The organism is Exiguobacterium sp. s157 (assembly GCF_018618205.1).
GTDB classification, from domain to species: Bacteria; Bacillota; Bacilli; order Exiguobacteriales; family Exiguobacteriaceae; genus Exiguobacterium; species Exiguobacterium chiriqhucha.
Genome location: NZ_JACSLQ010000004.1, coordinates 1 through 54,537 on the forward strand (window position 1 = coordinate 1; position 54,537 = coordinate 54,537).

A 54,537-nucleotide genomic window follows, 5' to 3' on the forward strand; every position below is an offset into this window, starting at 1 on the left:
ATGGTCGAAAGATAGGCCCGCTTACCGTTCCCGTAAAATATGTAGGTGATATCGGTGAGAAGCACCTTATAGGGCGTGCCCTGTTTGAATTCGCGTTTGAGGTGATTCGGCACCACCCGGTGCTCGGCCGTCGCCTTAATGAGCCGTTTGTATGGTTTCGCCTTGCGGATTGGACACACGATGTTGTATTTCCGCATGATACGTCGGATGCACTTCAGGTTCATCGTCACACCGAAATGGCCAGATAGCACCATCTTGATCTGCCTAGCACCCTTCTTGCGCTTCTTGAAGTGGAACGCCTTCAGAACAAGGTCACGAAGAGCCATGTCTCTCGATTCGTGCTCCTGTCTGATCTGTCTCCTCCGTTCCGAGAAATAGGCGTGGTATCCCTGACGTGACACCCCGGCCACCTGACAGAGATGGCTGACCATCCCCTTCATTTTATGCTTGATGATGACACCTTGAATCAGCTCATACTTTTGCGATGCGCTTAGTCCAGCTTTCCTCTCCCTTCCGCCAGGCGGATCTCCTTTAATAGTTCGACCTCTGCTTTCAACAGCTTGTTTTCGGCCTCGAGCTTCGCGTACCTTTCTTCTGTCGACAGCTCTCTATCTCTCCAACGTCCTGAATTACTTGATCGTGTATCGCGCAGCCCCATTACACCATCTTTTCGGTAAGCCCTTGTCCAGCGGTTTTTACAAGAATTCATACGCCGTTCACCGAGAACCTCCACATCGAACCCACATCCCCGGAAGATTTCCACAGGGAACTTTCCTTCCAACGTCTGTGCTATAAAGAGTTCCTTGAACTCATCGGTATACGTGATCCCTTTCGGGCTCACAGATTTAACGTAAGGATTTGCGGCTAGCGCATCTATTTCTTTTGACGTAAATATCTTCTTCGACACTCGAATTCACTCCCAATATGATTTAGTCCAGTGTACACAAAAAACCTGAGCAATAGACTTTTTTAAGTGTCTACTACTCAGGGTACAGTTTACCGGGGGACTTCCTCCTGCTTTATGTGATTTGATTATGACCGCGCCAACTGAATCATGCGCCGGATGAGTGTTATGCCTGGAATACACACCATCAGTGTCGTCGCCACGACGACCGACCAAGCCAAGGTGCTTTCGAGGGTGAGCGCCCGTTCCGTCAGCCCGCCGAGGACGCTTCCACCTTGGACGGTCAAGACGATCATGAGTGCCGGCCAAACGCTGGCCCCGAGGATACTGAGCATCCCGTAGCGCGTCCGTAGCAGCCGACGTGACATCAAAAACAGATTGAGCCCCATAAACAACAGTCCGATGAAAAGAAACCAACCGATTTCAACCAGATTGACGTATCCGCTCATGCACGTGTCACCTCACTCGTGTGATACCTACTTGTTACCCGTCTTCCCGCACAAATATGCGAACGAACAAGTCATGCAACAAGACGAGGAAGACGGCGTTCCCGATGCCGTGGGCCACATCGAACGGTAGACTGAGCACGAGCAGTTTGACGAAGTCGGCCCCGATGACCTCCGCGAACGAAAGATTGGCCGTCCAGCCGAAGAGAAAACCGGCCCCCAGACCTACGAAAGCTAGGAGCCACCGCGAGTGACGAAGCAGTGGTTTAAGTAAAATGACGACGAGTACGACGAGAAGCCATCCTAAAAATTGAAACAAGACGAACGGACCGAGTCCGAGCAACAGTCCCGATAAAATCGGGACGAACAACGCCAGCATCGCGGCGCTCGTGAACCCGAAATACAAGGCCGTCAACATGAGCAACGCCGTCGACGGTTGCACGTTCGGGATGGCCACGAATAACCAGCGCCCGATGACGGCAAGCGCGAGAATCTGTGTCAGAACGGCAATCGGGATGTCCGTCCGCTCAAATCTTGACATGATCCCCGCCGCAATGATTAGGATGAGGACGTATGTGACCATAGCGCACTCCGTTTCCTATACTCGGCTAAATCGCCATCGAAAACAATCGTACCGTTCGACAGGCAAAGGATGCGGTCTGCCGCCTGAATCAGTTGCTCATCATGCGTCGCACACAAAACATGTGCTGTCATGGCTTTCTCGGTTAACGCTCGTTCAAACTGAGAGCGCTCTTGCTCGGTCAAGCCCACGCTTGGCTCATCCAACAAGAACAGCGAAGCTTCGGAATCGAAGACGGCCTGCAGTTGAGCGACGCGACGATTCGCCGCATGCGGGAACGGGCCGTACTCTTGCTCGGCCGGTAAATAAACCGGCCGCTCGGCCCATTTAACCTTCCCATACAAGGGACGCACGCTTTTGGCAATCAATTCGAGCAACGTCGATTTCCCGCTCCCGTTCGTTCCGATACAGATGGTCAGTCCTGCCTGCTTCGCCTCGTATGACACATGCTCGACCGCATAGGAAGCCTGCAACGGATGGCGATAGGACACGTCCGTCACGACAAGTTGGGGCTGATTCATGGTCGGATTGACGTGAAACGGGTCGGATGGGGTATGTTCGCGCGCCCTGTCCGTGTATGCAATCCGAACGCCGAGCCCGGTCAACCTGCTGAGCAACATCGTCAAATGCTCGACCCGAAACCGATCCAAATGTCGAAACGGCTCGATTAAGACGATCGCCTCGGATGAATCGGCCAGGGCGTGAGCGATTCGGACGAGTTGCCGTTCCCCACTTGAGCACTCGTCGAATCGCTTATGAAATAGATGATCGATTTGAAGAATGGCAACCAGTTCGGCTCCTCGCAGGGCGTCACTCCCAGAAATGAGTGTTGCGACTTTCCCAGCAAGCGGAGTGTCGAGGCGAACGACTCGCGCTTGTTCTTCCCTCACCCACTCCTCGAATTCATCATGTCCGTCTGCCAAGGATAACCAACGCATCGCGCACCCCTCCCTTCGTCAAATATGGATACAGAAGCCAAACAACCGGTGTGACCATAGCCGCAGTCGCCCCGAAACTAGCGAGGACGAGGCATTGGCCCCAGTCATGTCGTTCGAAGCGTCTCATCCGATTCGTCACATATACCGGCTCGAGGCGTTGGCTGTCGATACCGACGACGACGGCCTCTTGCCAGTCACGTCGCGGATGACTGGCCAACGATAAACGGACCGCCCGTTCCATCGTCGGGACGAGCGCCCAACCGCCGTATAGCAACCTTGTCGAACGGGGCCATTTGTTCAAGAACGGCAATAAGCGCTCGAGGCGCATGAATCGATTGACCCAAATCATACCGAACAAAAAAGTCGCGAGTGGAATCAATTGATTTGTGACACCACCGAGCGAAATCCGCCACCCGAGAACGAACGGGGCAAGTGAAATCAATAAGAACGCGAGGATAACACCGAGCATCGCCAGTGGAAACCGTCGTTCCATGAGTAACAAACCGAACAGACCGAGGAGGAGCCAAATCGAGTCATTCAAGTATGTCAACACGTACAAATGGACGAGTAAGAAGAAAAGGAGCGTGACCGGATGTCTGCGCTCCCAATCTGCCTCATTCGAAGAAAGAAATCGCATCTTCTTCGAACCGCCATTGAATGATGTCGGTCGATTCGACTTTTTTGGCTCCGGCGCCTTCATCGCCCGGGCTACCATTGAAGGCGTAAACCCAGCCTGAGGATTGTCCGGCCGACTTCTCTTCAATCCCGTCAACGGCCGTGACATAAGTCATGTCTCCGTCGCCGACCGATTCAATGTCAAGCTCGGTCGCTTCAAGGGCATCGAGTACCGTCGCCCCTTCTTCTAAGCAGACACTCTTCTCATTGAACAGCGTCTCTTCGGTCGCCGCATTGTAAACAGAAATCGTCGGCTCGACATCACAAGCCGCTTCCTCGGTCGATGTCGTATCTCCTCCGCATGCGGTCAAAAGCGGGACAAGTAAACTCATCAGAAGCAATTTTTTCATAAATCAGTCAAATCCTCTCGTTGATGGATAGAGTAGTTGTATAGAATCGTGTATTTCTCACCCGTCGTCCGCCCTTGCTGGCTCAATCCCGACAATTGAATGCTGTTGGCGAGCACCGGCTCGCGTTGCAACCAGAACTTGACGAGGCGATTATCCCGATTGATCATGAGCATCGACTCATTCTCGAACGTGTACATGTCGTACAGCCCATCGAATGAGAACTGGAGGAACGGGGCATCGACTTGTGTCGTGAATTCAGACCAGGCCGGTTTCCGGATCGCGTCGAGCATATGTTCAAAGTCGACGAGTTTCTCGAAGAACGCACTTCCCGAGTCCTTATTCAATTCATCGACTTGACGATACGTCAGCTCGCCCGATTCGTCGTAGTTGATTCGAATCTGTTGATACGAATTTGCGCGTTCGACCATGAGCAAATATTCGAGCGAACGGAGTTCACCGTCCTCGCTGAAAATCATTTTGCTTCGGTCGAGTTTGATGGACTCACTGTTGATTCGGCGCAGAATGTTGTCCGTCATCTCGTCAAACGTCTCGTCTTGAATCGACACCGTTCCAATCTGTTGTGACTCGGCCCGGAATTCGGATTGATCAAAGAGTGGGACGAACAAGAGGACGATGAAGAAAAAGAATCCGACGAGCGCCCCGTACCATTTATAGCGGCTATTGCGTTTCGGGAAGAATAAGAACGACATCAGGAATCCGATTGGAATATGAAAGCCACCAATCGGGAATGAAACGATCCCGAGCAATGAGAAAAATAAAAATTTGATAAGAAAGTTTGGTTCCGGTTCTTTCAGTTGATTTAAGCGTAAACCTAGCAACGTACTGATGACGAAAAAGCCTAGCCATACGTATAGTTGTACTGTCACGTTAATCCCCCACTGTAAACTCGAAGAAGTCAGTCGCTACATGGCTGTCTGGAAACACGGTGCGCACTTCATCCACAAACGCCTCGTCTCGACCTTGATAGCGGGCCGAGATATGCGTGACAATCAAACGGCCAACTTGCGCCGTTTTTGCGAGCGTTGCCGCCTCAACTGTCGTCGAGTGGCCGTATTGACGGGCGAGTTTCGCCTCTGCTTGCATGAACGTCGCTTCATGAACGAGCACGTCGACGCCAGTGGCGAGGATGGCTGCGTTCGGACAAGGGACCGTATCGCCTAGAATCGCCACGACCGGTCCGGGAACCGCGTCAGTGACGTATTCTTTAGAGGCGTACGTTTTCCCTTCAAACTCGAACGTGTCAGACTGCTTGATCGTCCGATAAATCGGTCCGCTCGGGATGCCGAGCGCCTTCACTTTTTCGACGAGCAATGCGCCCGGTCGTTCCGGCGCTTCGATGCGGAATCCATAAGACGGAAAGCGATGTTCAAGCCGTCTGACCGTGACGATGTGCCCGTCCTGTTCGAACGTATCGCCGTCCTCGTACTCGACAATCGTCAAATCATAGCCGAGATAAGAACCGGTTACTTTCATCGTCAACTCGAGCCATTTCTTGATGCCTTTCGGTCCATACAAGGTGAGGGGGCTCGATCCGTCGAGCGCCGAGCGCGTCGACAGAAACCCGGGCAGACCGAAGACGTGATCCCCGTGAAGGTGTGTCACCCAGACGGCTGAGACTTTGCGCGGCTTGACTTTCGTATGCAACATTTGGTGCTGGGTCGCCTCGCCACAATCGATAAGCCACGTCTGTTTCGCAAGCGTAAGTGCCAACCCCGAGACGTTCCGTTGTTTCGACGGCATACCGGAGCCAGTTCCTAAAAATTGTAACTTCATAAATAATATTGTCCTTTCTTGTCGTCCATTCCATGCTATACTGTAGGCAATCGTTGAAAAAGGATGTGATCCGTGATGAAGAAAGTTGAACATTCCGACTCGATCTATCAACAGATCCGGGAACGGGCGACTTCAATGAATCGCAAACACCAACAAGAATTAGGCACCTCAATCCTCATTCACGACATAGCGATGGAACTTCACTGTTCAGACGAACTCGTTTTAGAATCGTTGGAGTTCGCCGCATAATAGCTCGAACACATAGGAAGAGCCGACATCACGTCGGCTCTTTTTCATTTCGTTTTAGGTGTCGCGACGAGCTCGACAATTTGAACGACATATTCAACCAACTTGTACAGTTCGACGAGTGGCATACGCTCGTTCGTCGTATGAATTTCTTCATATCCGACAGCAAGGTTGACGGTCGGAATCCCACCGCCGGCAATCACGTTGGCGTCAGAACCGCCGCCCGAATGCAAGATTCGAATTGGACGGCCAATCGCTGTCGCGGCTGCTTTCGCCACTTCGACGACTTCGTCCCCTTCTTCGAACTTAAAGCCTGGGTACATGATGTCGATGTCGACTTCCGCACGTCCGCCATGTTCTTCAGCTGCGTCAAGATACGCTTGTTTCATCGCTTCGGCTTGTGCTTCCATCTTTTCATGAATCAATGAACGCGCCTCGGCGAGGACTTCGACGTAGTCGCAGACGATGTTCGTGGCACGGCCGCCTTCGAAGCGTCCGATGTTTGCCGTCGTCTCATCATCGATGCGACCTAACTTCATCTTCGCGATTGCTTTCGCCGCGATTTGAATCGCCGATACACCTTTTTCCGGGGCTACACCGGCATGAGCCGTCTTGCCATAGATTTTGGCGTTCACTTTCGCCTGAGTCGGTGCTGCGACGATAATGTCGCCGACCGGGCCATCCGAATCGAGCGCGAATCCAAACTTCGCATCAATTTTCGAAAGATCGAGCACTTTTGCCCCGACGAGCCCAGATTCTTCTCCGACTGTGATCACGAACTGGATTTGACCGTGTGGAATCGCTTGTTCCGTCAACACGCGAACGAGTTCGATCATCGCCGTCAATCCGGTTTTATCATCCGCCCCGAGGATGGTCGTCCCATCCGTCACGACGTAACCGTCTTGAATACTCGTCTTGATCCCTTTACCAGGTGTGACCGTATCCATATGCGCCGTGAAATAGATCGGGTCGACGCCTTGTTTCGTCGCCGGTAGCATAATAATCAAGTTGTTACCTGAATGAGCCGTTTTCGTCGACGCATCGTCTTCATAGACGTCGCATCCGAGCTCTGTGAAGACCGCCTTTAAATGCTCACAGATGACTGCTTCTTCTTTCGTCTCTGAGTCGATCCCGACCAGTTGTAAAAATGTGTCAAGCACTCGTTTCTCGTTTACCATGAAAACATCCCTCCATCCAAACATTTCTAGGTTATTATAACAAACTCGTGCCGTTTGCACGAACCTTTTCCATTCTGTACAATGAGGACAAACACATTTGGAGGAACGTCATGAGTAAGAAACAGAAAAAGCGTCAACGCATCATTCAAATCGGTGTCGTCGTCATCGTATCCATCTTTTTATTGAGCACGTTTTTGTCCGGGGTGGCCATGTTCCTGTAACAGCAGGATATACCGCTCTTTTAAAATCAAGTAGCTCTTCACGTCCGACAAAATATTTAATAACGATGAACGTACCTCAAATTCCTCACGCGACGTGGGGAGGGGTACGTTTTTTCGATAATGCTCAATCGTCTCTTCGAGCTCCCGTAGGAACGTCGAAGCGTCGGCCCGTTGGTTGACGTTGTCGCCGACGCGCCGAAGGAACGTCGCGACCGGTTTGGCCTCATTGACGACCATCGTGATCTCCCGTGAGTTCTCGGCGATGCGCTTCAAGATGTCATATTGCCGCTCCCGCATTCGGAAGTACAGGTAATCCATGTCCTCGTTCCGCTTCCCAATCGAGTTCCCCATGCGACGGAGCGCGAGGTCTTTCCCTTGTTTCAAATAATCCCGCGTCTTCAAGAGCATCATCGAATGGTCGTTATAGACGCCCGTCTCGACACAGGCGGCCACATCATAAAAGTGAACGGCGAGGGCCCGGTCGATATTGTCTTTGATGCGCTCGATCTCTTTATCAAGTGTCGGCATATACATGTTGACGACGAGTCCGACCCCGACGCCGATGGCGATCAATAACAGCTCGTTCACGAACAAATCGAGCGAGAACTGCCCTTCCGTATATAGATGGGTCAAGATGACGACACTCGTGATCATGCCGTCCTGCAGTTTGAGCTGTTGAACGAGCGGGATGAACATGACAAAATAAAGTGTGAGCGTCGCCGGTGAATAACCGAGCAAGGTGAACATCAATGCCCCCATGCCGATTGCAATCAGGCTGGCCATGACCCGCTCATAGGAAGCCCGAAACGACTTTTTCCGTGTCTCCTGAATACTGAGGATGGCGATGATGGCTGCGAAGACGTAGTAATCGAGATGAATCGTCTCGGAGATGAGCATGGCGATCCCGGCTGCCGCCGCAGTCTTGAGCGTGCGTGATCCGATTTTCATAAATATCTCCTCCTCTCTCACAAAATTGTTCACTAGTTTGTTCCGTTTGGCAATCCATATGTTTGGAAGTGATCGTATTGAAAAGAAAAAAACGTGGCGTGATTCCCACGCTGCTCACGCTCGCCCTCGCCGTTTTAGGTTTCCTTTGGCTCCAAGACCGTCCGAGCGGCTCGTATACCGTTCAGACCTATGACAGCGGGGACGTCTCGACCCGATCATTTGAGTCACTCGACGAGGCGCGGGACTATATGGAACGTGGGGGCAACCGGGCCCTGCTCGATGCGTCAGGCGACGTCATCGACTTCATAGGTACCGGTATCGCCGTCACCCCGACCGACCGAATCACGAACTTGTATCAAGACGCCGAGTTTAAGAAACGGCAGTCGTATGTCGCCGGCGGGACCCGCCTCCGTCTCGTGCAGACGGCCGACAAGCATTTGTTGGTGAACATTTCCGGCGCCGACGTCTACGTGAAGCCGGCCGACATGACGCTTTATCCGGACGCCGTCGTCGAGCGTCGCGGCTTCTATCAGATGCGGGACGGACAAGTGTTCCATACCGTCGAGGCGAACGGCAACTTGGCCGGGACGTTCCTCGTCGGACCGGCGCCGCAACAGTCGTCCGACCGCTATTATACGGAGGACGTGCGCGACGTGTTCGATTCGCCATACCAGTTCGCCTCGATCGCGTCGAAGGCACCGTATTCGGCTCGCGAGCTCGACGCCTTCCTCGGCTCACTCGACGACAGCCCGCTCGCTGGTAAAGGCGACGCCTTCAAAGATGCCGAGGCAGAGTTCGGCATCAACGCCTTGTTCCTCATGGCCGTCGCCGGACACGAGTCCGGATTCGGTACGTCAGCCATCGCCCGGGAAAAGAATAACTTGTTCGGCTTCCAGGCGACCGACAACGACCCGAGCGGAAATGCGGCCTCCTATCCGTCTGTCGAGGCGAGCATCGATGCGGCGGCTCGTTTATTCGCCGAAAAGTACGTGACGGGCGCCTATGACCGAGGACCGTTCCCTGGCAATAAACAAGAAGGCGTCAACGTCAATTACGCCTCGGACCCGTATTGGGGCGAGAAAGTCGCCGGGACGATGTATCGCATCGACCGTGAACTCGGATTGACCTATTTAGAGCAGTTGAAGTGATGGCCCAACGGCCGTCACTTTTTTTGCAGGAATCCCCCCTTCGCTGAGCGAATACATAAACTGAACGACCATTCATTCCAAAGGGGGATTTGTATGAAAACGATTTGGATCACAGGTGGCTCATCGGGGATGGGCAAGGCGATGGCGCTAAAATTCAAGACCGAGGGCTGGAACGTCGCCATCAGCGGCCGCAACGAGGAGCGGCTACAAGAAGCGATGGGCGAACTGGAGACCATCGGGGCCGGAGCGGCGATAGCCGTGCAACACGATGTGCGTGACTATGAGGGGTGTGCCGTTGCGCTCGATCAAATCATTGAACGGTTCGGTCCAGTGCACGCGCTCGTTAACAACGCGGCCGGTAATTTCGTCTGCCCGACGCTCGACTTGACGCCGAACGGATGGACGAGCGTCATCGACATCGTCTTGAACGGGACGTTCAACTGCACCCACGTGCTCGGCAAGCATTGGGAACGGGAGCAACTGCGTGACGGCTCCATCATCAACATGGTCGCGTCGTATGCCTGGCAAGCGGGCGCCGGTGTCGCACCGAGCGCGGCCGCCAAGGCCGGTGTGCTCAATTTGACGCGAACGCTCGCCGTCGAATGGGGATATCAGTTCGGGGCGCGTGTGAACGCGATTAGCCCGGGGCCAATCGAGCGGACAGGTGGAGCCGACAAACTAGCCGTCCACGTCAAAGAAGTCGAGCGCATCCGCCGCAATGTGCCGCTCGGACGGTTCGGGACACCGGAAGAGATTGCCGACCTCGCCTTTTGGATGGCGTCGGACGAGATGCGCTATTTGAACGGGGAATGCATTTCCCTCGACGGTGGCCATTGGCTAAATAAACATCCGTTCTAACCAAAAAACGGCCGAGGGATTCCTCGGCCGTTTCATATGTCTTGCCCTGTCCATTCCGCTTCGAACCGGTCCAAAAAAGTAACCATGAACGCGTGGCGGTCCCGGGCGATTCGTCTCGCCCGTTCCGTATGCATTTGATTCGCGAGCCGGAGCAACTTCTCCTCGAAATGAGCGATCGCGCTTTTCGAGTCACCCTCGCCGTGGAGGCTATTGCCACGTGCGCCGGCAAATTGGAACGTCCGGGCGATGCCGATTGCCCCAATCGCGTCGAGCCGGTCGGCGTCTTGCAGCATCGCGCTCTCACGTGACGACGGGGACCGTCCTTTTGAAAAGGACGACTCGTCAATCATCGTCAGGACGTGAGCCCGTTGTTCGGGGTCGATCGGTAACGTGTCAAGGTGACGTGCGACGAGACCTTTATCACGTCCAAGCTTCTCATCCTCGACATCATGCAAGAGCGCCGCGAGCGTCAAAGCGAGACCGTCGACCGCTTCGCCTTCCGCGAGATGCGTCGTCAAACGGCGCACGCGGTCGAGATGGGCCATATCATGGCCGGTATGGTCTCCGGCATGCAGCTTCGCCACGTACCGTTCGGTCTCGAGCACCGCTGGATGCATCATCAAATCTCAATCGTCGTGTTCGGCTCAATCAAGAGACCACGTTGGTGCAATTGATCGCAGAACGCCCGTGCGTCTTGTTTGATGGGCGGGAACGTATCAAAATGGATTGGGACGACTCGTTTCGCTTGGAGCCAGTGCGCCGCATCGAGTGCGTCGACCGGTCCCATCGTGAAGTTATCCCCGATCGGGATGAAGGCGACGTCAATCTCGAAGCGTTCGCCGTACAGTTTCATATCCGAAAATAGCGCCGTGTCCCCGGCGTGGTACACCGTGAGTGCGTTCGTCTCGATGATGAACCCGCCCGGCATTCCCATATAGACCGGGACGTCGCCCATGTCGAGACTCGAGCTATGGAACGCCTGCGTCATCGTGACGCGGCCGAACGCGAACGAATGGCCGCCCCCGATGTTCATGCCGTGGACCGAAAAACCCTTCTTCTCATAATATGTCGCCAGCTCGTGTGTCGCGACGATCGTTGCGCCCGTCTGTTTCGCAATCAATTCGACGTCTTCGATATGGTCAAAATGGGCGTGGGTGAGCAAGATATAGTCCGCTTTGACACTCGCCGGGTCGACGTCCGTATGCGGATTGCTCGTCAGGAACGGATCGATTAAGACGGATGTCCCGTCGATATCGAGTTGCACGGTCGCGTGGCCATAGTAGGTGATCTTCATAGAAATCCTCCCTTTCTGGTGTCAGATGGATCGTTTCAGTTATAAGACTTTTTCTAAGAAGCGTTTTGCGCGGTCGGTTTGCGGGTTGAGAAGCAAGTCGGCCGGTTTGCCTTCCTCCATCAAGATGCCTTCGTCGAGGAAGAGGACACGGTCCGCCACTTCACGGGCAAAGCCCATCTCGTGCGTGACGACGACCATCGTCATCCCAGACTCGGCGAGCCCTTTCATGACATCGAGCACTTCGTTGACCATCTCTGGGTCGAGCGCTGACGTCGGCTCATCGAACAACATGACGTTCGGCTCCATGGCGAGCGCCCGGGCGATCGCGACACGTTGTTTTTGTCCACCCGACAGTTGACTCGGATAGGCGTCGATTTTCTCGGACAATCCGACCCGTTCGAGGAGCTTTTTCGCCCGTTCAATCGCCTCGGCCTTGCTCACTTTCAAGACGTTGATCGGCGCGTATATCAAATTGTCGAGCACGCTCATATGCGGGAACAAGTTGAACTGTTGAAACACCATCCCGATATTTTGGCGTGCTTTCGAGACGTTCGCCCCTTTTTTCGTGAGCTCATAGCCGGCGACGCTGACCGTTCCAGACGTCGGCACCTCGAGCATGTTCAAGCAACGGAGGAACGTCGATTTCCCCGAACCGGACGGACCGATGACGGCGACGACCTCCCCTTTCTCAATCGATGTCGTAATGCCTTTGAGGACCTCGAGGTCACCAAATTGTTTGTATAAATCGTTTACTTGTATCATCTGCCATCACTCTTTCTAAGCCGTTTTTCTAGACGTTGACCAAGATACGTCAACACCATCACTATTGTAAAGTATATCACACCGGCAAACAGGAGCGGTTCAAAGTAGATCGCCTTTTGCCCACCGACGATTTGCGCCCGGCGCATGATGTCGAGCACACCGACCGTCGAGACGAGCGCCGATTCTTTCGTGAGCGTGATCATCTCGTTGACGAGGGCCGGCAAGATGTTTTTGAACGCCTGCGGCAAGATGATTGATCGCAGTTGTTTGACGTACGGGACGCCAAGGGCATCCGACGCTTCCCACTGGCCTTTATCGACCGCTTGAATCCCGGCCCGAATGATTTCCGAGATATACGCCGCCGAGTTCAGTGAGAAGGCGATGACGGCCGATTGGTATGGCGTCGTGATATATCCGGTCAACTGCGGCAATCCGAAGTGGATGATCGCGAGTTGCAAGATGAGCGGGGTTCCGCGGAACACGGCCGTATAGGCGTGCCCGATGAAGTTGACGAGACGGTTTGGGACGATTTTGAATGTGGCGACGACGACGCCAAGCGTAATCCCGAACAAGGCCGAGACGAGCACGACTTGGAACATGACGGGAATCCCTTCGAGAATATACGGGATAGAATCATAAATCCGACTAAAATCCATTGTGAGTTCCTCCTAAAAAAGGCTGACTGATGCTTTCAGTCAGCCTTCTACAATCTTTATTCAGCTGGTGCAGCTTCTTGTTCGAACCATTTTTGAGCCAACTTCTCGATTTCTCCTGAATCGATCATCTTGTTCAACTCTTCATTGAACTGATCACGGAGCTCGTCGTCCTTACGGAAGGCAGCGGCTGAACCGGCCTCTTCCTCGTCGACGATTTCAAACGTCGTGAGTTCGCTGTCTTGATCGAGATATTTCTTCGCGACCGTGTCCTCGATGACCATCGCATCGATGCGGCCGGTCTTGATTTCTTGAATAATCTCTGGAATCTTGTTCAAGGCGACGATTTCAGCACCCGGGATTTGCTCTTTGGCAATCCCTTCTTGAATCGATCCGAGTTGGACCCCGACTTGTTTCCCGTCCAAGTCCTCAAGCGACTGGATGGCATCCCCTTTTGACAAAATCAAGTTCTTCGCCGTGAAGTAGATGTCTGAGAAATCGGCGTTCTCTTTCCGTTCTTCTGTCGGTGTCATACCCGCCATGACGAAATCGACACGACCGGCGTTGAGCGCCCCGAGCAGGCTCCCGAAGTCCATGTCTTCAATTTTCAATTCGTAGCCCATGTTCTCGGCCACTTGCTTGGCGATATCGATATCGAATCCGACAATCTCATCCCCGTTCGCCGTATCGACGAATTCATATGGGAAGTAGTCCGCACTCGTCCCCATGACGATGACTTTGTCATCTTCAGCGGTCGATGTCGAACCTCCTTCGTTCACGTCTGCCCCACAGGCTACAGTAAAAGCGGCTAGGCTTGCGATACATAATGCTAGAAAACCTTTTTTCATGTTCATCGTCCCTTTCTTCAATAGGATGAAATTATCAGAACTTTAACAAAATTATGACATATATGTGAATGTTGCTCAACTGTTCTCTGACTCATCATATGTCCGACTTGTTCTTCAACCACTATATACACATAATTATTACTTGTAAAGTATATTCATGCATAAAATCTAAAAAAATACGGTCACATTCGCTCGTAAGCAAAATAAGTGACCGTACCATTGTCCCGAGAGCCGTAGGGCTGCACTCGTTTGACCGAAGCGATGGGAATGGCGCTATACACGTGGGGATAGCGTTCCCCGTCCTCGTCAAACTCATAGTGGAGCAGGCTGCCGAGACGTCCGACATGGAACGAGACGAGCACGACTCGCTCCCCATGATAATGTCGACGCACGAATTTCCCGATCTGTTGCGGGGTGCAACAACGAATGTACCCTTCCGTTTGGAGGGTCGGCTCGTTGATCTCGCCGCGCGACAAAGCAATCGTATATTCGGCCTCGCTCATGATTTTGACGACTGGTTCCATCTCATCGATCCCTTCTTAAGGAAAAGCGCAAAGGCAATGCCTCTGCGCTCACTTCTTAGGCGTAGTAAATATCGAACAACGTCTGTAACTGCTCGACGAGCTCTTCGGCCGTTGATGACTCGATTGTGCTCCGTTCGACCATCGTGACGATATTGCCGTCTTCTAACAGCGCGATCGATGGTGACGACGGGGCGTAACCTTCGAAGTATTCACGGGCGCGGTCAGTCGCTTCACGGTCTTGACCCGCGAACACAGTCACGAACTGGTCCGGTTTGACGCCTTCCATCTTATTCACGTACGCTGCTGCCGGACGAGCGATGCCACCGGCACAGCCACATACCGAGTTGACGAGCACGAGCGTTTTGCCTTCTTTCGTTAACGCCGCGTCGACTTCTTCCGGTGTGGTGAGTTCTGTGTAACCTGCAGAGCGTACCTCATTGCGAGCTTGTTCGACTACATCTTGAAAGTATAATTGAAAATCCATATTGTTTCCCCTTTCGACTTGCGTCTGTTCTTTCTTATTTTACGTCTAGTGGATCGGTTAGGACAAGTCTATCGCTCAATTGTCCTTCGAGGAACGGTGTCGCGTTCAACAGCGTCTTGAAGGCCACATAGCGGGCCCGCGCTTCAGCGGTCGCTTCCCGGTTCGTCAAATAGGCCCGGATGAGGATGTTCTTCGGCGTGTGCTCCATATCGATGAACTCGAGGAGTTGCGCCTCATAGCCGACGAGTCCAAGTAATTCGGCCCGAATCGAATCGGTGGCGAGCGCCGCGAACCGTTCTTTGATGAGTCCATGCTGCAACATGACGTCAAGGCTCGGTGCCTCAAGTTGACGGTTCAATTCTTTTTGACAACACGGCACGCTCAAGATGACTTTCGCCCCCCAACGCACGGCCCGAGCGAGCGCCATATCCGTTGCGACGTCGCACGCATGAAGTGTGACGACCATATCGACCGCCGTCTCCCCTTCGAACTCATTGATGTCACCGACGAGGAACTCGAGACGTTCATACCCAAGGTCGCGCGCAATCCCGGCACATTCCTCGATGACTTCTTTCTTCAAATCGAGCCCGGTGATATGGACGTCATAGCCTTTCATCTCATGCAAGAAGTGATAGAGGGCGAACGTCAAATACGACTTCCCGGAGCCGAAATCGAGAATCCGGATGGTCCGGTCGGTCGGTAAATGTTTGATCGAGTCTTCGATAAATTCGAGGAAGCGGTTGATTTGCTTGAACTTGTCATACTTTTGGCGTTTCACTTTCCCATCCTCGGACTGGACGCCGAGTCGGATGAGGAACGGTACCGGCTCATCGAGCGGCAACAGGTACTGCTTCTCGCGGTTATGACTCAGCTTCACTTGTTTGACGGCCGTCTCGCGCTCCTTGAACGTCACTTTGAACTTTTTAGACAGTTGAAAGTGGAACTCGGACGCCTTCAACTGGAACTGTCCTTGGCGGAACGTCTCGAGCAATTCATCGAGTTCGATGACCGCCTCGTCCGGTGTGAGATTTTTATGTTTCATTACCCGTTCAAATTGGTATTCGAATTGTATATGGTACTCGCCTTTCAACAGGACCGGCTTCAATTTGACCCGGCGTAAATCGTTCGACTTTTGACGCGGTTGACTGATTGTCGCTGTGACGAGCTCGTTCTGGCGAATCACATCAGCCAGCCGTTCGGTTAATGCTGTATATTCCACTGCGTTCATCCTTTTTTCAATAGTTTCGAAACTTTTGTTCACGTGTATTCGTACATACTATTACACGAACACGTGCAAACGTCAAAGGAGGATCATTGTATGTTCAAAAAGTTATTATCATCGATTGGAATCGGCGCCGCGACGGTGGATACGCGACTCGAAGAGAGTGCCTGTGTGCCAGGCGGGACACTGAATGGTGTCGTCCATATCAAGGGCGGCAGCACCGAGCAATCGGTCGGCCGGATTTACATCTTCTTCAACACGCTCTATAAGCATGAGGTGAACGACAAGACGACGTATTCGACGTTCACGATCGAGAAGATTTTGTTGAACGAAGCGCCGTTCATGATCGATCCCGAAGAAGTGAAGGAAATCCCGTTCACGATTGACGTGCCGTTCAACACGCCGATTTCGGTCAGCCAATCGAAATCGTGGATCGAGACCGGTCTCGATATCGCCCAGGCCGTCGACCCGAAAGACGAGGACTCGATTCTCGTCAAACCGAACCAGGCCCAGCAGGTCGTCCTCGACGTGCTCGACGACATCGGCTTCCGCTTGAAGAAGGCCGATACGGAGATGCTTCCGGCCCGCCATCGTTCCGGCCGTCTCCCGATTGCCCAAGAGCTCGAATACTCGCCGAACGGGACGAGCTACGGACGTAAACTCGATGAGCTCGAAGTCGTCATGCTCCAAACAGAATCGTCGTTAGATTTATTGATTCAAGTCGACAAGAGCGTCCGCAATCTCGGCAGCCTGTTCGCCGACTTGACCGGGACCGACGAATCGACACACCGCCTCAGCTACACGAACGCCGAGCTCACTTCGCCCGAACGAATTCGCCGCGATATCGAAGCGTTGATTGAACGTTCCATCTGAACCATGTTGCCACGGACAATTCCGTGGCTTTTTTATTTTCCATATGAAAAATCCTGCCCTCGGTCGAAGGCAGGACGTGAATCAATAGAGCGTATACGTGTCCGGGTCGATGGACTCGAGCGACTGTTTGATCGCCTGCAAGAACTGACCGGCGACGAGACCGTCGAGGACACGGTGGTCGACCGACATGCACAAGTTGACCATGTCACGCGCCGCGAACATCCCGTTCACCCAAACTGGGCGCTTCACGATCGACTCGACCGACAAGATCGCCGCTTGCGGGTAATTCAGAATCGGTGCCGACTGAATCGAACCGAACGCACCCGTATTGTTGATCGTGAACGTGCCGCCGCGCATCTCGTCCGCTTTCAAGCGGTTGCCGCGGGCACGGGCCGCGACGTCTTGAAGTGCGACGGCAAGACCTTTGATGTTCTTCTCGTCCGCGTGCTTGATGACCGGGACGTAGAGGGCGTCGTTCGCCGCGACGGCGACCGATAGATGGATGTCTTGATGGACTTTGATGTGATCGCCCGCCCATTCCGAGTTCATCATCGGATGTTTTTTGAGCGCCTCGATCGCCGCTTTCATAAAGAACGGCATAAACGTCAGTTTGACACCTTCCCGTTTGAAGAACTCGTCTTTCAACTTGGCCCGAGCCGTGACGAGGTTTGTCACATCGACCTCGATCATGAGCCACGCATGCGGGGCCTCATGTTTCGAGCGGACCATGTTGTTGGCAATCGCTTGACGGACACCTGCCGTCGGAATGAATTCGACTCGGTCCGACGACCCGTCGGTTGCCGGCACAGATGGTGACACGGAAGGTGCCGCGGCCGACTCAGGTACGTCGAGCTTCGTTTTTGTCATCGTCTCTTGAAGCGGCACTTGCGTCGCCGCTTCCGGCTTGACCGGACGGCCTTCCGATAAGTAGCGGAGGACATCTTTGCGCGTGATGCGACCACCGAGGCCACTGCCGTCGAGTTCGTTCAAGTCGATCGCGTTCTCATTGGCGAGTCGGATGACGGCCGGCGAGAAACGACCGTTATTCTGTTTTCGTGGCGCGGCCGACGCTACAGTGACCGCTTGCTTCGTCTCGACCGGGGCCGCTTCGACTTGTGCCGGTTCTGCTACCACTTCTGCTTTCGCTGGCGCCGAATCGGCACCTTCGACTTCCATGACGAGGACCGGTGTGCCGACGGCGACCGTGTCGCCTTCACTGATTAAAATCTGTTTCACGACACCGGCACTCGTCGCCGGAATCTCAGCGGTTACTTTATCGGTCATGACCTCGGCGAGCGGCTCATACTCCTCGACGCGGTCACCTGGTTTGACGAGAAACGTTGTGATCGTCCCCTCAGTGACACTTTCCCCGAGCTGTGGCATTTTAATTGTCTGTTCCATATGACCCCTCCTTAAAAGGCGGCGAGCTGACGTGCCCGCTCCGCGATTTTTTCAGGGGATACGATGAAGAACTTCTCCATCGGTGGTGCATACGGCATCGACGGAACGTCCGGTCCCGCCAGACGCTCGATCGGCGCATCGAGTTCGAACAGCGCTTTCTCCGCGATGATGGCCGCGACTTCCCCGATGATGCTGCCTTCCTTATTGTCCTCGGTGACGAGGAGCACTTTCCCGGTCTTCTTGACGGCTTCGACGATCCCTTCTTGGTCGAGCGGATAGATCGTGCGCAAATCGAGGATGTGCGTGCTGATGCCTTCGGCTTCGAGCGTTTTCGCCGCTTCCTGGGCCATGTGGACGCACAGACCGTACGTGATGATTGTGATGTCGTCCCCTTCCCGCTTGACGGCGGCCTTGCCGATTTCGACCGTATAGTCGTCGGTCGGAAGGTCGGCTTTCAAGAGGCGGTACGCCCGTTTATGTTCGAAGAAGAGGACCGGGTCGTTCGAGCGGATGGCTGCCTTGAGCAACCCTTTCGCATCGACCGGGTCAGATGGGATGACGACTTTGAGTCCAGGCGTCGAGTTGAACATCGCCTCGACCGATTGGGAGTGATAGAGTGCGCCATGAATCCCGCCGCCGAACGGTGCACGGATGACCATCGGGCACGTCCAATCGTTATTTGAACGGTAGCGGATTTTTGCCGCTTCGGAGACGATTTGGTTGACCGCTGGCATGATGAAGTCGGCGAATTGCATTTCGGCGATCGGACGCATGCCATACATGGCCGCCCCAATCCCGACACCTGCGATCGCGCTCTCGGCGAGCGGCGCATCGATGACGCGGTCCTCGCCGTACTTCTCAATCAAGCCTTGCGTCGCGCGGAACACACCGCCTCGGACGCCGACATCTTCCCCGAGCACGAAGACGTTCTCATCGCGTTCCATTTCTTCATGGATCGCTTCATTGATCGCTTCAATAAACGTTTTCATCACATTTCCCCCTCGTACACATGGTCCATCGTCGATTCAGGAGACGCATACGGTGCCTTATCGGCGTAAGCAGTCGCCTCATTGACTTCACGATCGACGTTCGCCTCGATCTCTGCGAGTTCTTCCTCGGTCATGACGCCATCTTCAATCAAACGCTTCCGGAACAATTGATTCCCGTCACGATACTTAAGGTCGGCCAACTCTTCGACCGAGCGATACGCTTTGTCATCGTCATCCGACGAGTGCGGTACGAGACGTTCGACTTCGGCTTCGATGAGCGTCGGGCCTTCGCCGCGAAGGGCGCGGGCGCGGGCTTCTTTCACGGCGACATAAACGGCAATCGGATCTGTCCCATCGACCGTGACGCCTGGCATCCCGTAACCTTTGGCGCGGTCCGATACGCGCTCGCAAGCGAGTTGCTTCGAGAGCGGTACCGAGATGGCGTATTTGTTGTTCTCACAGAACAAAATCACAGGCAACTTATGCACGCCCGCGAAGTTCGCACCTTCGTGGAAGTCACCTTGGTTCGACGAGCCTTCTCCGAACGAGACGAACGTGACGAGCTCTTCTTTTTTCAGTTTGGCGGCGAGCGCCACACCGACCGCATGCGGCACTTGTGTCGTCACCGGAGACGAGCCCGTCACGATGCGATGCTGTTTCGAACCGAAATGGCCCGGCATTTGACGGCCGCCTGAGTTTGGGTCTTCCGCCTTGGCGAACGCCGACAACATTAAATCGCGAGCCGTCTGTCCGAAGTGGAGGACAACGGCGACATCGCGGTAATACGGAAGAATATAGTCCGTCCCTTTTTCGAGCGCGAACGCCGCCCCGACTTGGGCCGCCTCTTGTCCTTGACACGAGACGACGAACGGGATTTTTCCGGCACGGTTCAATTTCCACATGCGCTCATCGATTTTACGGGCACGGACCATCGTCTCGTACATCGCACCGAGGTCTTGTTTCGTCAATCCTAATTCCTCATATGAATTCACAGTCATCTGTTCCATTCTGTTTCCTCCTTAGGCGTGAATCGGTAATCCGTCAACGGCCAGTGCCGCTTCTTGGAACGCTTCGCTCAGCGCCGGGTGAGGATGGACGAGTTGGCCCATTTCCCATGCCGTGGCGTTCAAGACGAGAGCGAGTCCGCCTTCTGTGATTAATTCCGTCGCTTTCGGCCCGACGATGTGTACACCGAGCAGGTCGTCCGTCGTCTTGTCCGACACGAGTTTGACGAATCCATCCGCTTGCCCTTCGATACGGGCCTTGCCGAGGCCGTTGAAACGATACGTGCCCGTTTTGACTTCATGCCCGGCTGCTTTGGCACCTTCTTCGGTCATGCCGACCGATGCGACTTCCGGGACCCCATAGACACAACGCGGGATCAAGGCGTAGTCGAGCGGAGTCGGCTCGTGACCGAGAATCGTCTCGACCGCCTTCACACCTTCCGCCGAGGCGACATGGGCGAGTTGAAGTTTGCCGATGCAGTCTCCGATGGCGAAGATGTGACGTTCTTTCGTCCGATACTGTTCATCGACTTGGATGACACCGTTCTCGACGACAATCGATGTGTTCTGTAAGCCGAGATGTTCCGTATTGGCGACCCGTCCGACCGAGACGAGTACACACTCGACCGAGATCGTCTCTTCGCCGACCGCGAGCGAGACGGCATCGGTTGCTACTTCTGTACGCTCCGGGTCGACGGTGACGTTCTTCAACACACGGACGCCCCGTTTTTTCAGGAGTCGCTCGACTTCCCGTGACACCGCCTTGTCTTCGAGCGGCAACAGACGCTCCCCGACTTCAATCAGCGTGACCGCGACATCAAGGTCGATGAGCATCGAGGCCCATTCGACACCGATGACCCCACCGCCGACGATGGCGATGGATTCTGGCAACTGTTCGAACTGGAGCAGGTCGTCCGAGTTCAAGATGCGTGTATGGTCAAACGGCAGCCCTGGCAGTTCGCGCGGAATCGACCCTGTCGCGATGATGAGCTGGTTCGGCAAGATGAGCTCGGACTCACCGGATTCGTCTTCAACCGCGACCGTTCCCGGCTGCGGCGAGAAGATGCTCGGTCCCAAAATCGATGCCTTTCCGCGAAACACCTCGATTTTACCTTGCTTCATCAAGTGCTCAATACCTTTTTCTAGTCCCGCGACCAAGTCGCGTTTGAACGACTGGGCCCGCTCCATGTTGAACGAAACGGATCCCGTCTCAACACCGTACGTGCTCCCGTGTTTTGCCGTCTGATAGACGTGGGCCGCTTTCAACAACGCCTTCGTCGGGATGCAGCCTTTATGTAGACATGTCCCGCCGAGTTTCTCGGCCTCCACGATTGCGACAGTTTTCCCGGCTTGGGCCGCCTTGATGGCTGCGACATATCCGCCAGGACCGCCGCCGATGACGACGATCTCATATTCTCGTGCCATGTGTATCCCCCTCATATTCTCGAACTGCTTCTTCATGTCGGATGGCCCGGAGTGCGCCTTCGGCGAGTGCCTTCAGCTCATCTTCGCCCGGATAGATGTGAACCGGCGCCAAATAGCCGACGCGCGCACTGATTTGCTCGGTCAGCCAAGTCGAATAGGCGATGCCACCCGTCAACAGAATCGCGTCGACGTCGCCGCGAAGCGTGGCGCCATGTTTGGCGATTTCCTGGGCGACGCGGTATGCCATCGTCTCGTAAAGAAGAGCGGCCTGTTCATCGCCATCTGCCATGCGCTGTTCGATCTCGATCGCGTCGAACGTTCCGAGGTGGGCAAAAAGCCCGCCTCGTCCGACGATTTTCTGTTTCATTTCCGACTCTTTATACCTGGTACTATAACATAGTTCTACTACCTGTCCAACAGGAATCGAGCCTGCCCGTTCCGGTGCGAGCGGCCCGTCGCCGTCGAGTCCGTTGTTCACATCGATGACTGCCCCTTTGGCGTGGGCACCGACTGTGATACCTCCTCCGAGGTGGGCGATAATCAAGTTAAGCTGTTTGTAATCGCTTCCATTTTCGGCCGCGAAACGTTTTGCGACCGCCTTTTGATTCAAGGCGTGGAAGATGCTGCGACGATTGATCTCCGGCATTCCCGTCGCACGCGCGAGCGGGCCGAGCTCATCGACGACGACTGGATCGACGATGAAATTCGGTACCTGAAATAATTCACCGAGTTTATAAGCGAGTAGTCCGCCCAAGTTCGAGGCATGCATCCCGAAACGACCGCTCGCCAAATCTTCACGCATGAGCGGGTTGACAGCGTACGTCCCCGATGTCATCGGGGCCAGCAATCCCCCGCGACCGACGATTGCGGACAAGTCCTCGCCCGCAATGCCCGTTTCGGCCAATAAGTCCCGCACTTCACGTTCTCGATGCGGGAGTTGCTCCGGAAGTGACAATCCTGTGACGTCGGCCTCGTGACGGACGGTACGAGATAAAATCTCGTCCGCTCCGTCAAACAAGCCGACCTTCGTCGAAGTCGAACCCGGGTTGATGGCGAGAATGAGCTGTCGTGTCATCTCAGCGCCCACCGAGTAAGCTCTTTTCGACTTTCAAGAACTGGCTGCGCGAACGCGACATCATCTGAATCCGCTCCTCTGCCATCTTCTCGGCGGCGACATGCGTCGGTACCCCGTCGCGCTCGGCAATCTCGAAGACGCGCTGCATGTTGTCATAGATGAGTTCGACTTTCTTCATCGCCCGCTCACGGTTATAGCCTTCGAGCTCGTCGGCCACGTTGATGACACCGCCCGCGTTGATGACGAAGTCCGGCGCATACAGAATGCCGCGCTCCTCGAGCACGTCCCCGTGACGATCCTCAGCGAGCTGGTTATTGGCCGCACCGGCGACGATTTGAGCCTTGAGTAGCGGGATCGTCTTGTCATTGATGATCGCACCGAGCGCACACGGGGCGAAGATGTCACAATCGACCGCATAAATCTCGTCCGGTTTGACGACCGTCGCGCCGAAGTCCGTCTCCGCGCGTTTGAGCGCCTCTTCGTTAATGTCGGTGACGACCAAGTGGGCCCCTTCTTCATGTAAGTGACGGCACAAGTTGTAGGCGACGTTGCCGACCCCTTGGACAGCGACCGTCTTGCCGGCGAGCGAATCCGAACCGAACTTCCATTTCGCTGCCGCCTTCATGCCGCGATACACGCCATACGCCGTCACCGGCGATGGGTTGCCGCTCGATCCGAACGCCGGGCTGACGCCGGTCACGTAATCCGTTTCCATGTGGATGAAGTCCATATCGGCGACCGACGTATTGACGTCCTCGGCCGTGATATAGCGTCCGCTGAGCGATTGCACGTAACGACCGAATGCACGGAACAACGCCTCTGATTTGTCCGTCTTCGCATTGCCGATGATGACGGCCTTCCCGCCACCAAGGTTGAGTCCCGCCGCCGCGTTTTTGTACGTCATCCCTTTTGCGAGACGAAGGACGTCCGTGAGCGCTTCTTCTTCCGACGCATAGTTCCACATCCGCAGCCCCCCGAGAGCCGGCCCGAGTGTCGTGTCATGAATGGCGATAATCGCCTTCAGTCCTGACGCCTGGTCTTGGCAAAAGACGATTTGCTCATAGTCCTCGGCCTGCAAGACGTCGAAAATTCGAAAGCGTGGTTCCATGTTTGTTTCCATCATTGATGATTCCTCCATAAAATTTATTTTTTAGCGTGCAAGAGCGCGAATGCGAGTGAGTACAGTTTGGCCTCGGCCGTATCGGCCCGGCTCGTCAAAACGACCGGTGCGGCTGCGCCGACGACGATCGCCGCCACGCTCGCTCCGGCAAAGTACATCATCGACTTATAAAGGACGTTGCCGACCTCTATGTATGGGACGAGCAATAGGTCGGCTTGTCCGGCGACCTCACTCTCGATGCCTTTTTGTTTGGCCGCGACCATGTCGACGGCGTTATCGAGCGCAAGCGGTCCGTCGACGACACATCCTTTGATTTGGCCGCGACGGTTCATTTGGGCGAGCAGCGCCGCGTCTGTCGTGGCGGCCATCTGTGGATTGACCACTTCGACGGCGGCGATGGCAGCGACACGCGGTAGCTCGTACCCGATGTCTGTCATCGCATCGACCGCATTGGCGATGATGTCCACTTTCTCTTCGAGCGTCGGCGCGATATGGATGGCCGCGTCGGTCACACCGATTAATCGTTCCCGGTTCGGGATTTGAAATAAGGCGATATGGCTGAGCGTCCGGTTCGTCCGGAGTCCTGCCTCGCGGCTGAGCACAGCTTTCATGAACGTCGACGTCACGACCATTCCTTTCATGAGCACATCCGCTTCTCCTGTCTTGACCGCGAGCGTCGCTCGTTTGGCAATCTCTTTATCGCCTTTGATGTGGATGATATCGACCGCGTGATCTTCGATGCCGTGCTCGTCGCATAATCGTTTAATCTCCCGGGCATCTCCAATCAATTTAAATCGAGATAGACCGTGATCGGTCGCGAGTTTGACGGCGCGAATGACCTCCACATCGGCGGCCCCGGCAATCGAGACGGTGCGCCCGTCCAACCGCTTCGCCTTTTCGAGCATCCGTTCAAAATTCATGCATGTCCCCCCTTGCCTGTCTTCATCCACTAACAAGCAATTTTGTTTCCACTTTTGAAAGCGCTTTAATAGGTCGTATACTCTGCACTTTTTTGCGTGGTATGAAAAAAAATGCAGGTAATTTATTGCATACGTTCAAGTTTATTATACAGCGTCCGAATCGAAATGTGTAATCGCCGGGCGGCCTCTGACTTGTTGCCGTCCGCCTCCTCGATGGCCCGTTCAATCAAATCACGCTCATAGCGCGACACGGCATCCTGTAACGACAGCGCGTCGGTCGGTCGGGCCGATGCGACACGCGGTGACAGTTGCAGGTGGTGCGGCGCGATCCACTGCTCGGTGCTCGCCATATAGATGATCGCCCGCCCGAGGACGTTCTCGAGCTCTCGGACGTTGCCTTTCCAATATTGATTCTTCAACAGCTCGGTCGCCTCGCGGTTCACCCCGCGCACGCTACGCCCGTACTCTTGGTTCAACTTGCGGACGATGCGTTCGCAGAGCGGTTCGATTTCTTCGAGCCGGTCCCGGAGCGGCGGGATGTGAATCGGCATCCGGTTGATTCGATAATATAAGTCTTCACGGAACGTGCCGTCCGCCACTTTCTGTTCGAGGTCGGCGTTCGTCGCCGCGATGATGCGGACGTCGACCGGGATCGCATTCGTGCCCCCGACCCGGACGATCTCATGCTCTTGCAGGACACGGAGGAGTTTGACTTGGACATCGACCGGGAGTTCGCCGATCTCGTCTAGGAAGAGAGAGCCGCCATCGGCCTCTTCGAAATAACCGACCTTCCCCCCGCGTTTCGCCCCGCTGAAGGCGCCGTCCTCGTAGCCGAACAATTCACTCTCGAGCAGCGTCGGGGAGATGGCCGCACAATTGACGCGGACGAACTTTTTATATTTGCGCGGTGACTCCCCATGAATGGCGTGGGCGAACAGTTCCTTGCCCGTCCCCGACTCCCCGCGAATAAGGACGGTGACCGGCGTGACCGCGGCGAGGCGGGCCTGTTCGATGACGAAGCGCATCGCATCGCTCGACGCGATGATGTCGGCGAACTGGTATTTTGCCTCGAGGTTGCGGATGCGTGTCTTCGCCTCTTGTAACTCGTCACGGAGCGCCCGGATTTGAGACACGTCCCGGATGACACCGACCGACCCGCGCAATTGTCCTTCGACGATAATCGGTTCGGCATTGACGAGAATGTCGCGCCGCGTCGCCCCGATCTGCATCCGGATATCCCGGACACCTTGCCCGGTCGACAGCACTTTCAAGTGGACGCTCTCCTGCATGCCGATGTCGGCCGTCGCCGGCTTGTCGACGACGTCTTCTTTCTTGAATCCCGTCAGTCGCGTATAGGACGGATTGATTAGAATCGTGTTCCCGTTATGGTCGGCGACCGAGATCGCCTCGCTCGTACAGTCGATAATCGCCTCGAGCATCTGTTGATTTTGCTTCAACCGTTCGACGACGATGCGGATGAACTCGCCGGGCAAGACGACCGCATCCGCAAAGTGTCCTTTCAACTCATCGAACGTCTCGGAGCGGCCCGTCGTCTCGATGACAAAATCGAGACGCTTGTCGGCACAGGCCCGCCAATCTTCCGCCGTCATAATCCCCTGGTTTCGTGCGAGCTGCATCCCTTCGGCCGTCGACTCTGGGTCGATGACGGCGACGACGGTGGCAAGCGGCGAGTCGAGCAGCATTTTCAGCACCTCGGTCCCGCCTTTTCCCGCACCGACAATCATCAATCGTTTATTCATTCTGAAATCCCCCAATTTTACCGTTCTGCATTCATGCTACTGAACCTGAACTGATTTCGCAACCTCACAAAAAATGCCGTGTCGGCCTATGTATTTTCTGTTAAAATAATGAGTGTTAAGGAGGAGATCCTATGCGCATCATCGCACTGTTGATCTTAATCATCCCTGGCCTCTTCGGTGTCTATGGCATCAAGTTACTTCGCGACAGTTTCTTCCTCAAGACGAGCGTCCCGTTCTCTTGGATCGAGTCGGTGGCAGCCGCCTCGATGTTACAAGGAACGTTCGGACTGTTGATTGCGATGGGCGGGATCGGTTTCGTGGCAGGTTATATCTTCAATCGTGATAAGAAAACAGGCAAAGTCCCACGAATAGATTCTTGAACACAAAAAAAGGTTCCCTAACTTGACTTCATTTCAAGTGGGGAACCTTTTTATTCGTATTGAATTGTGATCACTACGGATGATCTCCTCTCCTACTTGCTACAATCTTGTGACATGAGGTCCAATGGTCTTCTTAATGAAGAAGTTTGAAAGAAATTAGTAACTGCCGTCTTGCGTGAACGGAAACGTACCCATTCGAGTTACTAACGATTAATCATCGGGTCATGTCGAACCATCCATCGTGAAGTCGAACGCTTGCCATAAACTGTTCAACGGTTGACAACACTCCTTTTGGTCAACTGAACGATTCGTTTTCCCCGGGCACGGTCCCTAGCTTCGAACTCGATGCCGGAATCGCCTCGCGAATGAGCGTACGTCGCGACCTCTCGTCGGGACGATGACGATTTGAGATGTCGTTCCCACCTCTGAGCTATTGACGGATAGCGGTCCGAGATGATTTCTTGCTCTAACCCGTTCCGGAACACGTTAGAAAGCGTTCATCTGACGCTCGTCCAAGTAACTTGGTACACCTTTATTATAACAAGTTCCGCATGATTTGCAAGCGCTTTCTTTCACAAAGTAAAAGAAAATCAGGAGGCGGGCCTCCTGATCGATCATTGCTGTTTAAACGATTGATACGTGACGAAATACGAGATGAATTCCGAGTTTTTCGGACTGCGCTCGCGCTCGGGGCGACCGTTGAACATCTCGTGGTCCCGCATCCCGTTCTCCCACGCCGTCTTGATGGCGTGGCGCATCGCCCGCTCGACGCGGGACGAGGTCGTCTCATGCTCTTTCGCGATCATCGGATAGAGCTCCTTCGTAATCAATCCGAGCAGCTCCTGACGCTCTCGGACGTAGACGACGGCTTGGCGGATATATTTGAACCCTTTGATGCGCGGCGAGATGCCGAGTTGTTGCAGCAAGAGCGAGATGTCGAGTTCTTCCGGCGACATCGCTTCGAACTCACGGCTCGAACCGGCAGCGAGTTCGCGGATTTTCGTGATCAATTGTTGAATGTTGAACGGCTTGACCAGAAAGTAAGAAGCGCCGAGTTGAACGGCCTGCTTCGTGACTTCATCTTTCCCGAACGCACTGAGCATAATCACTTCTGGTTTAGCGTGCGCCAATTCCGTCTGTAACCGTTCGAGGACGCCGATGCCGTCTAAGTGAGGCATGATGATGTCGAGCAACAGCACGTCCGGCTGGTGTGTCTTGACGACGTCTAAGCATGCCTCGCCGTCGTAGGCGGTCCCAACGACTTTTAAGTCGTCTTCGGACTCGAGTTGGCGGGTCAACAAATCGACGATTTCTCGATTGTCGTCCGCGATGCATAATGTAATCAATTAAGACACCCCTTCGATAAACTTCCGTTTTAATTGGAGAGACATAGTGAGCAGTTCCTCCACGTGTTGTTTCGTCAATTCCGTCATCTGCGCCCCAGCAATCATCCGTCCGAGCTCATCGACCCGTTCGGCATGCCCGAGCGTCGAGACGTTCGTCTTCGTGCGCTCATCCGTCTCCGTCTTCGTGATATACAAGTGTTGGTCCGCCATGGCGGCCACTTGAGCCAAATGGGTGATGCAGAGCACTTGTGACCCGACCGACAACCGGAAAATCTTCTCGCCCATCGCTTGGGCGACCCGTCCCGACACGCCTGTGTCGACTTCGTCGAAGATGATGGACGCGACACCGACCGTACGCGAGAAAATCGACTTCAACGCGAGCATGACGCGGGATAGTTCTCCGCCTGAAGCGACTTTGGCGAGCGGCTTGAACGGTTCGCCGACGTTCGTCATCATATAGAACTCGACTTGGTCGAGTCCGTCTGCCTTGAACGGCCCTTCTTTGAACCGGACTTCGAACTGGGTCTTCTCCATATACAATTCCTTCAATTCACGCTGAATCGCTTTCTCGAGCTCGGTCGCCGCTTGTTTGCGGGCCGCCGATAACGCTAGTCCGGTCGTACGCACTTTTTGTTCGAGCTGGGCGAGCCGGTCCGATAGTTCTTGCAAGTGTTCTTCCCGATTCGTCATCGATTTTAACTCATCGGCGATTTTCTCCCCGTACGTGATGACCTCGTCGATCGTGGCTCCGTATTTTCGTTTCAACTGTTGGAACAAGGCGAGCCTCGTCTCAATCTCATCGAGCCGAATCGGGTCGAATTCGAGTGAATCGAGCTGATCACGCAACTGGAATTTGGCGTCCTCGAGCAAGAAGTAAGCGTTCGAGATCGTCTCGGCCATCGGCGCGAGCGATGTCGACAAGGAGGAGGCTTCCTCCATCTCGCGCATCGCAATCCCGATTTGGTCGAGCCCTTTCGACTCGTCCGCGACGGCCTCATACGATAACCGCACGTGCTGATGAATCCGCTCGAAATTGGCGAGCTCGTTCCGTTCCTCGGTGAGCGCCTGCTCCTCCCCGACCTTCAGTTCGGCCGCCTCAATCTCATTCGTCTGGAACGCGAGCAGGTCCATGCGCTGCGCCAGCTCTTGTTCGCTTTGACTCAACCGTTTCAACTCGTCGGCGACGTTCTTCCAATCGACGTAAGCCTCACGGTAACGCTCGAGGAGCGGCGCGAGCTCGGCTTCGGCAAAACTATCTAAAATGCCGAGATGGTATTCGGCATCCATCAAGTGTTGGTGCTCATGCTGGCCGTGAATATCGACGAGCAATCGTCCGAGCTCACGAAGCGTCGACAGCGGCATCATCTTGCCGTTGACACGGCAGACGCTCTTTCCGCTACTATGTAGGTCGCGGCGTAAAATGACGGTCCCTTCTTCAATCTCGATGCCGTATTGGGTCGCCGCCTCGATGATCGGATGATCCGGTTCGACGTTGAACAGCCCTTCGATCTCCGCCTTGTCTTGACCATAGCGGACGAACTCGCTCGAGCCGCGGCCCCCGACGAGCAGGCCGATCGCATCGAGCAGAATCGATTTCCCCGCCCCGGTCTCACCCGTCAATACGGTCATCCCACGCTTGAACGTGATATTCAGTTCATCGATGATCGCAAATTGTTTGATCGATAGTTCTGCTAACATACGATAATTCACCTCATAACATTCCGAGTAGTCGTTCGATGATTCGCTTCGCTTGCTCTTCGTCCCGGGCGATCATCAAGATCGTGTCATCGCCACATACGGTCCCAATCAATTCGTCCCATGACAAATGGTCGATTAACACGCCGATCGCATCCGCGTTGCCAGGCAACACTTTCATGACGACCAAGTTTTGGGCCGAGTCGACCGAGACGAAACTGTCGCCAAGAATCCGTTTCATTTTCCCATACGGGTTAAAGCGCTGGTCGGCCGGCAGACTATACTTATAGCGGCCGTCGTTGAGCGGTACTTTCACGAGATGGAGCTCTTTGATGTCCCGCGACACGGTCGCCTGTGTCACTGGATATCCAGAGCGATGCAACTCGTCGACGAGCTCGTCTTGCGTCTCGATTTCACGATTTGTCACGATTTCTCGAATTTTAATCAAACGCTGTCCTTTATTCATCCTCGCTGACACCTCATTTGTTGTTTCGCATACTCAGTATCATTCTAAAGTATTGTCGAAAAAAGGTCTAGCATTCGCAGGATGATTTCCCCAGTCGGTCGCATTCCCACATGAAAAAGCTGCAGACGGTTCGTCTGCAGCTCAAGCGTTCTTCTTCAATTGCGCGTGGGCGGCGTCGATGACCGCGTCCACATCGATGGCTGGGTCGACACTACCGACACCTGTAAAACGGGCGAACAATAAGAATTCGATATTCCCATCCCCACCGGTGATCGGGGAAAAGTCGAGTCCAGCCACTTCGAAGCCTTCTGAGGCGAAGTAACGGACCATGTCGTCGACGACCCGCTCATGGATGGCCCGGTCCCGGACGATGCCTTTCTTCCCGACATCGGCCTTCCCGGCCTCAAATTGCGGCTTGACGAGCGCCATGACGATGCCGCCCGGCTTTAAAATCGTCTTCAACGGCGGAATCATGAGCCGCAGCGAGATGAACGAGACATCGATCGTCGCGAAGTCCGGCGCCACCGGAAACTGGTCCGCGGTCGCATGGCGGAAGTTCATCCGCTCCATAACGACGACGCGGTCATCGCTCCGAAGCTTCCACGCCAGCTGGTTATAGCCGACGTCGACGGCGTACATCTGCGTGGCCTCGTTTTGGAGCGCACAATCGGTGAAACCGCCTGTCGATGAGCCGATATCGATGCCGATGTTGCCGTTCACATCGAACGGGAAGACGTGGAGCGCTTTTTCAAGCTTCAGTCCGCCCCGCCCGACGTATGGCAACACTTGACCTTTCACTTCGAGCGGGATGTCGTCGAACACTTTGTCGCCCGCCTTATCGAGCCGTTCGGTCCCGCTATAGACGAGCCCGGCCATGACAGACCGCTTCGCCTTCTCTCTCGTCTCCGCTAAGCCGCGGTCGACGAGGAGCACATCTAATCTAGTTTTCTTTCGTTTTTCCATAGTTCCTCACACATTCTGTCGATTTGTCACTTGAACGAACTGCTGAACCGAGTCAGCGATTTGCGTCGGACGGAGCCCGATTTCTTCGAGTAGCTGATTGACGCCGCCGTGTTCGATATAGCGGTCCGGAATGCCGAGTCGGAGCACACGCGGGAACTGCCCAGCATCGCTCGCATGTTCGAGCACGCTGCTGCCGAAGCCACCGGCGAGCGCCGCTTCCTCTAACGTGACGATCGGGATGCCTTCCGCATATAAAGCAGAGAGCATAACATCGTCGAGCGGTTTAATCGTCCGAGCGTTGATGACGCGGACGCTCACTTGTCCTTCAAGCAGTGCGCGTACTTCGAGCGCGTCTTGCACTTGTGGACCGAACGTCAAGATGGCGACGTCCGTTCCGTCTGCAACCGTCTCCCAGACGTCGAGCGGCAATTCGCGGAGCGTCTCGCTCATCGGTGTGCCGATTCCTTCACCACGCGGGAAGCGGACGGCAATTGGACCATCATCATACTTCAGCGCTGAATAGACGAGATGTTGCAACTCTTCCTCGTCTTTCGCCATCAAGATGCGAATATTCGGGACATGACGCATAAAGGCGATATCGAATACCCCTTGGTGCGTCTCCCCGTCCGCTCCGACGAGACCAGAACGATCGATTGTGAAGACGACGTTCAAGTTTTGACGGCAAATGTCGTGCACGAGCTGATCATAGGCGCGTTGGAAGAACGTCGAATAAATCGAGACGACCGGCTTCAAGCCTTGTGTCGCCTGTCCTCCGGCCAATGTGACCGCATGCTGTTCGGCGATGCCGACGTCAAACATCCGCTCCGGGAATTGCTTGTTGAAGCAATCGAGTTTCGAGCCGACGCTCATCGCGGGTGTGATGAGCGTCACGCGCTCGTCCGTCTCGGCAACTTTCGTAATCGTCTCAGCGACGACCTTCGAATAGCTCGGTCCTTTGACCTTGCCTTTGATGACTTCTCCCGACTCGATTTTATACGGTCCGAGGCCGTGCCACGTGCCGACACCATCGAGTTCGGCCGGGCGATAGCCCTTGCCTTTTTTCGTGATGACGTGGACGATGACCGGTCCATCGATTTTCTTGGCATATTCGAGCGTCTCAAGCAGGTCGCGTAAATCGTGACCGTCTGTCGGTCCGAAGTACGTGAATCCGAGCTCTTCGAAGAACGTCCCCGGGATGAGCGCTGATTTCAACATATCCTTCACACGTTCCCCGCTCCGTTCGAGCGAGTTGCCGACGATCGGGATATGTTTGATGAGCGTCTCGACTTCCTCACGGGCGTGTTTCAGTTTACGAGACGAGCGCATCCGACCGAGCATGTTGTGCAAGGCACCGACGTTCGGGGCGATTGACATCTCATTGTCGTTCAAGATGACGATAACGTTTTGTTTCTCGGCGCCGATATGGTTGAGTGCTTCGAGCGCCATTCCCCCTGTGAGCGCCCCGTCCCCGATGATGGCGATGGCCCGGTCGTTCGCGCGCCCTTTCAATTCGTTCGCGATGGCGATTCCCATCGCGGCCGATAAGGACGTCGAGCTGTGCCCCGTCTCCCAGACGTCATGATCACTCTCACAACGCTTCGGGAATCCGCATAAGCCGTTGTATTGACGGAGCGTGTCGAACTGACTCGTTCGTCCTGTCAAGATTTTGTGGACGTAGGCTTGATGCCCCACATCCCATACGAGTTGGTCTTTCGGACTGTCAAATACACGGTGCAAGGCAAGCGTCAATTCGACAACCCCTAGGTTTGGTCCCAAGTGCCCTCCCGTTTCAGCCAATTTTTCAATCAAAAACCGTCTGATGTCCGCTCCGAGTGCTTCTAACTCGGGTACCGACATCTTTTTTAAGAATGACGGGTCTTGAATGGATGTCAAGTCCATGATGACCATCCTTTCTCCTGTCTTATTACTGATTCGTACCTTACATTTTACAAGAATGTGTCGATAGATGCTATACATTCACAAAAACAAAGGTGACACGATGTGCTCATCGTGTCACCGAGATTAATGATTGCGCTGCACGACGAAGTCGAGAAGCTCTCGTAAACGGGGGGCCTCGACCGATAGTTCGGCCAATGCGGCCTCACTTTCCGTGACTTCCCGTTCGAGCGCTTGCTTCGCCCCATCGAGCCCGAGCAGTTTCGGATACGTCGCTTTATCGTTGCCTTCGTCCGAACCGACCCGCTTCCCGATGAGCGCCTCGTCTCCTTCGACGTCTAAAATATCGTCTTGGATTTGGAAGGCGACACCGAGATGTTTCCCGAAGCGAACGAGCGCCTGTCGGTCCGCCAATGGGGCGTCCGCCAAAATCGCGCCTGCTTCGAGGGCGTATACGAGCAGTGCCCCCGTCTTTCGCTCATGAATCGATTGCAAGGTCGACAGCGACACGCCGGCGCGTTTTTCGGCGAGCATGTCATCGAGCTGACCACCGACCATGCCGGCGCTGCCGGCCGCTTCACTGAAGCGGGCGATGAGCGCGACGCTCTTCACTGGTTCGAGCTCCGCATGGGCCAGAATCCGAAACGCGTCCGTCAATAGGGCGTCGCCAGCGAGAATCGCGGTCGCCTCATCGAACTGACGGTGATTCGTCGGACGCCCACGCCTTACGTCGTCATCATCCATCGCCGGAAGGTCGTCGTGGATGAGCGAGTACGTGTGGACCATCTCGAGGGCGACGGCCGCTTCATGACCGAGCGCCCGCGGACGTCCGTATGTATCGAGGACGGCATAAAGGAGAGCCGGACGAATCCGTTTCCCCCCTGCCTCGAGTGAGTACGTCATCGATTGGAATAAACGCTCCGGCATCGACGACGCGTCAATGAGACGGCGTGTCGCCGTCTCGACTTCCTGTTTCCACTCTTGAAGATAGGCTTGCGCGCTCATACGGTGCCACCCTTTTCACGGAGCGTCCCGTCGAGTTCGAGAATCTCGTCCATCTTCTGTTCCGCGGCCGTCAATTTGGCCTGACAGAGTGCCGACAAGCGGACACCTTCCTCATAGAGGGTCATCGCTTCTTCAAGGGCGACTTCTCCTGTCTCGAGTTGCGTCACGATTTCCTCGAGGCGGGCGAGTGCCGCTTCAAACGTCTGTTCTGCTTGTTGTTTCGCCATCATGTCTCTCCTTCACTTCCGCAACGGCTTGGCCATCCCGAAACCGGATTGTCACCAGGCCGTCATGTAGTTGTTTGACATCTTTCACGTACGTCCCATCCTGCTCAATCAACGTATATCCTCGAGCAAGCACGGCGAGAGGACTGACCGCGTTCAAGCGACCGACTTGGGCTGCAAAGCGGTCCGTCGGTCGTTCGAGTGGGCGGATGCGCTTGAGGCGACCGTCGAATTGTCGGTGTGTCTCCTCGTTGCGACGAAGCGTCTGCGCCAGCTTTCGGACATCGAGCTGTTGTCGGGACTGGGCAAGGCGATGTTTGGCATGTGTCACTTGTTTCGTGACACCTTGTTCGAGCCGAATCTCGGCTTGTTCGAACCGCTCCCGCTTTTGTGTGAGCGTGAAGCGGGGCGACTTTAAGCCGTAACTGTTCGTCGCCCGACCGAGCCGTTCCCGAATCGAGGACATCTGATTCGTGACGGACCGGGTCAACTGGGCCGTCAACCGTTCGACGTCTTTTCGTTGCGCCTCGATCGTCGCTGTCGCGAGCTCTGCCGCCGCCGTCGGTGTCGCGGCCCGCACGTCGGCGACAAAGTCAGCCAACGTGAAATCGGTCTCGTGCCCGACGGCCGAGATGACAGGAATCCTAGATTCGTGAATCGCTTCGACGACGACGTCCTCGTTGAACGCCCATAACTCTTCAATCGACCCGCCACCTCGGCCGACGATTAACACGTCGCAATCGGTGCGTTCGTTCATCCACCGAATCGCGCTCGCCACTTGCGGGGCGGATTGATCGCCTTGGACGGCGACGGGCGCGAACGTGATGGCCACGTGCGGCGCACGTCGTCTGAGTGTCGTGGCGATATCGTGGAGGGCCGCGCCTTTCGGCGAAGTGATAATCCCGATTCGCTCCGGGAAGGCCGGCAGCGGACGTTTCCGTTCCGCTGCGAACCATCCCTTCGCCTCGAGTTCACGTTTTCGTGCCTCATACCGTTCGAACAACATCCCGATGCCGTCCTGTCGCATCAGTTCGACGTACAGCTGGATGTCGCCTGTCGACTCGTACATCGTCACGCGGGCGACGACGATCACATTCATCCCGTCTTTCGGTTCGAAGTTGAGCGTCTGGGCGTCACGAGAGAACATGACCGCCTTCATCCGCGACGATTCGTCTTTGAGGGTAAAATAACAGTGCCCGGAGGCGTACCGTTTGAAGTTCGAAATCTCGCCGATGACGGCAAGTTGTTGCAGAATCGGGTCATCGTCGAGCTGTCGCTTCACGTAGCGGACGACTTCGGAAACTTGAATCGGATTAGCCACGAGAGGCGACCTCGACCGTGTTGTGCATGAGCATCGTAATCGTCATCGGGCCGACACCACCCGGAACAGGGGTGATGGCGCTCGCGACATCACGGACACCTGCAAAGTCGACGTCCCCGACGAGACGACTGTCGACGCGGTTGACACCGACATCGATGACGATCGCCCCAGGTTTGACCATGTCAGCTGTGACGAGACCGGCCCGACCGACGGCGACAATCAAAATATCGGCCTGCCGTGTCATCGCCCCGAGATCATTCGTCTTCGAATGGCAGTAGGTCACGGTCGCGGATTCGTTCAAGAACAGCATCCCGACCGGTTTCCCGACGATTTGGCTGCGACCGACGACGACGACGTGCTTGCCGACCAAGTCGGTCTGCGTCTTGACGAGGTGCAGAATCCCGTGCGGTGTACATGGCAATAGCGTCTCGAGACCGAGCATCATCTTCCCGACGTTCGTCGGATGGAACCCATCCACGTCTTTGTCCGGTGAGATGCGCATAATGACGCGATTCTCATCGATATGCTTCGGCAACGGCAACTGCACGAGAATACCGTGCAACTCGTCGTCCGCGTTCATCGAATCAATCAGTTCGAGCACTTCACGTTCTGAAATCGTGTCATCGAAGCGAATCACTTGCGAATCGATGCCGATGTCAGCCGCTGCCCGTTCTTTCCCCCGGACGTAGCTGTGGCTCGCCGGATCATCTCCGATTAAAATGACTTTCAGTTTCGGTACGATGCCGCGTGCGCGCAGCGCACTGACCCGTTCCTTTAACGTCTCCCGATATGATGCTGCGATTTGTTTCCCGTCGATCACTACTGCCATCTCTCTCATCCCCCGTTGTCTTAGGTTTCTCTGTAGTTGGTGTGGTGTCTTCTCTATTTGTTTAACAGACCGTAATGCTTGTCTTCGCTTACGCTTTGATGATGTTACCGAGCACGCCGTTGACGAGCTTGGCCGCTTCTTCATCGGCGAATGATTTGGCGAGTTCGACCGCCTCGTTGATCGTCACTTTGTCCGGAATCGTCTCGACGTAGAGCAACTCGTACGTCGCCATGCGAAGAATCGTCCGCTCGACATTTCCGAGACGATCGAGTCTCCAGTTTTTCAAGTTTTCGATGAGCAATTCGTCAATCTCATCTTTCTTTTCTAACGTCTCAACGACGAGTTGTTCGTAGAATGGATCCGACTCCATGCCATCGAGGGCAAATTCGATGGCCTCGTCTACCTCAAGTTTTGATACTTCGATTTGAAAAAGCGTTTGAATCGCTTTTTCCCGTGCTTCATGACGTTTCATTCAGATACTCTCCTTTTGCATGCTTTCATTGTGATAGTTTAGCATAAAGCCTCCATAAATTCAGTACAAAAAACCAGGAAGCCCAAATAATGTTCGGACTTCCTGGTCAAGGTCATTTCGTGAGCGTCATTTCTTTTTCGACAAATTTCGTGTCGAACGCCCCTGTTCGAAAACGTTCATGGGCCATGACTTGTTGATGGAACGGGATCGTCGTGTGGATGCCCGATACGGTGAACTCGTCGAGGGCGCGAAGCATCTTCGCGATCGCCTCTTCCCGAGTCGGGGCATGGACGATCAGCTTCGCCACCATCGAATCATAGAACGGCGGGATGACGGCACCGGCATAGAGACCGCTGTCGACCCGGACGCCCATGCCGCCAGGAACGATATACTGATCGATTTTCCCGGCCATCGGACGGAAATCTGCAAACGGATCTTCCGCATTGATGCGACATTCGATCGAGTGACCACTAAATTTGATGTCCGCCTGGCTGATGGCAAGCGGATGTCCAAGCGCGACTTCGAGTTGTGCTTGGACGAGGTCGAAGCCGGTGATCATTTCGGTGACCGGGTGTTCGACTTGGATTCGCGTGTTCATCTCCATGAAGTAAAACTCGTTCACTTCCGGTACGTAAATGAACTCGATTGTACCCGCACCCGAATACTGAATCGCTTTGGCCGCTTTCACGGCTGCGTCGCCCATCGCTTGACGGGTCGTCTCATCGATTGCCGGAGACGGCGCTTCCTCGACCAACTTCTGCATCCGGCGCTGAATCGTACAGTCCCGCTCCCCGAGGTGGATGACGTTGCCGTATTGATCGGCGAGCACTTGCACCTCGACGTGGCGGAACGACTCAATGTATTTCTCCAAATAGACGTCGCCGTTGCCGAACGCCTGCTTCGCTTCTTTACGTGTGTCGGTGAGCCCTTTCACGAGCTCAGACTCGTCGAAGGCGACACGGATTCCACGTCCTCCGCCTCCGGCCGTCGCCTTGATGATGACCGGATATCCAATCTCGCGGGCGAGTTCGATCGCTTCCTCGTCGGTGACGACACCACTCGACCCCGGGACGACCGGAACGCCCGATTCGATCATCGTTCGTTTCGCCTCGTCCTTGATGCCCATCTTCCGAATCGCATAGCTGCTCGGTCCGACGAACTGGATGCCGCACGCCTCGCTCATCTCGGCGAACTCGGCGTTCTCGGCCAAGAAGCCGTAGCCCGGATGAATCATCGTCGCATCGACCGCGCAGGCGACCGACAAGATGTTCGGGATATTCAAATACGAGTCTTTCGACGGGTTCGGTCCGATGCAGTACGCCTCATCGGCCAGACGGACGTGTAGCGCCTCGCGGTCTGCTTCCGAGAAGACGGCGACCGTCGGGATATTCAACTCTTTCGCGGCCCGGATGATGCGGACCGCAATCTCTCCACGGTTGGCAATGAGTAGTTTCATAAATACCTCACTTCACGCTGAAGAGCGCTTGGCCGTATTCGACTAAATCGCCATCCGCGACGAGGATTTCGACGATCTCTCCGCTGATTTCCGTCTCGACATCATTGAACAGTTTCATCGCTTCTAGAATACAGACGACTTGTCCGGCTTCGACGCGGTCGCCGACTTGCACGTAAGCGTCTTTGTCCGGTGCCGGACGCGAATAGAACGTGCCGACCATCGGTGACGTGATCGTGCGCAAGTTGCTCGGCGCAGGTGTTGGTGCCGCTGCTTGTTCTGTCTCGACGGCAGGCGCGACTGCCGCGACCGGGGCCGCGTGTACGATCGGTGTATGCGTAGCGGCGAATTGTGGGGCCGCTTCTTTTTTCAATGAAAGTTTAAACTCCGGCGTCTCGAGTTCCATCTCGTGAACGGACGTCTGATCGAGTAATGTGATCAGCTCTTTAATGTGTTCGATTTGCATGAAATAACCCCCTGTTTATACCTGGTACTAATCTCTACTCTACTATAACTGGTCAGACCAGTGAATGCAACGACAAAAAAAGGGCCCATTCCGAAGAATGGACACCCTTGGTTTACCCGTTATAGCGGCCCGTGAACTCGCCTGTGCGCGTGTCGACCGTTACTTTTTCGCCTGGCTCGATGAAGAGCGGCACTTGAATGATGTGGCCCGTTTCGACCGTCGCGTTTTTCTTCACGTTCGATGCCGTGTCGCCTTTGACGCCTGGATCGGCTTCGACAATCGTTAAGACGACCGTCGTCGGAAGCTCGATTCCGAGAATCTCACCGTCGTAGTCAGCGATACTTACTTCCATGTTCTCGAGCATGTACGGGAGCGCCGCTTTCACTTGCTCGCCCGTCAATTCGAGCTGTTCATACGACTCTGTGTCCATGAACACGTACGTATCGCCCATCGGATAGAGGTACTGCATGCGTTTCCGTTCGATGTGCGCACGTTCGATGCGCTCGCCACCACGGAACGTCGTCTCTTGAATCGCGCCTGTGCGTAAGTTACGCATTTTCGTGCGGACGAAGGCCGCGCCTTTACCTGGCTTGACGTGTTGGAATTCGATGACTTGCCAAATCGAACCGTCAGACGTCTTGACCGTTAAGCCTGTTTTTAAATCGTTTACTGATACCATGTTGATTTCCTCCTAAAATGAGCTGAGACTCAAGCCTCAATCGTAATTAACTCTTTTGGCGACTGCGTGAGACGGATGTTGCCCGTCTCCGTGACGACCACATCATCCTCGATGCGGCAACCGCCGATCCCGGCGATATAGATACCCGGTTCAATCGTGACGACCATCCCCGGCTCGAGCACCGTCTCCGAACGGAATGACAAGCCTGGTGCCTCATGCACTTCCATGCCGAGACCGTGGCCTGTCGAATGTCCGAAGTACTCACCGTAGCCCGCGTCTTTAATCACGTCACGCGTCAATGCGTCCGCCTCGATTCCCGTGATGCCAGCTTTCGTGCCCTCGACACCTGCGAGTTGAGCCCGGAGCACCGTATCGTAAATCGTGCGCAACTCGTCCGAGATGTCCCCGATAGCGAGCGTACGTGTGATATCCGAGCAGTATCCTTGATAGTAGGCACCGAAATCGAGCGTCACGAGTTCTCCCGCCTCGATGACCTTGTCGCTGGCCACACCGTGCGGCAATGCCGAACGATGCCCTGACGCAACGATCATATCGAACGAAGATGAGTCCGCACCTTGGGCCCGCATGAACATTTCCAGTTCATTCGCGACTTCTTTTTCGGTCCGCCCTGGACGGATGAACGTCTGGATGTGCGCAAACGCCGCGTCCGCAATCGCCGCGGCTTCCTTCATTATCTTAATCTCTGACTCATCCTTAATCAAGCGTAGCTTTTCGACGATACCTGACGTCTCGACGAGCTCGGCTGCGACTTCTTTTTCATACGTCCGGAACTGGCCGACCGTCATGTCATCTTGTTCGATGCCGAGGCGCTTCACCGCTTGCTCTGTCACGACTTCCGCCACCGACTTGATGAGCGACGTCTTATGCTCGATGATGTCGAAGCCTTTTACTTGGCTAGCGGCTTGTTCCGTGTAGCGGAAATCTGTGATGAAGCTCGCCGATTGCGCCGTGATTACGAGGACACCGCTCGACCCGGTGAAACCAGATAAGTAGCGGATGTTTTCCCGTTTCGTCACGAGCAATCCGTCGATGCCGTTCGCTTCTAGCTGACCTTGCAGTTTGTTGACCCGTTCAATCATGTCGATTCCTCCAATGTACGAGCAATGCCTGCAACGCGAGCGTATAGCTCGTCAGGCCGAAACCGCTGATGACACCGAGACAAACGGCGGCAAGTTTCGATTCATGACGAAACGACTCCCGTGCATGCACGTTCGAGATATGTACTTCGACGACCGGGGCTTTGATGGCGGCGATGGCATCCCGGAGCGCAATCGACGTATGCGTGTACGCCCCCGCATTAAAGATGACCCCCGCATAATCGTACGCTTCATGGAGCGCGTCAATCAGTTCGCCTTCATGGTTGGATTGGACGAACGTCAACTGAACATCCTCCGGGGCGGCGAGCAATAGCTCCGCCGTCAATCCCTTCAACGAGACGTCCCCGTATACGTCCGGTTCCCGCTTCCCGAGCAGATTCAAATTCGGTCCATTTAAGACGAGTATATGCACAAGTCTTCCCCCCTGTTCGTCAAGTCGCCTCTATTGTAACAAATTTAACGGTTCGTGCGACAATCGACGTTCGTGAGGTTTCGTTTTTTACGTGAATCACGGTATAATTCAACTATATAACTGTAGGAATCGAGGAAATGACATGAAAACTAAACCAATGATTCCCGTCGGTGGCCAGGCGCTCGTGGAAGGCGTCATGTTTCAAGGACGCGCCGAAAGCGCTTCGGCGATTCGACGGAAAGACGGGTCTATCGAGACGTTCCAGCAGCCCCGCATTCTCGTCCCGTGGGTCCAATCGTTAAAAAAAATCCCATTCCTGCGTGGTGTGGTCGCGCTATACGAATCACTCAAAAATGGTTCGGCCCATATGACGTTCGCAAGCGATCGTTATGACGTCGACCCGAGTGAGGACGAGGCAACGAAACCAGAAGAGAAAAAACAGAACATCTTGATGGTCGTCATGATCGCCATCGTCGGCGTCATCTCATACGTGTTCGGGAAGCTGATTTTCAACGTCACCCCGGCCCTTCTCGCCGCCATGTTCCAAAGCGTGCCCGCATTGTCCGGTCATGTGATTCAAAACCTCCTCGAAGGGGGAATAAAATTAGTATTGTTGCTCAGTTACCTTTATTTGATTTCCTTGACGCCACTCATCCGGCGCGTGTTCCAATATCACGGGGCCGAGCACAAGGTGATCAACTGTTATGAGTCCGGACGACCGATTACCGTCGATAACGTTCGGGCAAGCTCACGCCTCCACTATCGCTGTGGATCGAGTTTCATCCTATTCACCGTTTTCGTCGGCATCGGCGTTCACATGATCGTCCCGATCGACCCCCTCTGGGTCCGACTCGTCAGCCGCATCGCTTTGTTGCCAGTGGTCATCGGCATCTCGTTCGAGGTGCTCCAATTCACAAACCGCTTCCGTGAACATCGCTTCTTGTCCGTTCTCGGCAAGCCTGGGTTGTCTTTACAATTGTTGACGACGCGCGAACCGAATGACGAACAAATCCGTGTCGCCATCGAGGCGTTCGAGACATGGGAACGTTCAGAACTAGGTCAACCGGCCGTGCAAAGAGAGGGATAAAGAGGAGGAAAGCACCATGATCAGACAAAGAATCGGCTCGACCGCAGCCACGATCGTGTTCATCTTAGGCTTCATCGGTGTCGGACATATGCTCGCGACCGACCCTGGTCGATTGTTCAGACAGTTGCTCTTCATCGGGATTTTCGGGTTGATTTTCTATGTGATTTATCGAGTGTTCATGGCGCCGAAAATTTCGGCTGAGGATATGCGTTACCGGAAGACCGCTCAAGCCTCGAAAAAACGGATGCAACGCCCAGGTGCGAATCCGAAAGTCAAGCCGTCCACTGCGGCCAAGAAGAAAGTGAAGCCCAGTTCGAACGTGACGAAACTGTCGAAGCGTCCGACCCGCTCGGCGCATCGCAGTGACGCCCCTCACTTGACCGTCATCGAAGGCAAGAAAGGCAAGAAGAAAAAGAAAGCCAATATGTGAAAACGAACCAGGCCATATCCGGCCTGGTTCGTTTTTCATTCTGTCTCGACGAAGCCGATGTACGGCAGATTGCGGTACTGTTCGGCATAATCGATGCCATACCCGATGACGAATTCATCTGGAATCTCGAAACCGACATAGTCCGCATCCAACGTGACGAGCCGGCGGGCCGGTTTATCGAGAAGTGTACAAATCTTCAATTCTCCCGGTTGATGTAACGTCATGTGCTGGCATAAAAATTTGAGCGTCTGTCCCGTATCGATGATGTCCTCGATGATGACGACGTACTTTCCTTCGACATCGAGATCTAAATCTTTACGGAGTTGGACGTTCCCACTCGAGACCGATTTCTTCCCGTATGACGACGTCGCGACCGTGTCGAGTTGGACACTGCCCGTCATCTCGCGCATCAAGTCGGCTGCGAAGACGAGCGACCCTTTCAAGACGGCCACGAGGACGATCGGTGTCCCTGCCGCATCGCGTTCGATTTGTTGGGCGAGTTCCGCCACACGTTGTTTAATCTGCGCTTCGTCAAACAGTTTCCCTTTGATTTGAATATCCATAATGTCGGCGATTGTTCGCCGTCACCCCCTTATCTTTCTTACCAGCACCCATTCTATCATAAAAACGGCTTAAAAATAGACTTTACTTAAAAAATATGAAGTCATCGTTCGGGTTTAGGTTAGATTTATGTAAAAACGACCGCTTCCGATTCGATTCATCGGTCGCGGTCGTTTACATTCACTCGTCTTCAGAGCGGTTCACGTCTTGAAACGCACGAAACTGTGCCATCAGTTCCGGTTTGTCTTCGAAAAATTCGACGAATTGGGTCATACAGTCGAGCGTATTTGAGCTTAAGTGGTGTTCAATACCTTCGACATCCTCATAGACGTGAGCTTCGTCGACGCCAATCAAGCGTAGGAATGACTCGAGCATCGCATGCCGTTCGACAAGCCGTTTCCCGATTTTTTGGCCTTTGTTCGTCAGCATGAGACCTCTATATTTCTCATAAATCAAATAATCTTCCCGGTCGAGCTTTTGCACCATTTTCGTGACAGAGGAGGGATGCACCCCTAAATGTTCGGCGATATCGGATACGCGAGCGTATCCTTTCTCCACCATCAGCAAATAAATTCGTTCTAAGTAATCTTCCATACTCGGTGTCGGCATGGGCATAGCCTCCCCTTATGTTCCGTTCTGCAATCTCTATTTTAACGCAACCATTTAGAAACCGAAAGCAGAACGGGGAAATCCATCAGTCAATCATTGTCTCATGACCTTAAATTCTTTATAATGGATGTTGGTGAAACTTAATAGAGAAAGGGAGAACATCAATGGGAATCGAAACTATCCTCGTCATCATCCTATGGGCTGCGCTCATCGCATACATCGTCTGGCGTTTCTTGCCGGCTCGCGGTTTGAAGAAAATGAAGCAAGAAGAGTTCCGTGCATCGCTCCGTAAAGGTCAATTGATCGACGTCCGTGAACCGAACGAGTACAAGGGAGGCCACATCGTCGGCGCCCGTAACATCCCGGTCGGACAAATGAAACTGCGCATGAAAGAACTTCGCAAAGATCAACCGATCCTCATGTATTGCCAAGGCAAGTCACGTACGAACCAAGCGGCCAAGCTGCTCATGAAAAATGGTTATACGGACATCTACATGCTCGACGGCGGCTTCAAAAACTGGAAAGGGAAAGTCAAAAAAGACTGACCCGCTCACTACGTCCACTCCTTCTAGCGGAGATGGACGTTTTTTTGCGCCAAAAAACCCGCTCGCTTATAGCGAACGGGTTCGGTTTCAATTGATGGACGACGGTTGGCGTCGTTCGTATTTGAGCACCGGCTTGCGAGCAGCGAGCGTCTCGTCGAGTCGTTTGACGACCGTGGTATGCGGGGCCGTCTGAACGATTTCCGGATTCTCTTCTGCCTCTTTGACGATTTGGAGCATCGCGTCGCAGAATGCGTCGAGCGTCTCTTTCGATTCCGTCTCCGTCGGTTCGACCATGATGCACTCCTCGACGTTGAGCGGGAAGTAAATCGTCGGCGGATGGTAGCCGAAATCGAGCAATCGTTTGGCGATATCGAGCGTACGCACGCCGAGCGCTTTTTGACGTTTTCCAGACAAGACGAACTCATGCTTGCAGAACGTATCGTACGGCACATCGAACGCATCTTTCAAGCGGGCGAACATATAGTTGGCGTTCAATACCGCTTCGCGTGAGACACGCGTCAACCCTTCCGCACCCATCGTTTTGATGTAGCTGTAGGCGCGGACGTTAATCCCGAAGTTGCCATAGAACGGTTTGATGCGGCCAATCGATTGCGGACGATCATAATCGAGCGTGAAGCCCGTTTCGGCACGGCGCGCAATCGGCGTCGGCAAGTACGGAATCAAATCGCGCTTCACTCCGACCGGTCCAGATCCTGGACCGCCACCACCGTGCGGGCCCGTGAACGTCTTATGCAAGTTCAAGTGGACGACGTCGAAGCCCATATCCCCAGGACGGGCGATCCCTAAAATCGCATTCGAGTTGGCTCCGTCGTAATAAAGTTTGCCGCCGGCCTCGTGGACGACTTTGGCAATCTCCAAAATGTCGGCCTCGAACAAACCGAGTGTATTCGGGTTCGTCAGCATGAGCGCTGCCGTATCGGCCCCGACTTTTGACTTCAAGTCTTCCAAATCGACGAGCCCACGCTCATCTGATTTGACGGTCACCGTCTCGAAACCGGCGACGACGGCCGAGGCCGGGTTCGTTCCGTGTGCCGAATCCGGCACGAGTACTTTTGTCCGTTCCATATCACCGTTGTGATGGTGGAACGCCTTGATGAGCATGAGACCGGTCCATTCTCCATGGGCCCCGGCTGCCGGTTGAAGCGTCACTTCGTCCATGCCGGTGATTTCGGCAAGTTGTTCTTGCAGGTCGACCATGAGCTCGAGCGCCCCTTGAATTGACTCGACCGGCTGCAACGGGTGGATATGGGCGAAGCCAGGGAGGCGGGCCATATCTTCATTCACTTTCGGGTTATATTTCATCGTGCACGAGCCGAGCGGATAGAAGCCGGAATCGACACCGTGGTTGCGTGTCGACAGCGACGTATAATGGCGGACGACATCAAGTTCCGATACTTCCGGAAGCTCGGCCGCTTCTTGACGGATCATCGAAGCCGGTAAGAGCGTGTCCAAATCGACTTCCGGCACGGTCGGTGTCGGCAAGTTATAGCCCGTTCGTCCTGCACGTGACACTTCGAAAATTAATGTTTGTTCGTGTTGCATCACTTCATCCCCCCAACCACTTCAACAAATTGATCGATTTCTTCTTTCGTCCGAAGCTCCGTCGCGCAGAGCAACATTTGCGTCTGCCGTTCTGTCTCATACGAGCCGAGTGGCAAGCCGCCGATGATGCCGGCCTCGAGCAGATGACGCGACACATCTTCCGCATCGACTCCGAAGTCGACGACGAACTCATTGAACATCGGCCCTTCATCGATTACCGTGTATCCGGCAGTCTTGAGTGCTTCTTTCATGTAATGGGCCGTTTGAATGTTACGGACGGCCATGTCACGAATCCCGTACTTCCCGAGGGCAGACATCGTGATTGATGCCGCGAGCGCATTGAGCGCCTGGTTCGAGCAGATGTTTGACGTCGCTTTGTCACGACGGATGTGTTGTTCACGGGCCTGAAGCGTCAAGACGAAACCGCGCTTCCCATCCTCATCGACCGTTTGACCGACGAGGCGGCCTGGAAGTTTGCGCATGAGTGCTTGTTTGACGGCGAAGTATCCACATGAAGGACCGCCGAAGCTTTGCGGGATTCCGAACGGTTGGGCGTCACCGACTGTGATGTCGGCACCGAGCGCACCCGGTGATTCCAGAATACCGAGCGCGAGCGGATTGCTCGACACGACGAACAAGGCGCCGGCGTCGTGCGCTGCTTTCGCGAGGGCTGACAAGTCCTCGACACGACCGAAGAAGTTCGGATATTGGACGACGAGACACGAGGCGTCCGTCAAATCGATGTAAGATATATCGGTCACTCCCGCACTCACGTCCGTATATTCGACCGTGAGCCCTGGCCCACCGGCGTATGTTCGGATGACATCCTTCGCTTCCGGATGGACCGCTCCTGATACGACGACACGTTTTTTCTTCGTATGGGCACTCGCCAGATACGTTGCTTCAGCGAGGGCAGTGATTCCGTCATACATTGACGAGTTGGCCACGTCCATCCCCGTCAATTCGCAAATCATCGTTTGGAACTCGAACATCGCTTGGAGTTCACCTTGCGAGATTTCAGGTTGATATGGCGTATAAGCAGTATAGAACTCGGAACGGAGAAGCATATGGTTCATGACGCTCGGAGAGAGGTGATCGTACATCCCGGCCCCGAGGAAACTCGGAGTCGATTTCGTGTGCATGTTTTTCTCAGCCAACTTCGTCATATGACGAACGAGGTCAACTTCCGGAAGCGGCGCACCGATGGCCGCTAAAGAAGCCGTCTCCCGGAGCGATGCTGGAATATCCTCGAGTAGGTTTTCAATCGACTCTACGCCAATCGTCTGCAACATGTCACGCTCATCTTGCTCTGTCATCGGTAAATAACGAAACTCCATTCTATTCATGCTGAATCCCCCTGTTTCATTTACGTTTATAAAACGGTGTCGGTACACGTTCGGCTTCTATTTTTTTACCCCGAACTTCAACGATAAAGTGTGTCGCCTCCGCGAAACGGCGATCGACGCGCGCCCAGGCAATTGATTCGTTCACCGTCGGCGGCATCGTACCAGTCGTGACAACACCAATCGTCTCTCCGTCAACTTCGACCGTCGCGCCTTGACGCGCGATACCACGCCCGAGCAGACGCAAGCCGATCAATCGGCGCGTGATGTCTTCTTTTTGCTTCACGAGGGCGTCCTTACCGATGAACTCAGTATCGAGTTTGACGGCAAAGTTCAAGTTCGCCTCGAACGGAGTGACCGTCTCATCGAGCTCGTGCCCATAGAGCGGGAGGCACGCTTCAAATCGGAGCGTGTCACGCGAGCCGAGCCCGCATGGCGTGACGCCTTCAGCTTCTAACGCTGACCAAATTGCGGCTACGTCTTCGGCGCGGGCATACAATTCAAACCCGTCCTCCCCCGTATAGCCACTGCGTGAAACGATGGTCGACACGCCGGCCACGTCGCCGATCATGAACCGGAAAAACTTGATGTCGGCCAGCGGCAAATCCGTCAAACGGCCGAGCACTTGTTCAGCCATCGGTCCTTGGATGGCGATTTGACCATAGGCGTTCGACTCATCCGTCACTGTGACGTCCCCTGTGACATATTCACGGACGTGCGCCACATCTTTTTCGATATTCGAGGCGTTGACGACGAGCCAAAATGCATCTTCATCAAGTCGATAGACGAGCAGGTCGTCGACGACACCGCCATTCGGTAAACAGAACAGATTATACTGCGCCTGACCGATCTGTAATTTTGACACATCGTTCGTGACAAGACGTTGCACGTTCTCGAGCGCATCCGGTCCTTCGATGCGAATCTCCCCCATGTGTGACACATCGAACATCCCGACGTTGTTGCGAACCGCTTGATGCTCTTCTTTAATCGATGAGAACATGATCGGCATCTCAAACCCCGCAAAATCCACCATCTTCGCCTTTACGGAAATCAAATCATATAAAGGCGTACGTTTTAACGATACTTTCTCCATATTATCCCCCAATCCCGAACGTAAATAATGTATTTCGTGAAATATTTCGTTTTCTATTCCACTTTATCAATTTTTTGCGGCTCTGCCTAGCCAAAATGGGCAAAAATAAAGAGGATGGAAAACGAAAACGTTTTCATCCTCATTATTTCATATTTTAGTCTCAGTGGAAACGTCTGGGCGTTCGATTCCAGCGGTCCGTTTAATTTCTTTCGTCAAGCCGACGGTCGCTTGTTTCAGCTCCATCGTCTCGTCCTTCACTTTCACCGAATAGGCTTTCATCTGTTTCACCGATGCATTGACCGTATCCACGTGTTGTTTAATCTCATTGACGAGCCCTTGGATGACGTCGGCACGGATTTGGAACCGTTCCGTCAAGCGCTTCACGCGACGAAGGTCTGCCTTCATTTTATTACGGTACAATAAGAAGCCATACAAGCCGAGCCCGACAAGTGCGAGTACGATAATCCCAAGATTAATCCAAATCATCCTTCTACCTCCTTCAACTGATTCAATGTATGCGCGATGGCCTCTGTGCAGAGCGAAGCGTCAAGCACGTGATTTGCGCGCGCATAGAGCGGTCGACGACGTTCGTACAATGCATGAACGGCCGCTTTTCCGTTACGAACGAGTGGACGGTCCGAGTCTTTAATCCGTTCCCAACAAGCTTCAAACGGCAAGTCGAGCGTGATGATGACACCTTGCTCTCGCATCCATTCCATATTCGCTTCCCGTTCAACAATCCCTCCGCCCGTCACGATATAGTCAGCGCGCGCATTTTGTAACAGTCGACTCTCTTGGAGCCGAAACGCTGCTTCGCCGTAACGATCGAAATATGCCGGGATGTCCATACCGGTATCTGTTTCAAACAACTCGTCCAAATCGATGACGTGATTCGATTTTGCAAGATATTGTTTTAAGCTTGATTTACCTGTACCCATAAATCCAATGATGTAAAACGGTTTAGTCATCGAAATAAATCACCTCTTTATGTCGTTCACCGGTCTGAAGGCGTACGTCGACCTCAATCGTCCCAGTGCCGAGCGGACGGCATTGGATTGTGCCGGTCGGTCTCGTCAACGCGACCGCGGTCGACCCGCACGTCCGCTCCGCCACCATCACGTGAGCCTCGAAGCGAATCGCCAAGGCATCGAGCGCCAATTGTTCAGTGTTTCGTTCGATATCAGTATACCAAAACATTGCCCCGCCGAGTAACCACGTCAATACGATTAACGTCGACATCACAAAGTATCCGCGCGCATGCACATCACGTTCTTCTCGCGCGGCCCGGTCGCATCGTTCCATTGAATTCGAAAACCTTCCCCTACCGGTTCGACCCGGTACGCCTCGATTCCTCTTAAAAATAGCAAATTCCCTCCCCCGTCTCCGACCATGACCAAGTTCCGGTCGATTTGTTTGAGCGTCCATGTCCATGTCGTCCCGTCCGGGCGCACGTGCGTACCGACGAGACGGCCCGACACGACGTCACAATCGCGGCTCTCGAACAGTTTCCGCACCATCAGTTGCGGCGTCGTCTGAACTTTCGCCCGAGGTTGTTCATAAAATGCTTGTCCGAGGACGAGGAAGTGGACCATCAGCCCGATGAAGAGCGGGATGATCAACATCGTGAGACTCACTTCGAGCAAGGTGAAGCCCGAATCAAAGCGTCGGCAGGCAAAGGTCGCCGTCACAGATTGTTTGGCGTCCGCTCGGGTTCGCGGCATCGCGCAGCACCTCCCCTTGGAGCCGTTCATACTTACGGACGGTCGTCTCGAGGCGCTCGACCCGTTCCGTCGCCGCCTCGATGAATGGGGCAACGACACCTACCCAAGCCAGTAAGAGCGCCAGACTGAGGCAAATCTCCCAAAACGTGACTCCTTGCTCATTTCCCTTCAACGCGCAACACCTCCGGCTCGTACGTCCCCATCCTGAATTTCAACGTCACCATCGTCGTTCCTGAATAGAACTTCCACTGTCCCGCATACGTCGCTGCCGTGCGTGAAAAGACGATTTCACTATTGGTCGGCAAACTCAGATCGACCCCTTCCGGCACCACGCGGGACACGAATGGTGTCGTCCCGCAAGCGATTTGGTAGCGCCGTTCTTTGAGATACCAACGTAAACGCGGCACACACGAGCCGTCGGCGGCGACGTAGGGCGCTTGTCCCACTTCGGCGATGTCACTCACGAGCGCCTCCGTGAAATCGAATAATGCCAACCGGTCCATCGACCGGACGACCGGGGTCGCCATGAGGAGCAGGAGTGCCAAAATGACGAGGACGGCCGCCGTCTCGATTAACGTATAGCCGTCTCGCCTCACTGTTTCGTCAACGTACCGGTCGTCGGCGCATACGTGTACACGAGCGACTGACAACTGTATTCAAGCGGACTCTCAGTCGTGGCACGGTCGATCGCCACTAACGTCTCAGGGTACGCTTTATGTTCCGCGTAATACAAATTGATTTCGGACTCGACGATGCGCACACTGCCCTCGCAACTGACGCTGTCCGCTCGTGACTTCCCGTCTGACATCGACGGGACGAGGAGCAAGAGCAACACCGAGATAATTAGCAAGACGGCGGCCATTTCGACGAGCGTGAATCCTTGTTCTGATTTGAAGCGTGTCATAATCAGATTCCTCCTTGTCATAGTTGAGACATGATTAGTTTGACCGGCAAATAAATCGTATAAAAGATCATCGTGACCATCACCGTTAAAAATCCGTATAACATCGGTTCGGCCTTGGCGATCAGCTGCTTCCAATACAGCTCCATCTCTTCGAACACGAGATCCCGATGAATCATCATGATTGATCCGAGCTCCCCGCTCACCGTCCCGACGCCGAACAGACTGACGACTTCATGCTCGAGCAAACGCTCTTGCCGCGCCGCCGCCTCGAGTTCGCACCCGGCCGACATGCGCTCATGCATCCGTCTCGCGATGCTCGCCACCTCACCGTCTCCTCGTGACAGCCGCTCGATGATGTGACGGACCGAACCCTGTCCTTCACTCAACAAGGCTAACTCACTGACGAACAAGTACGTCACGTACAGGCGTCTACCTCTCTCGACGACACGTAGCGGCACGAGTCGGCCGCGTCGGCCGTTCCAATAGAGGCCGGCCCCAGTCACGAGCAATCCGACGAACAGACCTGGGAAAAACCATCGCGACAGAAGAATCGCGTTCAGCCCATCGAGCGTATCGACCTCTACCATCGTCAACAGCTTTGGGAAGATATACAGGGCGTAAATCGCACCGAGCCCGAGCAGCATCGTCAAAATCACGAGCGGGTACCGTGCCAACTGGCTGAGTTCTTGCCGTAGATTGCGGCGCATCGTCGATAAGACGAGCACTTGCTCAAGCCCTTCCAAAAAATGATGACCCCGTTCGGCTGTGACGAGCATCTCTCGCATCCTCGGGTCGGTGACGAGTCCCTCGAACACGTTGGCGAGCGAGCGTCCTTGCTCAAGTTGATTCCGCATCTCACGGATGACTAGTTTCATTTTTCCACGTTCATGCAGTTCGAGCGTCTCGAACGTCTTCTTCAACCCGACTCCACGTGACTGGAGTCTGAGGAAGCGGCGAATGATGGCCAACTCCCTGCTCAATTGGTCTCGGACCACGTACAGCTCACCTCGTCTTCCCGGTGCAGGATGCACCAATGCCGTGCGACTTCCATCTTCCCCGTGAGCTGTTCGAGTCGCCGTTCGCCATCTGTCACACTCGCCGTATGGAACGTCGCAATCGTCATATGACCGCTGAGTGCCGCATCATGCGCCACCCTCAACTCCTCACTCGTCCTGATTTCTCCGATGACAATCACATCCGGATCGGCCCGGAGCGTCTCTTTCAGCAACGTGCGATGGTCGAGTCCCGCTTTCGGATTGACTTCGAGTTGAATCACGCCCGGCACTTGCTTCTCCGGAGGGTTCTCAATCGTGACGATGCGTCGACCGGCCAAACTTTGTAAGAACGCATATAGGACGGTCGTCTTCCCCGCCCCGGTCGCGCCCCCGATTAAGAGCAGACCTTGCCGCAACGTCGACCATTCGTTGAACCGATGGACGTCCTTGTCATCTAACAACTCCGCTAAATGGAACGAGGCGTTCGGAAGCCGCCACGACATGAGCGTTCGGTCGAACGATGGTAGGAAAGTGACCCGGATTGCCTCAACTGACCCGGCGTACATACCGGACTGGGGCACGCGATGATCTGTTTCCGTCAACGAGCACCAATACTTCATATGCAAGGTCAATCGTTCATAGTCTGTATGTGTCATCATCTCCAATCGTTGCAAGTGTGCCCCATGCCGTACTTGAATCATCACCTCGTCCCCTAACGGCATGAAATGGACATCACTTGCCTGCAACGTACGTGCCGCATCAATCACTCGCTCAATTATTCGCATCATCTCCGCCACCTCAACATGAGCATAAAAAAAAGCCCACTCGTTGGAAAGTGGACTTGCGTCATGAAACGTTTGCAGTTGTCGATTCGAAACGGCGGGCATACGCCTCGATTGTCGCCTTGTCATAACCGACAATGACTTCGTTGCCATCCGTCAAAATCGGGCGTTTCAATAGTTTCGGATTTTCGCTCATCAACTTGAGCAACTCGCTCAGCTTTAAATCTTCGACGTCAATGTCTAATTGCTTGAACGCCTGACTTCTCGTTGCGAGAAGCGAGTCGACTCCGTTTTCGCTCAGTGCCAATAGCGTCTTCAATTCGTCCACGGTCGGGGCGTTGCGGAAGATATGGCGCTCGCTTACCTCAAGGTGCTGCTCCTGTAAAAACGCTTTCGTCTTACGGCATGAAGTACAGCTCGGGTACGTGTAGAACATCAATTCATTTGCCATTTCAATACCTCCTCATAATGTGTGGAACGATTCGTTCGATGTGTGTAAGTTGATTATACAACCTTATACCCGTTTTGTACATAGTTTGTACAAGTTTTTTTATTTTTTTGTACAACCTTGTCCAACGTTTTTATTTCACATATTTTTCACGATTATTTTGCTCAATTCACACGTTTTCATAGCATTTTTCTGAATGTGTTGGTAAAATAGTGAATGAGAATGGAATAATGCACGTATGGGGGGATTAACATGGCGAGAATGTTCCGTGTCCTAGGCTTTTGGACTGGGTTGATCGCGGCGCTTGCTTTCGTAGGCGCACTCGGTGGAGATCAAAGCAGTAGCGAACATAGTGGTGACTTCGTCGTAATGGGTCTTGTCTTTTTAGCTCAAACTATTTTCTTCGTCGCACTAGGCTACTTGAAACTCACTGAAAAAACGTATGTATACGTGTTCGGCGCTTATTTGACTGTCTTCTTCGTCGTCTTCACGTATTGGAGTAACTTCCAAATGTAAAAAAAGATTGTCTCCTCGTGAGACAATCTTTTTTTAGTTATCTGTCGAAAAACGGATTCGTCCGAATCTCGGCCTCGAGCGTCGTCTTCGGCCCGTGACCTGAATAGAGCACCGTTTCACCCGGTAATAACTGACGCATGCGATCGATCGATCCAAGCAACGTCGCTTGGTCACCACCGTACAAATCGGTCCGTCCGACCGACTGTTTGAAAATCAAATCCCCACAGAAGGCGATGCGTTCGGTCGGGAAGTGAAGCGTGACGCTGCCCGGCGAATGACCCGGCGTGTGATGCAACTCGATGGAGAACGCACCGATTTCGAGCGTCTTGCCTTGATAGATCCGTTCGGCCGGTCGCATCGCCGCACTTGGCAGATGAAACTTCGCCGCCCCGTTCTTCTCGTCGTCCATCAGCCACGTCCGTTCCGCTTCATGGACGTAGACCGGGACGTTGTAACGGTCACGCAAGGCATCGATTCCCCCGATATGGTCAAAGTGGGCATGTGTCAACAGAATGGCGTTCAAGCCACCGAATCGTTCCACTGCCTCGAAGAATTTCGGGTCATCCGTGCCCGGG

At 54.3% G+C, this 54,537-nt stretch carries 67 protein-coding genes (1 of these 67 only partly in view); 9 read left to right on the plus strand and 58 right to left on the minus strand.

The window, feature by feature from the left end; genetic code table 11:
* From KNP67_RS08745 to rnz, 9 genes are all read right to left on the minus strand, one after another.
* A partial coding sequence (locus tag KNP67_RS08745) for an IS3 family transposase (protein WP_214756501.1) occupies window positions 1-326 on the minus strand: 326 nt, incomplete at its 3' end.
* A gap of 164 nt (window positions 327-490) precedes the next feature.
* Window positions 491-907 carry an HTH domain-containing protein gene (locus tag KNP67_RS08750; protein ID WP_029594562.1) on the minus strand — a complete coding sequence of 139 codons (417 nt, stop codon included), beginning with the start codon at window positions 905-907 and terminating at the stop codon, window positions 491-493.
* 125 nt (window positions 908-1,032) lie between these two features.
* Window positions 1,033-1,353 carry a hypothetical protein gene (locus tag KNP67_RS08755; protein ID WP_131471241.1) on the minus strand — a complete coding sequence of 107 codons (321 nt, stop codon included), beginning with the start codon at window positions 1,351-1,353 and terminating at the stop codon, window positions 1,033-1,035.
* A 34-nt stretch (window positions 1,354-1,387) separates the two neighbouring features.
* Complete coding sequence (locus KNP67_RS08760; RefSeq protein ID WP_242678912.1) at window positions 1,388-1,891, minus strand: hypothetical protein; 504 nt, start codon at window positions 1,889-1,891, stop codon at window positions 1,388-1,390.
* Window positions 1,892-1,908: 17 nt separating this feature from the next.
* Window positions 1,909-2,868: an ATP-binding cassette domain-containing protein gene (locus KNP67_RS08765; RefSeq protein WP_214756502.1), complete on the minus strand. Its 960-nt coding sequence runs from the start codon at window positions 2,866-2,868 to the stop codon at window positions 1,909-1,911.
* Complete coding sequence (locus KNP67_RS08770; protein WP_131471244.1) at window positions 2,837-3,505, minus strand: hypothetical protein; 669 nt, start codon at window positions 3,503-3,505, stop codon at window positions 2,837-2,839. Before KNP67_RS08770 ends, KNP67_RS08765 begins: the two co-directional genes overlap by 32 nt.
* Window positions 3,483-3,893, minus strand: coding sequence for a DUF4430 domain-containing protein (locus KNP67_RS08775; RefSeq protein ID WP_214756503.1), 411 nt, complete (start codon window positions 3,891-3,893; stop codon window positions 3,483-3,485). The genes KNP67_RS08770 and KNP67_RS08775 overlap by 23 nt, the downstream gene beginning before the upstream one ends.
* Window positions 3,890-4,780: a hypothetical protein gene (locus KNP67_RS08780; protein WP_029595291.1), complete on the minus strand. Its 891-nt coding sequence runs from the start codon at window positions 4,778-4,780 to the stop codon at window positions 3,890-3,892. The genes KNP67_RS08775 and KNP67_RS08780 overlap by 4 nt, the downstream gene beginning before the upstream one ends.
* A 1-nt stretch (window position 4,781) precedes the next feature.
* Window positions 4,782-5,687 carry a ribonuclease Z gene (gene rnz / locus KNP67_RS08785; RefSeq protein WP_131471245.1) on the minus strand — a complete coding sequence of 302 codons (906 nt, stop codon included), beginning with the start codon at window positions 5,685-5,687 and terminating at the stop codon, window positions 4,782-4,784.
* 75 nt (window positions 5,688-5,762) lie between these two features.
* Here rnz and KNP67_RS08790 point away from each other — a divergent pair, with 75 nt between their 5' ends.
* On the plus strand, window positions 5,763-5,936 hold the full coding sequence (locus KNP67_RS08790) for a hypothetical protein (RefSeq protein WP_021067671.1): 174 nt from the start codon (window positions 5,763-5,765) through the stop codon (window positions 5,934-5,936).
* Window positions 5,937-5,980: 44 nt separating this feature from the next.
* On the opposite strand, the gene KNP67_RS08795 is transcribed toward KNP67_RS08790, so the two are convergent.
* Both KNP67_RS08795 and KNP67_RS08800 read right to left on the minus strand, forming a co-directional pair.
* Window positions 5,981-7,111, minus strand: a complete 1,131-nt coding sequence (locus KNP67_RS08795; protein ID WP_214756504.1) for a M20/M25/M40 family metallo-hydrolase — start codon at window positions 7,109-7,111, stop codon at window positions 5,981-5,983.
* A 179-nt stretch (window positions 7,112-7,290) separates the two neighbouring features.
* The gene (locus tag KNP67_RS08800) at window positions 7,291-8,280 is read right to left on the minus strand and encodes an aromatic acid exporter family protein (RefSeq protein WP_021067673.1); all 990 of its coding nucleotides are present in this window, start codon (window positions 8,278-8,280) and stop codon (window positions 7,291-7,293) included.
* A gap of 68 nt (window positions 8,281-8,348) precedes the next feature.
* Between KNP67_RS08800 and KNP67_RS08805 the strand changes: the two genes are divergently transcribed.
* Window positions 8,349-9,428 (plus strand): N-acetylglucosaminidase, encoded by a 1,080-nt coding sequence (locus tag KNP67_RS08805; RefSeq protein WP_235045193.1) that lies wholly within the window; start codon window positions 8,349-8,351, stop codon window positions 9,426-9,428.
* A gap of 93 nt (window positions 9,429-9,521) precedes the next feature.
* On the plus strand, window positions 9,522-10,286 hold the full coding sequence (gene fadH, locus KNP67_RS08810; protein ID WP_021067675.1) for a 2,4-dienoyl-CoA reductase: 765 nt from the start codon (window positions 9,522-9,524) through the stop codon (window positions 10,284-10,286).
* A 32-nt stretch (window positions 10,287-10,318) separates the two neighbouring features.
* On the opposite strand, the gene KNP67_RS08815 is transcribed toward fadH, so the two are convergent.
* From KNP67_RS08815 to KNP67_RS08850, 8 genes are all read right to left on the minus strand, one after another.
* The gene (locus KNP67_RS08815; protein ID WP_242678914.1) at window positions 10,319-10,906 is read right to left on the minus strand and encodes an HD domain-containing protein; all 588 of its coding nucleotides are present in this window, start codon (window positions 10,904-10,906) and stop codon (window positions 10,319-10,321) included.
* Window positions 10,906-11,580, minus strand: a complete 675-nt coding sequence (locus KNP67_RS08820; RefSeq protein WP_131471248.1) for a metal-dependent hydrolase — start codon at window positions 11,578-11,580, stop codon at window positions 10,906-10,908. The genes KNP67_RS08815 and KNP67_RS08820 overlap by 1 nt, the downstream gene beginning before the upstream one ends.
* 39 nt (window positions 11,581-11,619) lie before the next feature.
* Window positions 11,620-12,342: an amino acid ABC transporter ATP-binding protein gene (locus KNP67_RS08825; protein WP_029595286.1), complete on the minus strand. Its 723-nt coding sequence runs from the start codon at window positions 12,340-12,342 to the stop codon at window positions 11,620-11,622.
* Window positions 12,339-12,998, minus strand: coding sequence for an amino acid ABC transporter permease (locus KNP67_RS08830; RefSeq protein ID WP_021067679.1), 660 nt, complete (start codon window positions 12,996-12,998; stop codon window positions 12,339-12,341). Before KNP67_RS08830 ends, KNP67_RS08825 begins: the two co-directional genes overlap by 4 nt.
* A 56-nt stretch (window positions 12,999-13,054) precedes the next feature.
* Window positions 13,055-13,843: a transporter substrate-binding domain-containing protein gene (locus KNP67_RS08835; protein ID WP_214756505.1), complete on the minus strand. Its 789-nt coding sequence runs from the start codon at window positions 13,841-13,843 to the stop codon at window positions 13,055-13,057.
* A 182-nt stretch (window positions 13,844-14,025) separates the two neighbouring features.
* A complete protein-coding gene (locus KNP67_RS08840) occupies window positions 14,026-14,367 on the minus strand; it encodes a DUF952 domain-containing protein (protein WP_021067681.1) in 342 nt (113 codons plus the stop codon).
* A gap of 55 nt (window positions 14,368-14,422) precedes the next feature.
* Window positions 14,423-14,851, minus strand: coding sequence for a BrxA/BrxB family bacilliredoxin (locus tag KNP67_RS08845; RefSeq protein ID WP_021067682.1), 429 nt, complete (start codon window positions 14,849-14,851; stop codon window positions 14,423-14,425).
* Window positions 14,852-14,885: 34 nt separating this feature from the next.
* Window positions 14,886-16,070 carry a class I SAM-dependent methyltransferase gene (locus tag KNP67_RS08850; protein WP_029595284.1) on the minus strand — a complete coding sequence of 395 codons (1,185 nt, stop codon included), beginning with the start codon at window positions 16,068-16,070 and terminating at the stop codon, window positions 14,886-14,888.
* A gap of 99 nt (window positions 16,071-16,169) precedes the next feature.
* Between KNP67_RS08850 and KNP67_RS08855 the strand changes: the two genes are divergently transcribed.
* Window positions 16,170-16,946 (plus strand): sporulation protein, encoded by a 777-nt coding sequence (locus KNP67_RS08855; protein ID WP_131471250.1) that lies wholly within the window; start codon window positions 16,170-16,172, stop codon window positions 16,944-16,946.
* An 81-nt stretch (window positions 16,947-17,027) separates the two neighbouring features.
* On the opposite strand, the gene KNP67_RS08860 is transcribed toward KNP67_RS08855, so the two are convergent.
* The 8 genes from KNP67_RS08860 to KNP67_RS08895 all read right to left on the minus strand — a co-directional run bounded on the left by KNP67_RS08860 (window position 17,028) and on the right by KNP67_RS08895 (window position 26,640).
* On the minus strand, window positions 17,028-18,347 hold the full coding sequence (locus KNP67_RS08860) for a dihydrolipoamide acetyltransferase family protein (protein WP_029595282.1): 1,320 nt from the start codon (window positions 18,345-18,347) through the stop codon (window positions 17,028-17,030).
* 11 nt (window positions 18,348-18,358) lie between these two features.
* On the minus strand, window positions 18,359-19,336 hold the full coding sequence (locus KNP67_RS08865) for an alpha-ketoacid dehydrogenase subunit beta (RefSeq protein WP_029595281.1): 978 nt from the start codon (window positions 19,334-19,336) through the stop codon (window positions 18,359-18,361).
* Complete coding sequence (locus tag KNP67_RS08870) at window positions 19,336-20,334, minus strand: thiamine pyrophosphate-dependent dehydrogenase E1 component subunit alpha (RefSeq protein ID WP_131471327.1); 999 nt, start codon at window positions 20,332-20,334, stop codon at window positions 19,336-19,338. Before KNP67_RS08870 ends, KNP67_RS08865 begins: the two co-directional genes overlap by 1 nt.
* 21 nt (window positions 20,335-20,355) lie before the next feature.
* Entirely contained in the window at window positions 20,356-21,765 is a 1,410-nt protein-coding gene (lpdA, locus tag KNP67_RS08875) for a dihydrolipoyl dehydrogenase (RefSeq protein ID WP_029595279.1), read from the minus strand.
* Complete coding sequence (buk, locus tag KNP67_RS08880; protein ID WP_029595278.1) at window positions 21,749-22,840, minus strand: butyrate kinase; 1,092 nt, start codon at window positions 22,838-22,840, stop codon at window positions 21,749-21,751. Before buk ends, lpdA begins: the two co-directional genes overlap by 17 nt.
* A 1-nt stretch (window position 22,841) precedes the next feature.
* Window positions 22,842-23,963, minus strand: a complete 1,122-nt coding sequence (locus KNP67_RS08885; protein WP_021067690.1) for a Glu/Leu/Phe/Val family dehydrogenase — start codon at window positions 23,961-23,963, stop codon at window positions 22,842-22,844.
* 20 nt (window positions 23,964-23,983) lie between these two features.
* Window positions 23,984-24,880: a phosphate butyryltransferase gene (gene yqiS, locus KNP67_RS08890; RefSeq protein ID WP_214756506.1), complete on the minus strand. Its 897-nt coding sequence runs from the start codon at window positions 24,878-24,880 to the stop codon at window positions 23,984-23,986.
* 122 nt (window positions 24,881-25,002) lie between these two features.
* Window positions 25,003-26,640 carry a sigma 54-interacting transcriptional regulator gene (locus KNP67_RS08895; protein WP_214756508.1) on the minus strand — a complete coding sequence of 546 codons (1,638 nt, stop codon included), beginning with the start codon at window positions 26,638-26,640 and terminating at the stop codon, window positions 25,003-25,005.
* 131 nt (window positions 26,641-26,771) lie between these two features.
* On the opposite strand from KNP67_RS08895, the gene KNP67_RS08900 reads away from it, so the two are divergent.
* Complete coding sequence (locus KNP67_RS08900) at window positions 26,772-27,020, plus strand: DUF2627 family protein (RefSeq protein ID WP_021067693.1); 249 nt, start codon at window positions 26,772-26,774, stop codon at window positions 27,018-27,020.
* Between the two features lie 614 nt (window positions 27,021-27,634).
* Here KNP67_RS08900 and spo0A read toward each other — a convergent pair.
* The 15 genes from spo0A to aroQ all read right to left on the minus strand — a co-directional run bounded on the left by spo0A (window position 27,635) and on the right by aroQ (window position 41,365).
* Window positions 27,635-28,366: a sporulation transcription factor Spo0A gene (gene spo0A / locus KNP67_RS08905; RefSeq protein ID WP_021067694.1), complete on the minus strand. Its 732-nt coding sequence runs from the start codon at window positions 28,364-28,366 to the stop codon at window positions 27,635-27,637.
* Window positions 28,367-30,064, minus strand: coding sequence for a DNA repair protein RecN (gene recN, locus KNP67_RS08910; protein WP_131471251.1), 1,698 nt, complete (start codon window positions 30,062-30,064; stop codon window positions 28,367-28,369).
* A gap of 13 nt (window positions 30,065-30,077) precedes the next feature.
* Window positions 30,078-30,527 (minus strand): transcriptional regulator AhrC/ArgR, encoded by a 450-nt coding sequence (gene ahrC, locus KNP67_RS08915; protein WP_131471252.1) that lies wholly within the window; start codon window positions 30,525-30,527, stop codon window positions 30,078-30,080.
* Between the two features lie 141 nt (window positions 30,528-30,668).
* Complete coding sequence (locus tag KNP67_RS08920; protein WP_214756509.1) at window positions 30,669-31,490, minus strand: TlyA family RNA methyltransferase; 822 nt, start codon at window positions 31,488-31,490, stop codon at window positions 30,669-30,671.
* Window positions 31,491-31,496: 6 nt separating this feature from the next.
* Window positions 31,497-33,389 carry a 1-deoxy-D-xylulose-5-phosphate synthase gene (dxs, locus tag KNP67_RS08925; protein ID WP_029595274.1) on the minus strand — a complete coding sequence of 631 codons (1,893 nt, stop codon included), beginning with the start codon at window positions 33,387-33,389 and terminating at the stop codon, window positions 31,497-31,499.
* A gap of 123 nt (window positions 33,390-33,512) precedes the next feature.
* Window positions 33,513-34,391, minus strand: a complete 879-nt coding sequence (locus KNP67_RS08930) for a polyprenyl synthetase family protein (protein ID WP_214756510.1) — start codon at window positions 34,389-34,391, stop codon at window positions 33,513-33,515.
* Complete coding sequence (gene xseB, locus KNP67_RS08935; RefSeq protein ID WP_029595272.1) at window positions 34,388-34,618, minus strand: exodeoxyribonuclease VII small subunit; 231 nt, start codon at window positions 34,616-34,618, stop codon at window positions 34,388-34,390. Before xseB ends, KNP67_RS08930 begins: the two co-directional genes overlap by 4 nt.
* Window positions 34,587-35,936, minus strand: coding sequence for an exodeoxyribonuclease VII large subunit (gene xseA / locus KNP67_RS08940; protein ID WP_029595271.1), 1,350 nt, complete (start codon window positions 35,934-35,936; stop codon window positions 34,587-34,589). The genes xseB and xseA overlap by 32 nt, the downstream gene beginning before the upstream one ends.
* Window positions 35,929-36,765 (minus strand): bifunctional methylenetetrahydrofolate dehydrogenase/methenyltetrahydrofolate cyclohydrolase FolD, encoded by an 837-nt coding sequence (gene folD / locus KNP67_RS08945; protein WP_021067702.1) that lies wholly within the window; start codon window positions 36,763-36,765, stop codon window positions 35,929-35,931. The genes xseA and folD overlap by 8 nt, the downstream gene beginning before the upstream one ends.
* Before the next feature lie 88 nt (window positions 36,766-36,853).
* Window positions 36,854-37,237, minus strand: a complete 384-nt coding sequence (nusB, locus tag KNP67_RS08950) for a transcription antitermination factor NusB (protein WP_021067703.1) — start codon at window positions 37,235-37,237, stop codon at window positions 36,854-36,856.
* Between the two features lie 112 nt (window positions 37,238-37,349).
* Complete coding sequence (gene accC / locus KNP67_RS08955) at window positions 37,350-38,693, minus strand: acetyl-CoA carboxylase biotin carboxylase subunit (protein ID WP_021067704.1); 1,344 nt, start codon at window positions 38,691-38,693, stop codon at window positions 37,350-37,352.
* A gap of 7 nt (window positions 38,694-38,700) precedes the next feature.
* On the minus strand, window positions 38,701-39,156 hold the full coding sequence (gene accB / locus KNP67_RS08960; RefSeq protein WP_214756511.1) for an acetyl-CoA carboxylase biotin carboxyl carrier protein: 456 nt from the start codon (window positions 39,154-39,156) through the stop codon (window positions 38,701-38,703).
* 112 nt (window positions 39,157-39,268) lie between these two features.
* Window positions 39,269-39,835, minus strand: a complete 567-nt coding sequence (gene efp, locus KNP67_RS08965; protein WP_021067706.1) for an elongation factor P — start codon at window positions 39,833-39,835, stop codon at window positions 39,269-39,271.
* Between the two features lie 29 nt (window positions 39,836-39,864).
* A complete protein-coding gene (locus tag KNP67_RS08970) occupies window positions 39,865-40,932 on the minus strand; it encodes a M24 family metallopeptidase (RefSeq protein WP_031200299.1) in 1,068 nt (355 codons plus the stop codon).
* A complete protein-coding gene (gene aroQ, locus KNP67_RS08975; protein ID WP_021067708.1) occupies window positions 40,928-41,365 on the minus strand; it encodes a type II 3-dehydroquinate dehydratase in 438 nt (145 codons plus the stop codon). Before aroQ ends, KNP67_RS08970 begins: the two co-directional genes overlap by 5 nt.
* Before the next feature lie 142 nt (window positions 41,366-41,507).
* Here aroQ and KNP67_RS08980 point away from each other — a divergent pair, with 142 nt between their 5' ends.
* Together KNP67_RS08980 and KNP67_RS08985 are read left to right on the plus strand one after the other, a co-directional pair.
* The gene (locus KNP67_RS08980) at window positions 41,508-42,452 is read left to right on the plus strand and encodes a DUF1385 domain-containing protein (RefSeq protein WP_214756512.1); all 945 of its coding nucleotides are present in this window, start codon (window positions 41,508-41,510) and stop codon (window positions 42,450-42,452) included.
* 16 nt (window positions 42,453-42,468) lie between these two features.
* Window positions 42,469-42,882, plus strand: a complete 414-nt coding sequence (locus tag KNP67_RS08985; protein ID WP_021067710.1) for an SA1362 family protein — start codon at window positions 42,469-42,471, stop codon at window positions 42,880-42,882.
* A gap of 35 nt (window positions 42,883-42,917) precedes the next feature.
* Here the strand turns inward: KNP67_RS08985 and hpt are convergent, their stop codons facing one another.
* Both hpt and mntR read right to left on the minus strand, forming a co-directional pair.
* Window positions 42,918-43,445: a hypoxanthine phosphoribosyltransferase gene (gene hpt, locus KNP67_RS08990; RefSeq protein ID WP_029595267.1), complete on the minus strand. Its 528-nt coding sequence runs from the start codon at window positions 43,443-43,445 to the stop codon at window positions 42,918-42,920.
* Window positions 43,446-43,623: 178 nt separating this feature from the next.
* On the minus strand, window positions 43,624-44,052 hold the full coding sequence (gene mntR / locus KNP67_RS08995) for a transcriptional regulator MntR (RefSeq protein WP_029595266.1): 429 nt from the start codon (window positions 44,050-44,052) through the stop codon (window positions 43,624-43,626).
* A gap of 170 nt (window positions 44,053-44,222) precedes the next feature.
* On the opposite strand from mntR, the gene KNP67_RS09000 reads away from it, so the two are divergent.
* Window positions 44,223-44,597, plus strand: coding sequence for a rhodanese-like domain-containing protein (locus KNP67_RS09000; RefSeq protein ID WP_081637957.1), 375 nt, complete (start codon window positions 44,223-44,225; stop codon window positions 44,595-44,597).
* A gap of 87 nt (window positions 44,598-44,684) precedes the next feature.
* Here KNP67_RS09000 and gcvPB read toward each other — a convergent pair whose 3' ends face one another.
* From gcvPB to KNP67_RS09065, 13 genes are all read right to left on the minus strand, one after another.
* Window positions 44,685-46,160: an aminomethyl-transferring glycine dehydrogenase subunit GcvPB gene (gcvPB, locus tag KNP67_RS09005; RefSeq protein ID WP_021067714.1), complete on the minus strand. Its 1,476-nt coding sequence runs from the start codon at window positions 46,158-46,160 to the stop codon at window positions 44,685-44,687.
* Window positions 46,160-47,497, minus strand: a complete 1,338-nt coding sequence (gene gcvPA / locus KNP67_RS09010) for an aminomethyl-transferring glycine dehydrogenase subunit GcvPA (protein ID WP_214756556.1) — start codon at window positions 47,495-47,497, stop codon at window positions 46,160-46,162. Before gcvPA ends, gcvPB begins: the two co-directional genes overlap by 1 nt.
* Before the next feature lie 25 nt (window positions 47,498-47,522).
* On the minus strand, window positions 47,523-48,596 hold the full coding sequence (gene gcvT, locus KNP67_RS09015) for a glycine cleavage system aminomethyltransferase GcvT (protein WP_214756514.1): 1,074 nt from the start codon (window positions 48,594-48,596) through the stop codon (window positions 47,523-47,525).
* 147 nt (window positions 48,597-48,743) lie between these two features.
* Window positions 48,744-49,082 carry a hypothetical protein gene (locus KNP67_RS09020; protein WP_021067717.1) on the minus strand — a complete coding sequence of 113 codons (339 nt, stop codon included), beginning with the start codon at window positions 49,080-49,082 and terminating at the stop codon, window positions 48,744-48,746.
* Entirely contained in the window at window positions 49,079-49,564 is a 486-nt protein-coding gene (locus KNP67_RS09025) for a shikimate kinase (protein WP_251130840.1), read from the minus strand. The genes KNP67_RS09020 and KNP67_RS09025 overlap by 4 nt, the downstream gene beginning before the upstream one ends.
* On the minus strand, window positions 49,557-49,835 hold the full coding sequence (locus KNP67_RS09030) for a hypothetical protein (RefSeq protein WP_214756515.1): 279 nt from the start codon (window positions 49,833-49,835) through the stop codon (window positions 49,557-49,559). Before KNP67_RS09030 ends, KNP67_RS09025 begins: the two co-directional genes overlap by 8 nt.
* Entirely contained in the window at window positions 49,835-50,317 is a 483-nt protein-coding gene (locus tag KNP67_RS09035; protein ID WP_165569415.1) for a prepilin-type N-terminal cleavage/methylation domain-containing protein, read from the minus strand. Before KNP67_RS09035 ends, KNP67_RS09030 begins: the two co-directional genes overlap by 1 nt.
* Window positions 50,253-50,489, minus strand: coding sequence for a hypothetical protein (locus tag KNP67_RS09040; RefSeq protein ID WP_131471258.1), 237 nt, complete (start codon window positions 50,487-50,489; stop codon window positions 50,253-50,255). The genes KNP67_RS09035 and KNP67_RS09040 overlap by 65 nt, the downstream gene beginning before the upstream one ends.
* The gene (locus KNP67_RS09045) at window positions 50,476-50,913 is read right to left on the minus strand and encodes a prepilin-type N-terminal cleavage/methylation domain-containing protein (protein WP_214756516.1); all 438 of its coding nucleotides are present in this window, start codon (window positions 50,911-50,913) and stop codon (window positions 50,476-50,478) included. The genes KNP67_RS09040 and KNP67_RS09045 overlap by 14 nt, the downstream gene beginning before the upstream one ends.
* Entirely contained in the window at window positions 50,910-51,221 is a 312-nt protein-coding gene (locus KNP67_RS09050) for a prepilin-type N-terminal cleavage/methylation domain-containing protein (RefSeq protein ID WP_021067723.1), read from the minus strand. Before KNP67_RS09050 ends, KNP67_RS09045 begins: the two co-directional genes overlap by 4 nt.
* Window positions 51,222-51,238: 17 nt before the next feature.
* Entirely contained in the window at window positions 51,239-52,216 is a 978-nt protein-coding gene (locus KNP67_RS09055; protein ID WP_131471261.1) for a type II secretion system F family protein, read from the minus strand.
* Window positions 52,198-53,004 carry an ATPase, T2SS/T4P/T4SS family gene (locus tag KNP67_RS09060; protein WP_131471262.1) on the minus strand — a complete coding sequence of 269 codons (807 nt, stop codon included), beginning with the start codon at window positions 53,002-53,004 and terminating at the stop codon, window positions 52,198-52,200. Before KNP67_RS09060 ends, KNP67_RS09055 begins: the two co-directional genes overlap by 19 nt.
* 58 nt (window positions 53,005-53,062) lie before the next feature.
* Window positions 53,063-53,449, minus strand: a complete 387-nt coding sequence (locus KNP67_RS09065; RefSeq protein WP_021067726.1) for a Spx/MgsR family RNA polymerase-binding regulatory protein — start codon at window positions 53,447-53,449, stop codon at window positions 53,063-53,065.
* Window positions 53,450-53,698: 249 nt separating this feature from the next.
* Here KNP67_RS09065 and KNP67_RS09070 point away from each other — a divergent pair, with 249 nt between their 5' ends.
* The gene (locus tag KNP67_RS09070; RefSeq protein WP_021067727.1) at window positions 53,699-53,962 is read left to right on the plus strand and encodes a DUF2626 domain-containing protein; all 264 of its coding nucleotides are present in this window, start codon (window positions 53,699-53,701) and stop codon (window positions 53,960-53,962) included.
* Between the two features lie 37 nt (window positions 53,963-53,999).
* Here KNP67_RS09070 and KNP67_RS09075 read toward each other — a convergent pair whose 3' ends face one another.
* Window positions 54,000-54,537: the 3' portion of an MBL fold metallo-hydrolase gene (locus tag KNP67_RS09075; RefSeq protein ID WP_131471263.1), read on the minus strand. Its footprint extends 83 nt past the window's final position; only the last 538 of its 621 coding nucleotides appear in the window; the start codon falls outside the window, past its right edge; the stop codon is at window positions 54,000-54,002.

Bases quoted from the DNA above. Each gene is read 5' to 3' on its own strand.
- KNP67_RS08755 (WP_131471241.1), bottom strand. From the start codon at position 1,353: ATGAGCGGATACGTCAATCTGGTTGAAATCGGTTGGTTTCTTTTCATC.
- KNP67_RS08760 (WP_242678912.1), bottom strand. From the start codon at position 1,891: ATGTCAAGATTTGAGCGGACGGACATCCCGATTGCCGTTCTGACACAG.
- KNP67_RS08765 (WP_214756502.1), bottom strand. From the start codon at position 2,868: ATGCGTTGGTTATCCTTGGCAGACGGACATGATGAATTCGAGGAGTGG.
- KNP67_RS08770 (WP_131471244.1), bottom strand. From the start codon at position 3,505: ATGCGATTTCTTTCTTCGAATGAGGCAGATTGGGAGCGCAGACATCCG.
- KNP67_RS08775 (WP_214756503.1), bottom strand. From the start codon at position 3,893: ATGAAAAAATTGCTTCTGATGAGTTTACTTGTCCCGCTTTTGACCGCA.
- rnz (WP_131471245.1), bottom strand. From the start codon at position 5,687: ATGAAGTTACAATTTTTAGGAACTGGCTCCGGTATGCCGTCGAAACAA.
- KNP67_RS08790 (WP_021067671.1), top strand. From the start codon at position 5,763: ATGAAGAAAGTTGAACATTCCGACTCGATCTATCAACAGATCCGGGAA.
- KNP67_RS08795 (WP_214756504.1), bottom strand. From the start codon at position 7,111: ATGGTAAACGAGAAACGAGTGCTTGACACATTTTTACAACTGGTCGGG.
- KNP67_RS08800 (WP_021067673.1), bottom strand. From the start codon at position 8,280: ATGAAAATCGGATCACGCACGCTCAAGACTGCGGCGGCAGCCGGGATC.
- fadH (WP_021067675.1), top strand. From the start codon at position 9,522: ATGAAAACGATTTGGATCACAGGTGGCTCATCGGGGATGGGCAAGGCG.
- KNP67_RS08815 (WP_242678914.1), bottom strand. From the start codon at position 10,906: ATGATGCATCCAGCGGTGCTCGAGACCGAACGGTACGTGGCGAAGCTG.
- KNP67_RS08820 (WP_131471248.1), bottom strand. From the start codon at position 11,580: ATGAAGATCACCTACTATGGCCACGCGACCGTGCAACTCGATATCGAC.
- KNP67_RS08825 (WP_029595286.1), bottom strand. From the start codon at position 12,342: ATGATACAAGTAAACGATTTATACAAACAATTTGGTGACCTCGAGGTC.
- KNP67_RS08830 (WP_021067679.1), bottom strand. From the start codon at position 12,998: ATGGATTTTAGTCGGATTTATGATTCTATCCCGTATATTCTCGAAGGG.
- KNP67_RS08835 (WP_214756505.1), bottom strand. From the start codon at position 13,843: ATGAAAAAAGGTTTTCTAGCATTATGTATCGCAAGCCTAGCCGCTTTT.
- KNP67_RS08840 (WP_021067681.1), bottom strand. From the start codon at position 14,367: ATGGAACCAGTCGTCAAAATCATGAGCGAGGCCGAATATACGATTGCT.
- KNP67_RS08845 (WP_021067682.1), bottom strand. From the start codon at position 14,851: ATGGATTTTCAATTATACTTTCAAGATGTAGTCGAACAAGCTCGCAAT.
- KNP67_RS08855 (WP_131471250.1), top strand. From the start codon at position 16,170: ATGTTCAAAAAGTTATTATCATCGATTGGAATCGGCGCCGCGACGGTG.
- KNP67_RS08860 (WP_029595282.1), bottom strand. From the start codon at position 18,347: ATGGAACAGACAATTAAAATGCCACAGCTCGGGGAAAGTGTCACTGAG.
- KNP67_RS08865 (WP_029595281.1), bottom strand. From the start codon at position 19,336: ATGAAAACGTTTATTGAAGCGATCAATGAAGCGATCCATGAAGAAATG.
- KNP67_RS08870 (WP_131471327.1), bottom strand. From the start codon at position 20,334: ATGACTGTGAATTCATATGAGGAATTAGGATTGACGAAACAAGACCTC.
- lpdA (WP_029595279.1), bottom strand. From the start codon at position 21,765: ATGGCACGAGAATATGAGATCGTCGTCATCGGCGGCGGTCCTGGCGGA.
- buk (WP_029595278.1), bottom strand. From the start codon at position 22,840: ATGACACGACAGCTCATTCTCGCCATCAACCCGGGTTCGACTTCGACG.
- KNP67_RS08885 (WP_021067690.1), bottom strand. From the start codon at position 23,963: ATGATGGAAACAAACATGGAACCACGCTTTCGAATTTTCGACGTCTTG.
- yqiS (WP_214756506.1), bottom strand. From the start codon at position 24,880: ATGAATTTTGAACGGATGCTCGAAAAGGCGAAGCGGTTGGACGGGCGC.
- KNP67_RS08895 (WP_214756508.1), bottom strand. From the start codon at position 26,640: ATGAATAAACGATTGATGATTGTCGGTGCGGGAAAAGGCGGGACCGAG.
- KNP67_RS08900 (WP_021067693.1), top strand. From the start codon at position 26,772: ATGCGCATCATCGCACTGTTGATCTTAATCATCCCTGGCCTCTTCGGT.
- recN (WP_131471251.1), bottom strand. From the start codon at position 30,064: ATGTTAGCAGAACTATCGATCAAACAATTTGCGATCATCGATGAACTG.
- ahrC (WP_131471252.1), bottom strand. From the start codon at position 30,527: ATGAATAAAGGACAGCGTTTGATTAAAATTCGAGAAATCGTGACAAAT.
- KNP67_RS08920 (WP_214756509.1), bottom strand. From the start codon at position 31,490: ATGGAAAAACGAAAGAAAACTAGATTAGATGTGCTCCTCGTCGACCGC.
- dxs (WP_029595274.1), bottom strand. From the start codon at position 33,389: ATGGACTTGACATCCATTCAAGACCCGTCATTCTTAAAAAAGATGTCG.
- KNP67_RS08930 (WP_214756510.1), bottom strand. From the start codon at position 34,391: ATGAGCGCGCAAGCCTATCTTCAAGAGTGGAAACAGGAAGTCGAGACG.
- xseB (WP_029595272.1), bottom strand. From the start codon at position 34,618: ATGGCGAAACAACAAGCAGAACAGACGTTTGAAGCGGCACTCGCCCGC.
- folD (WP_021067702.1), bottom strand. From the start codon at position 36,765: ATGGCAGTAGTGATCGACGGGAAACAAATCGCAGCATCATATCGGGAG.
- nusB (WP_021067703.1), bottom strand. From the start codon at position 37,237: ATGAAACGTCATGAAGCACGGGAAAAAGCGATTCAAACGCTTTTTCAA.
- accC (WP_021067704.1), bottom strand. From the start codon at position 38,693: ATGAAACTACTCATTGCCAACCGTGGAGAGATTGCGGTCCGCATCATC.
- accB (WP_214756511.1), bottom strand. From the start codon at position 39,156: ATGCAAATCGAACACATTAAAGAGCTGATCACATTACTCGATCAGACG.
- efp (WP_021067706.1), bottom strand. From the start codon at position 39,835: ATGGTATCAGTAAACGATTTAAAAACAGGCTTAACGGTCAAGACGTCT.
- KNP67_RS08980 (WP_214756512.1), top strand. From the start codon at position 41,508: ATGAAAACTAAACCAATGATTCCCGTCGGTGGCCAGGCGCTCGTGGAA.
- KNP67_RS08985 (WP_021067710.1), top strand. From the start codon at position 42,469: ATGATCAGACAAAGAATCGGCTCGACCGCAGCCACGATCGTGTTCATC.
- hpt (WP_029595267.1), bottom strand. From the start codon at position 43,445: ATGGATATTCAAATCAAAGGGAAACTGTTTGACGAAGCGCAGATTAAA.
- mntR (WP_029595266.1), bottom strand. From the start codon at position 44,052: ATGCCGACACCGAGTATGGAAGATTACTTAGAACGAATTTATTTGCTG.
- gcvPB (WP_021067714.1), bottom strand. From the start codon at position 46,160: ATGCAACACGAACAAACATTAATTTTCGAAGTGTCACGTGCAGGACGA.
- gcvPA (WP_214756556.1), bottom strand. From the start codon at position 47,497: ATGGAGTTTCGTTATTTACCGATGACAGAGCAAGATGAGCGTGACATG.
- gcvT (WP_214756514.1), bottom strand. From the start codon at position 48,596: ATGGAGAAAGTATCGTTAAAACGTACGCCTTTATATGATTTGATTTCC.
- KNP67_RS09020 (WP_021067717.1), bottom strand. From the start codon at position 49,082: ATGATTTGGATTAATCTTGGGATTATCGTACTCGCACTTGTCGGGCTC.
- KNP67_RS09025 (WP_251130840.1), bottom strand. From the start codon at position 49,564: ATGACTAAACCGTTTTACATCATTGGATTTATGGGTACAGGTAAATCA.
- KNP67_RS09030 (WP_214756515.1), bottom strand. From the start codon at position 49,835: ATGTCGACGTTAATCGTATTGACGTGGTTACTCGGCGGGGCAATGTTT.
- KNP67_RS09035 (WP_165569415.1), bottom strand. From the start codon at position 50,317: ATGCCGCGAACCCGAGCGGACGCCAAACAATCTGTGACGGCGACCTTT.
- KNP67_RS09050 (WP_021067723.1), bottom strand. From the start codon at position 51,221: ATGACACGCTTCAAATCAGAACAAGGATTCACGCTCGTCGAAATGGCC.
- KNP67_RS09060 (WP_131471262.1), bottom strand. From the start codon at position 53,004: ATGATGCGAATAATTGAGCGAGTGATTGATGCGGCACGTACGTTGCAG.
- KNP67_RS09065 (WP_021067726.1), bottom strand. From the start codon at position 53,449: ATGGCAAATGAATTGATGTTCTACACGTACCCGAGCTGTACTTCATGC.
- KNP67_RS09070 (WP_021067727.1), top strand. From the start codon at position 53,699: ATGGCGAGAATGTTCCGTGTCCTAGGCTTTTGGACTGGGTTGATCGCG.